We start from the raw sequence: 48,895 nt of genomic DNA, 5'->3' as shown, positions 1-48,895 counted from the left end.
ATCTCCATCCTCCGGTTCCAAAAACACCTTATCTCGGTGTCCACGGAACCGGCAGCAGCTCAGTCCGACACTTCCACCTCATAGCGCAGGGGGCATTCGCCCTGATCGCCGTCTAGGAAGTCGCTGAAATAGAGTTCGTCACCATCCTCATTTTCGCATTCGCCTTCCCGAACCAGCTTGGGAGCCTCCGAAACCATATCCTTTGCCTTCCTTTGAACCAAACTGTCGTAAGCGTAGTTCTGTAGTCTTATTTCATCAAGCTTTAGTAGATAAACGATCTTTACACCGGCGAGTTCGCGAGTTCGAATGTGCTAATCAATGAGCATTTTACACAGTTCGTCTTATCACCGAACTGCACAGATATTTAGTTACAAGGATAAATGCTGTGCTATCCCTTCCGGCGTCGGACGGAGATAGAGGCTAAATCCTCCAAGGCTTTCCCAAATCGTCGTCTGACAACGATAGCCTTGGAGGCCGTTATGGCGTGGTGGGATATTGAGCATCGGTGCGGGCATTCTAGCCAAGTCCAAATCTATGGACCGCATCGCGACCGTCCGCGCAAAGCGGAATGGTATAAGCGCGATATGTGCGAAGACTGTGCGCGAGAGTGGCGCGAAGCGGAAATCTCTCGCTACACAGAAGAAGCAAAGGTGGCAGCACTTCTTCAACTAACAGGAGCCCACAAACAGGTCGCATGGGCAATTCAAATCCGTGGCGAGCGGATGGGCCAACTGACGGAGAACGGGTCGAAGATGCTCCCTCGCCGTATGTCGGACGAGGCGCGAAAGGAGATAGTCCGTCTCTTGGGGGTGACCTCAACGGACGCACGTTTTTGGATAGACACGCGCACAATCGAACTTCAATCGTTCGTGCGCCGACTGGTCTGGCTTCACAGCAATACCAACGGTGCGATCGACGGTCCCGGGCTGTCGCTCGTCGATAACCGCCTGAAATTGACTGACCCGGAAGACGAAGCCCTGTATCAGATCGCGGAGGCCGCATGATGACGCACGACAGCATCGGCATCAACCGTCTTCGCCAGCGTCGCCAATTCGCAAAGGCGTTCCTCGACCGTCACAGCATCGACCCGGACGACCTTCAAACTCAGTTTTGGCGCGTGCGGTTTGAGGACGCTTGCCCGGTATTTTGCATCGAGCATGGCTCCTCCGACGCTTGACGGACGGTCGCGGGCAATTATCCTTCGCCAATCATTTAGGGGGCTTCATGAAAATTGTATTCGTTTGTGCGCCTTTGGTGCTCCTTGCTGCGTGTGCGCCTCAGGGCGCATCGAACGAAAGCATGGAATCAGACAATCTCGAAGCGTTGGCTGACAACCTAGAAGCGACGGCGAACACGCTGTTGTCCGATGGGGGAGGTGACGCACCAGCTTCGACGGCAGCGACCACCGAACCGGAAAGCGGTTGGGTCTATAACTCGGAAACCGACAAGATGCGGGGAGGGACCAACAAGACTGCGACGGTATCAGCGACCGAACCGATCAACCTAGATTTCCCTTACGGGCAGAGCACCCCGTCGCTGGTCGTCCGGCAAGATGCGAAATACGGCTTCGACATTTACGTTTCAGCGAACGGTCAATTCCTGTGCAGGAGTTATAGCGACGACACCATTTCGGTTAAGTTTGACGATGGCCCTATTCGGGAATGGGCTTGTGCAGAACCAGAAAGTGGTTCTTCGGAAATCGTCTTCATTACGCAGGGCAAACGCTTTTTGAGCCAACTTCGCAAGGCGAAAGAAGTAACTATCGAAGCACCGATGTATGAAGCAGGTCGCCAGCAAATGACATTCCGCGTCTCCGGTTTGAAGTGGCAATAACTTTCTGACGGAACGTGCGCGAGCCGTCGCGTAAATTCCCCGGAACATTCGGTTCGCAACGTCGGTTCGTTCTGCTCTGGTGCTTAACGCACTACCCGCGTGAGGCGTATTCCGAATGGCTAGGCGCGACCACCAGCACAAGTTCGGTGCAAGGCATAGGGGGCGTCGCATTAGCGTCCTACAGCCTGAAAGGCCGTGCCCAGCCGCAAGAGGTTGCCTCTACGCTCGATAGGCGTTCTACGAGCCTTACAGAGGCCATAGCGGCGACTGTTGCGGCGAACTGCCTTGGACGCATGATCAGGTAGATCATTCGTGGCGACGAACGATCCGAACCGTCCGGGTTGTTTCAGTTAGAGTGCATTCGTCGATGATCGACCGAACCGCTGGTTGCCGAGACCTAACAAACCACGACGCTGCGAGCATCACGACGAACAACACCACCGTGTTTTGCTCACCGATGATCGGAAGATAGGCGAGCGCATCCGCTCCACGACCTACCCATCGGTAGGCCGTAGCCAAGAAATCAGCCATTCGATTTTTCCTTCTACGTCTGGGTAGCCTTAAACCGCGTCCATCGCCCGGATAGTAGGCGTTTCGCGCGGTGCAGTGGCCACCGGCAGTCCGGGGCTATCAGTTATTGGTGAAGTTCGTTCTTATCGTGCTCTCTATAATGCGATTGACAATATGATCGGTTGCTCCGTGCAAGTCTACGGAACGTCATATTTTTCTGCGTTCCCGGTTTCTTCGGTTGCATTTCACGACCGCGGCATTTTCCCGCGCGTCGTGGCTGTATAACCGTCCCTGATAAGGCTACCGTCACTGCAACGCCTCTTCAGAAGTCGCGTCACTGCTTGCCAGAGGGGAAAGCGAATAGGTCGAAGCCTTGGACGTTCACGACCCTGCTTGACCATATACCACAGCACCTCGGTCAACAGTTGCCATCGTGGCTTTTCAACGCGAAGTCGCTCGTTCATGTCGAGCCTTCCGCTAGCGGCCACCTGTGAGATGTGAAACGTTGCGATCGGGCGACGTGGCGCTTGCTCCCATCACGGCGGGGTAAACCGATCCGGTGACGCTATGGCAAAGCTACTCGTTGTCCCGGCGGCAATCATCGGGATTTCTTTCGCCGATGGACTAGCGCGAGGACGAAAGCCAACCGCGCCACCGTCATCATTCCCGCCGCCGCCTCGATTGCCAGACGATCCGATTCGACCGCTTTGTCCGAAATGCTCGCGGCGCATGATCCGCCGGACAGCGAAACGCGGCAAGCAAATCCGAAATGAGTTTTGGGGATGCGCGAACTATCCCTATTGTCGCCAAACGCGGCCACTGGATGCAGCGCCGGATACGTTGCCGTCTACACGATCAGATTGAAGGTTCCGACGCCGCCGCAGCTCGCAAACAACCTCCTGATCCACCATCGCGAGCATATCCACAGCAGCGTGAGCGGCAGAAACCATGGTTGTCACTCGCACAACATCGGCATGTTGTGGCTCCCTATTGAGCAGGTAGACAAGCTTCGGATTATTCGCCACCTGCGCATCAGCAGGACCAACAAGATGCTGTGCCGACTGTCGGCCTGACATGGTCGCGTCCGCTTAATGGACGTCGGGTCGACAGCCACCTGATCATTGTCTGTCTCGATAGGGCAACCCTATCCGGCACATCCGGTGAGACACATTTCGCGTCTCATATGGATCATTTTTGTTGACGATACGCCAATCTGTGCGACCGTCTTAGAATCAAACGAGACGGAGATGTGCATGGGGAAGGCGTCAAATTCAGGAAATGGTCTATACATCGTAGCAGGGATAGTGCTCGGTCCGCTGCTGTTTCTGGGGCTAGGCCGTTTCCTGAACTGGCTTTTGCCTTGAACATTCGCACTGGTAGGGTGCTGGGCTACGCGCGGATCAGCACGAACGAAGGGCAGGACGTCGCCAGCCAGAAGGCCATGCTGGAGAAGCTCGGCGCGGTGGTGGTGTTCACCGACATTGGCAGCGGATCCCGCCTTGACGGTCGTGACCAGCTTGAAGCAGCACTGCGGCTGCTCGAACCCGGCGACGAACTTCTGGCCCTCCACCCGGATAGATTGGCGAGAGATACTGCCGACCTTCTCACCATCGGCAAGTGCGTTATCGAACGTGGCGCGATCCTGCGCATTCATGATCCGGCGATCCGGTTCGACGGCACCGACATGATGGCCGAGATCATGCTCACGCTGTTCGGCATGATAGGGGCTGTCGAAAAGCACTTCATCAAGGCCCGCCAGCGTCGAGGAATCGAGGCGGCGAAGCTCAAGGGCGTCTACAAAGGCCGTCCCGCGACGATCTCCCCAGACGCTGTGCGCGAACTTCGGCAGCAGGGCCTTGGGGCCACCCAGATTGCCAAGCGTTTGGGGATCGGTCGGGCCAGCGTCTACCGGGCGCTCGCGGCGTAGCGCCGAGCGAGAATGCCGAACCCGTTGGATTAACCCTGTGAGCAGGGTTGGTTCACGGCGGTTCACGAGGAAACCCGTGACCCCAGAATCTGCCCTCTGCTACTCACAGACCAACGGCCCATGCGGCCAAATTTATGGAGTTAAGTAGTGGAAATCGTTCTCTCTGTCGCTGGCGTTGTGCTCGCCTGCCTGACTCTCATTGTTGGCGTGGCGCAGCTTCTACGCACGCCTAAACCAAAGCCTGAGCCGGAGCCGTTCACTCCGACCTGTTTGACCGTTCTGGGTGTGCCAATGCGCCATGGCCGCGACCGCCTCGGACTATAGTCATCGACGGCGGGATGGCTTCTGCCATCCCGTCATACCCCAAGGGGTAAGCCCTGCGCTCCACCATCATGGGCGGGGCAGCGGCGCTGGAAGATATCGGAGCCGTTCGCTCCATATTCATGGCCGCATCCACCACACCGCAGAACGTAGGTCACCTGATTATGGTCGTTGCCCGGTAGATCGGTCTTGCGCACCACCACTTGCCCGTTGCGGTTGCGATATCCCGGCTCCGTGGTTCCCTTTGACATCATCCCGTCCTTCCCCAGCCCGAAAAGCCATTGGTCATTGTCTCGACCCGTGTGTAGCTGATTCGGCCTCAACATCAGGAGGCACCATGATTCATCACGACACCCGCTTCGCTCTCATCGACACCGATGGCGACGAGCGCTTCGCTGCCCGTATCGACGGCACCTTCCAGATCGGGAAAGCCAAGGACGATACGCCGACCGACATCGAGAAGTTCGTCCATGCCATCCTCGTCGATGGTCGAGACGGGCGCTTCGTCTGCGCCGATGGCAGCAAGCCTGCGGTGTTGAAGTTCATGGGACGGCCCCGAGCCGTCGTCGGCTACCGCGTCGATCCCCAGATCGCCACCAAGCTCGGCATCCCGCCAACCGGATCGAGGTGATCCGGCCTGACCGTCAGAGGCTCCTGATCCATTCGGCCGCTTCCTCTACGGTCATGCTGACGACCGGCTCACCCGATGCCGCTCGTTCAAGCAGGGCGATAAAGTCCGGGCTCAACTCCTCACCACGGCAGATCGGACACGTCCCGTCGCCGTGATCGTCCCCACAACCGTCCTTGAAAGCGTAATCCATGGACCACTCCTTCGACCTCACTGACGAGGCACCAACCACAATCCCGACCATCACCGCACGCTCGCAACACCGCGCTCAGGCGGTCAGCGCAGCGGCTCAGGAAGGTGCCCCGGCTGATTTCCCTTCGCCCGCTCCAGCGATTTCCAGTGAATGGAAGTCGCAGCGAAACCGTCGAAGCGACGGCCCCGCGCCAGACGCTGCTTCCCCTAGCGCCGGTACGATCGATCGGCAGGCCTTCGCCTTGCGGATCGAATTTCCGATGTTGCGCTCGGCCGATCGTCGTTTTCGACCTCGACGCGTGCACGGCCAATCCCCCCGGACCTTATCGAGACAGTTGCGAAATTTGCGCATTCAACCACACACTCGCCGTACCCCGGCGCAGGCAAGAGTCCAGGCGGTCACTCGCGAGGGCGAAGCTCTGAAAATCGCGTACCCCCGCGCAGGCGGGGGTCCAGGGCCACAGACGCAAGCTGTTGTTTCGCTTGGCTCTGGACCCCCGCCTGCGCGGGGGTACGGCAGGAGCCTAGGTATCGGAGGTTCCACGGAAGTCTCACCTTAGTCCGGCCCCACTCCTTCCCGACGAGCAATACTAGTCGGCATTCCAAGATCACGATCACCTTTACCGCAATCCGCACCGACGCGGCATCCGGCAGTCGCTGCGCCCGCAGCGGCACGATCGAGCTCCGATCCGCCAACGCCGATTCTCCATCCCGCCGGCATCAACGCCACCGGCCCCGAACCCTTGCCAACCCGATGACCCCCCGCCAAACTCGCGCGGACGATTAGCGGGGACCCGATATGCAGCCGAACTGGATCATCCTCGCCGCGCTTCTCGCCCCCGTCCCCGCCGCCGCGCAGGAAACGCCCGCCAATCTGCCCCCCGCCATTGCCGGCAATGCGCAGGGCGATGTGTCGGTCACCATCTATAACGGCGATGTCGCGCTGGTGCAGGACGTCCGGCAACTCGATCTGAACCGCGGCACGGTGCGACAGGATTTCCCCGACGTCAGCGCACAGATCCGTCCCGAAACCGTCTCGCTGGCCGTTCCCGACACCCGCATCGTCGAACAGAATTTCGACTTCGACCTGCTCTCGCCCTCCAGCCTGATGGAAAAGGCGGAGGGCGAGACGATCACCCTGTTGCGTACCAATCCCGCCACCGGTGCCGAAACGCGCGAGCGAGCCAGGGTGCTGGCGGTCAATGGCGGGGTCGTGCTCCAGATCGGCGACCGCATCGAGGTGCTGCGCGACGACGGCCTGCCGGTGCGCGCGATCTTCGACAAGGTACCGCCGTCGCTGCGCGCGCGTCCGACCCTGTCGGTGACGCTCGACAGCAGCCGTGCCGGCACGCGGCCGGCGACCCTGTCCTATCTCAGCCGGGGATTGGGCTGGAAAGCCGATTATGTCGCGCTGCTCGACCGCAAGCGCGGCACGATCGACGTGCAGGGCTGGGTCACGCTCACCAACACCACCGGCACGACCTTCGCCAATGCCCGCACGCTGCTGGTCGCGGGAGAGGTCGGGTCGAACGACGAGGACGGCCTGTACCGTCCGCAACGCCCGCGCGCGCGGATGCAGGCCGGGACCGAAAGCGCGAACCGCGAACAGCTCGGCGACTTCTATCTCTATCCGCTGCCCGAACGCACCACCATCGCCGACAAACAGACCAAGCAGGTCAGTTTTCTCGACGTGAAGGGCACGCCTGCGACCAGCGGCTATCGCTTCGTCAATGGCTGGCTGAACACCGCCGAAAATCCGCGGAGCGCGCAGACCATCGTCCGGTTCAGCAACGCCGCGCAGGGGGGCCTTGGCGACGCGCTGCCCGCCGGCACCATCCGCGTCTATCTGCGCGACGCGCGCGGCCAGCCGCAATTCACCGGCGAGGCGGCGATCGATCACACGCCGCAGGGATCGAAGATCGCGCTTGCCACCGGCGACGCCTTCGACGTGAAGGTCCGCCCGGTCGTCGAAAGCCGCACCCGGATCGGCAGCAATCGCTGGCAGACGAAAATGCGCTACACGCTGACCAACGCCACCGCCGCGCCGGTGACCGTCGAGCTGGTACAGGGCGGCCTCGACTGGAGCGACACCCGCATCGTCGAACAGAGCCGCCCCGGCGAACGGATCGATGCCGGACAGACGCTATGGCAGGTGCCGGTCCCCGCCAACGGATCGGCGGTCGTCACCGCGACGTTCGACACGCGCTACTGATGCCGGCGTTCGGTGGCCGTTGGCGCAGCGGGGAGGTCGCTTCGGGCGAGCGATCTGCCCGCGAGGTATCCGACGCGCCGGTCGCGGTCGCGTTGCCGGCGACCCGGACCCGCCCGGGCGCGGTGCGACCGTGCTCGCCAGCGTACCCTCACGCAGGCGGTTGGCCAGAGCTACGGACGCAAGTGGTTGTATTGGCCGGCTCCGCTCCACCGCCCGCACGAGACCCCTGCGAACGCCACGAACGGAGCCAATTCCGCACCGTACCCCGACAAAGGCGAGATCGTTGCGAAAGTACTGGTTCCTGCCCCCTGCCGTACTCCCGCGCAGGCGGGGGTCCAGGGTTCCAAACGCAAACCGATGTTCTGCCTGGCTCTGGACCCCCGCCTGCGCGGGGGTACGGCGCGTTTGTGGCTAAGCCTGCGACGTTCGCTGAGGTTTTGCCTTCGCCGGGGTACGAACCAGCGGCGTTCGCAATGATCGCCCCCGTGCCGAAGGACGCCGACAACGCCCCGCAGGAACGGGCCGCCCAAAACGGTCCCGAACCCGTCCGAGCCAAAGACCGCGAAAAACGCCACCGGTCGCACCGCACCACGCGGCGTCGGCTCACGATCGCAACCCTCCCGCTGCTCCTCGCCACCCCCGCCCTCGCGCAGCAACTGCCGACCACGACCTCCCCCGCCCCGACGACGGTCGCGGTCACCATCTATCGCGCGCCGTATCGGCCGGCGCAGGGTGCGATGAACCTGCGCAACCTCGACGGTTATGCGCTGGTGACCGAGACCCGCCGCGTCAAACTGCCAAAGGGCCGCGCCGTGCTCCGGTTCGAAGGGGTGGCGGGCGGCATCATCCCGGTCAGCGCGGTGATCGACGGCCTGCCCGGCGGCACGGTCGAGAAAAACCGCGACGCGCGGCTGCTCTCGCCCGCCGCGCTGGTCGACGGCACGCTCGGCAACCGGGTGACGTTGCGCCGTACCGACCGCGCCACCGGGACATCGCGCGAGGAACCGGCGACCATCGTGTCCGGTCCCGTCGGCGGCGTCGTGCTGCGCACCGCGAACGGCGTCGAGGCGTTGGGGTGCAGCGGCCTGCCCGAATCGCTGCGCTACGCTCGCGTACCCGCCGGCCTTGCCGCCAAGCCGGTGCTGAGCGTCACCACCGACAGCCCGTCGAGCAGGACCGTCACCGTCCGCCTCTCCTACCTTGCCAGCGGTTTCAACTGGTCGGCCAGCTATGTCGGCACGCTGACGGGCGACCGGCTGAACCTGTTCGCATGGACCACGCTCGCCAACGGCAATGCCGAGGGGTTCGCCGGTGCCGAGGTGCAGGTCGTGGCCGGACGGCTGAACCGCGAACGCATCGCGCCGGTCGAGGACGCGGCGACCCGGCTGCAACTGCGCTGCTATCCGTTAGGTACGACGACGTCGGACCTGCGCGAGGCGACGTTCGAACCGGCGGAGGAGATCATCGTCACCGCATCGCGGATGGCCGTCCCACCACCACCACCGCCGCCCCCGATGCCGGCCCCACCGGCACCGCCCGCCCCGGCGGCACCCGAAAATCTCGGCGACCTGAAACTCTACCGCCTGCCCGGCCGCACCACCGTCGCCGCGCGGGGTCAGAAACAGGTCGCGCTGCTGCGGCAGGACGGGGTGCGCTATGCCCGCCTCTATCGCCGCCGCATTCCCGTCGGCCAGCCGCTCGACGCCGCGGCGGTCGACATCGTCCTGCGGGTGAAGAACGAGAAGGCGGACGGGCTCGGCATCGCGCTTCCCGCCGGCACCACCGCGCTCTACGCGCCGCGCGGCGACACCGCGCTGCTGGTCGGTACCGGCACGATGACCGACCGTGCGGAGGGGGAGACGCTGCTGATCGCCGCCGGCAGCAGCCGACAGGTGCTGGTGAACCAGACCCGCCTCGACGATCGTTCCGCGCGGCTGAGCGTGACCAACGCGCGCAACGTCGCGGTCGATGTCGAGCTGCCGCTCGGCTGGCCGAACTCCGGCGCCCGGGGCGATGGGCTGACGACGATCGACGGCATCCCGACATGGCGGACGACGCTGGCCCCCGGCGCAACGGCGACGCTCGACTACCGCTTCTGAACCACGTTCCCGCAGCCGCCCGCGCGATAACCGTTCGCGTCTTCCGGCACGCTGCCGCACTTCCTTGCGGGCGAGACCCCCTGCGAAATTGCCGATGGCCGATCATCTACCGTACCCCCGCGCAGGCGGGGGTCCAGGGCCCCGAACGCGAGCGATAGTTTCGCTTGGCTCTGGCCCCCGCCTGCGCGGGGGTACGGAGAAAGTCAGGTTCCGGTCAGGACCTCCGCAAAGACTTCGCACGACGCGAAGGCAGCTTGCGGGGCGCCTGCACTACTAACCCGTTGAAAATAAATAACCGAACCGCCGCCACACCCCACAAATCGTGCAACCTTCGTCAACTTCCCGCCGTCGCCGCCATCGTCACATAATCGAGCTTGCCCGTCCCCAGCACCGGCAGCGCCGCCACCACCCGCACATCGCGGGGCAGTGCCAGTTCGGCGATGCCGTTCGCCCGGCCCCATGCCGACAATGCGCCCGCCCCCGCGCCAACCTGCGTCGTGAACAGCACCAGCTGCTCGCCCTTCCGGGCATCGGGCCGCGTCACCACCGCATGTTCGCCCTGTGGCCAGACCTTGGCGGCATAGCCCTCGACCGCCGGCAGCGAGACCATTTCGCCGCCGATCTTGGCAAAACGCTTCGCCCGTCCCCGGATCGTCACGAAGCCGGCATCGTCGATGGTGACGATATCGCCGGTATCGTGCCATCCGTCCGCCGGCGGTTGCACCACGCCGGGTGCCTCGACCTTCAGATATCCGGCCATGACGTTCGGCCCGCGGATCGCCAGCCGTGCGCCTTCGGTGATGCCCGGCACCGGTTCCAGCCGCGCCTCGATCCCCGGCAGCAGCCGCCCGACACTGCCCGCGCGGAAGTGCATCGGCGTGTTGACCGCGATCACCGGTGCCGCCTCGGTCGCGCCATAGCCTTCGAGGATGCGCAGCCCGAACTTCTCGGCATAGGTCGCCCGCGTCTCCGGCCGCACCCGCTCCGCCCCGGCAAAGATGTAGCGCAGCGCATAGAAATCATAGCCATGCGCCATCCGCGCATAGCCCGACAGAAAGGTATCGGTCCCGAACAGGATCGTCGCATTGGCGTCGTAGGCCAGTGCCGGCACGATCCGGTAATGCAGCGGGCTGGGATACAGCACCGTCTTCACCCCCGACAGGATCGGCAACAACGTGCCGCCGGTCAGCCCGAAGCTGTGGAACACCGGCAGTGCGTTCAGCACCGTATCCACCCGGTTGAAATCGATCCGGGAGGAGAGTTGCAGGCAGTTGGCCAACAGGTTGCGGTGGGTTAGCACCACCCCCTTGGGCACGCCCTCCGACCCGCTGGTGAACAGGATCACCGCGGGCGCGTCCGCCGACACCCGCAACCGCCGGTGCAGCCGCCCCGCCATCCGCGACCGCACCAGCGCAACGAATTTCGCCCCCGCGCCGATCCCCTCGCGAATTTCCTCCAGATAGCGGATTGCGATCCCGTCGCCGACCAGCGCGGCGACGACCTCGCCCAGCTTCGCCTGCTCGACGAACGCTCGCGCGGTCACGATCGTTCGCACCTGCGCCGCCGTACACGCCACCCGCAGATTGGCGAGGCCGGCGGTATAGTTCAGCATCGCCGGCACCCGCCCCGTCGCCTGCAACGCGAAGAAGGTCGCGACCACGCCGCCCACGTTGGGGAGCAGCACGCCGACCGCCTCGCCCTGCGCCGTACCCGCCGCCAGTGGCCGAGCCAGCGCCTGCGTTCCGGTGACGAGGCGGTCATAGGTCAGCGGCACGCGCTGCACATCCTCGACCACGGCCATCCCCGCACCATGCAGGTGCCGCGCATCGATCAGTGCGTCGTACAGCGTCCGGTCGGTGTCGGACGTGGCGAAGATCATTGCGCTCATCACGTCGTACAGCTGCCGCCCGGCGATCGCCCGCCGCTCGCGCGCGCTCAATCCCTGTGGCAGGTCGAAGCGGCGCGGCGGCAACACGGTCAGCTCGATCCTCGGGAACCAGTGCAGCCGCGCCTTGCCCTTCAACCGGCTGAAACGGGTATATTGCGCCCCGTCGATCCGTACCGGCACGATCGGCGCATCGGCACGGTCGGCGACCATGCCGGGTCCGTCGAACACCTTCATCAGTGCGCCGGTGACGGTGATCCGGCCTTCGGGAAAGATCACCAGCGTCCGCCCCTCGCGCACCGCCTTCACCATCGCCTTGGCCGACATCGGGTTCGTCGGATCGACCGGAAACGCGTCGAACAGTTTCAGCAGCGGCTGCATCCACCATGCCCGCGCAAAGCGGCTGTGGATCGCGAAGGTCGGCTTGCCCGGCAGGAATGCGGCCAGCAGCAACCCATCGAGGAACGACACATGGTTGACCACGACCACCGCCCGCTCGCCCGGCAGCGGCATGTTTTCCGCGCCGTGCACCTCCACCCGGTACGCCAGCCGCAGCGCGCCGCGCACCACGGACTTGAACACCGTTTCGGGCAGCAGCCAGCACGAGATCAGCGCGATCGACAGCGTCGCGAACCCCAGCGCGCCGAAAATGCCGGGCACGCTGCTCCCGCCCGCCAGCATCGCCGTCACCACCGCCACCATCACGACCGTGACGATGGCGTTGATGATGTTGTTCGCGGCGATGATCTGCGACCGCTTCTCGGCCGGGCTCCACGTTTGGAGAATGGCGTAGAGCGGCACCACGAACACCCCGCCGCTCAGTGCAATACCCGCCAGATCGATCAGCAGATGCCAACTGCCCGAGGTGGCAAGGAACGCAGCGACATCCGCGCCCGGCGTTTCGACCACGAACCGGCCCGCCGTTCCCCACGCATCAATCAGGAACACCGCCAGCCCGATCGCCGCGATCGGCACATAGCGCGCCGACACCTCGCCCTTGAGCAGCCGGTTCACCAATAGCGATCCGACCGCGACGCACAGGCTGAACACCGCGAGGAACAGCGTGACCACCTCCGGCGCGGCGTTGAGCGTGCCCGCAACCAGTGGCGCGAATTCCGACAGCACCACCGCCCCGACCGAAAAGAACCAGCTGATCCCGAGGATCGCCAGCCACACCCCGCGCCCGCCATGCGCCGCGCGCAGGATCGCGGCGGTGCTGCGAAACGGGTTCAGGTCGATCCGCAGTTCGGCCACCGCCGGGGGCGCCGACGGCACCGCCAGCGCCGCCACGAACCCCAGCACCGCCACGCCGAACGCGACCAGCCCGGCCTCCCATGGCGGAATGACCCCGCCCAGCAACTGCCCGGTCAGGATCGCGATGAACGTCCCCGCCTCGACCAGCCCGGTGCCGCCCATCAGTTCGTGGGCGCGCAGATGCTGCGGCAGGATCGAATATTTGACCGGCCCGAAAATGGTCGAATGCACCCCCATCAGGAACAGGCAGGTCAGCAGCACCGGCACCGATTCGAACCAGAACCCGACCACCGCCAGCGCCATGATCGCGATCTCGGCCGCCTTGACCGCGCGGATCAGCCACGCCTTGTTCCACGCATCCGCCATCTGCCCGGCAAGGCCGGAAAACAGGAAATAGGGCAGGATGAACAGCCCCGTCGACACCGTCGCCAGCGTTGCCGCCCGAGCCGGATCGGCCCGGTACAGCGTGAAATTGGCGAGGAACAGCAACGCGAATTTCAGCAGATTGTCGTTCATCGCCCCCAGGAACTGGACGACGAACAACGGGGCGTAGCGGCGCTTGGTCAGCAGCGAGAAATCGGGTGCGGACATCCATTCCCCCATCGGGATTGCCCAACCCGGGAACAGGCACCGGCCCGCCCCCGAATCACGGCGACGCGATCAGCCTAGCAGAAAAATAACAGTGTTCAATAAATCAGTTCGACCGGGTCGGATCGGTCATCGGATCGGCCATCTCGCGGGGGGTCGGCAGGCGTGCGACCGGCAGCGACCCGGTCTGGCGCTCGATCATCCGGTGGACGCGCGGCGGCGCGTCGCCCCGGTGCAGCGCCAGCAACGCGACGCTGTTCGCGTGATCCGCCTCGGTCCGGCGCTGGTTGTGACGGATATATTCGAGCCACGTCGAGACATGATAGCGCTCGATCCACAGCTCCGGATCGTTCAGGTCGCGCAGCAACGCCCAGTGATGCGCGCCGTCGCGGCGGCGGATGCGGCGTCGTTCGTTCATGACGTTCAGGAAACCGACGACGTCCTTCGGCGCGATCCGGTAATCGATCGTCACCACCACCGGCCCCGACCGCGCCTCGACCGGTACTTCGGTATCGGGCGTCTCCCACCCGCGCGGCGCAAGGCTCGCGGTCTCGATATCGCGCAACGGCAGCTTGAACCCGGCGACGACGCCCAGCATCTGCACCCCCGCTGCCGCCAGCAACGCGATATGGACCCCCGATCCTTCGGCGACCGAACCGAACAGCCAGCTGCCGATCGTCATGCCGCCGAACGCCGCCATCTGGTACAGCGCCAGCGCCCGCGCGACGACCCAGCGCGGTGCCGCCATCTGCACCGATACGTTGAAGGTGCTGAGCGCCGACACCCAGCCCGCGCCGGCCAGCACCAGCGCCGCCATCGTCAGTGGCAGGACCGGACTGACCGCCGCGATCGCCGCACCGCTCGCCAGTGCGGTCGCCGCCACGCGGACCAGCCGCTCGGGTGCCCAGCGCTTGCGCAGCCGCACGCTGCCCAGCGCGCCGATCACTGCGCCACCGCCGAATGCGCCCAGCAGCGCGCCATAGGTCAGCGGCCCGCCGGTGACGAGGTCGCGCGCGACCAGCGGCATCATCGCCGGCACCGCACTCGCCGCAACGCCGAACAGCGCGGCCCGGATCAGCACCGTCCGCAGACTTGGCGACATGCGGACATAGCGCACCCCCGCCGCCATCGCGAGGCCCAGCGTCTCGCGCGGCAAGGTGCGCGGGGCGTAATCGGGGTTCCACCGCGCCAGCACCGCGATCAGCCCGATATAGCTGAGCGCATTGGTCAGGAACGCCGCCGCCGCACCCGCCACCGCGACGATTGCCCCGCCCAGTGCCGGGCCGACGCTGCGCGCGATATTGAACCCCATCGAATTGAGCGCGACCGCACTCGGCAACACGCTGCGCGGCACCATGTCGCCGACCGATGCCTGCCATGCCGGCCCATTGATCGCGGTCCCGCAGCCGATCAGAAAGGTGAACGACAGCAGCAGCCACGGGCTGAGCAACCCCATCCACGCGCACACTGCCAGCGCAACCGACACGGTCAGCATGAACCCCTGCGCCGCCAGCATCACCCGCCGCCGGTCGAGATTGTCGGCAACCGCCCCGGCCCAGAGCGACAACAACATGATCGGCAGCGTCGTCGACGCCTGCACCAGCGCGATCATCTGCGGCGATGCCGCCAGCGAGGTCATCATCCACGATGCGCCGACCGACTGGATCAACCCGCCGAAATTGGACGCCATCGACGCGACCCAGATGGCCCGGAAGATCGGGATCGACAGTGGTGAGCTATGCGTCGCCGTCGTGGTCGTTACGGTTGAGGATGCCATGGCCGATGAATGCGTCGCGCGCCGCTTTGTGCCAAGCCGCTTGTGTAGGACCCGCGTGGCGGCGATGGGAAAGCGATGCGCGATCCTTTTACCCTTGACGCGACCGGCGTGACGCTGACGATCCGCGCCACGCCGAAAGCGTCGAAGACGGCGGTGACGGGCGTGGTAGCGTTGGAGGGCGACGCGACCGCACTCGGCCTGCGCGTCGCTGCCCCGCCGGTCGATGGTGCGGCGAATGACGAAGTCGTGCGGTTCGTCGCGAAGCAACTGCGGGTCGGGCGTAGCGCGGTGACGCTGGTCGCAGGGCAGACCAGCCGGGTGAAAAGGCTGCGGATTGCGGGGGATGCGGTGGCGCTGGAAGCGGCGTTGCGGACACTCATCCCTTGATCGTCATTCCCGCCTGCGCGGGAACGACGAAATTGCCTGCTCGTCTTCCCTGTCCACCCCGTCATCCCGGCGAAGGCCGGGATCCATTGTGTCGGGCGCTATCGAAGGAAACGCGACATCACCATGTCCATGGATTCCGGCCTACGCCGGAATGACGGAACGCAGGTCGCTATCCCACCTCAAACGATCGCATGCGGCACGAACCGCGCCAGATCGCGGGTGATCGGCCCGTCATCCTCGCGCACCGACAGCGCGACCGCGTCGTCGCCGACGATCCACGACCCGACCACCGCATGATTGCCGTCGAACACCGGCAACCGGGCCAGCGCCTGCACGACATGGCCTTCCTCACCGTAACCGCCCTCCGGCCCGCGCGCGGTGGCGCTGCCGTCGACCAGTTCGATGTCCCAGCCCTCGCGCGAGAAAATCGGCTTGCGCACATAGGCATCGCCGATCTCCGCCAGTGCCGCCGCGTCGTCCGCAAACGCCGCCGGCAGCAAATTCGGGTGCCCGCGATGCCGCTGCCACAATAACGGCAGGATGCCCTTGTTCGACAGCAATGCCTTCCACGCCGGTTCGAGGAACAGCGTCTTCGTCGCCGCCAGTTGCTTGGCATAGGGTTCGCGCAGCATATCCTCCCATGGATACAGCTTGAACAGCGCACCGATAAGCACGTCGTCGCCATCGACGAACGCACCGTCGCCATCGACGCCGATCCGGTCGATCGCGACGAACGCCGGGTCCAGCCCCGCCTGCCGCGCGACATCCTCCAGATAGCGGACCGTCTGGCGATCCTCGACATGGTCGTCGACCGACGCGAAATGCACGGTGCTGCCCCGCGTGAACAACGCACCGAAGCGTTCGACCAGCGCATCGTGCAGCCGGTTATACTGATCGGCCCCCGCCGGCAGCGTGCCGTCGGCGATGCGATCCTCTAGCCATTGCCACTGGAACAGCGCGGTCTCGAAAATGCTGGTCGGGGTATCGGCGTTATATTCGAGCAGCTTGGCCGGACCGCTGCCGTCGAAGGCGAAATCGAACCGCCCGTATAGCGACGGCGCATGCGCCTTCCACGACGCCGCCACCACGTCGCGCATGTCGTCGGGAATGGCGAGGCGGTGCATCAGCGCCTCGCTGCCGACGACCTCGTCCACCAGATCGCGGCAAAGGCCGTGGAGTTCGGCGCTGGGTGCCTCGATCCCCTGTTCGACCTCGTCGAGCGAGAAGGCGTACCACGCCCCCTCCTCCCAATATTTCTGTCCGTCCTGATGGTGGAACGTGAATCCCATCCGCTCGGCGGTCGCCCGCCAGTCGGGGCGTTCGGCGACCGCGCGGCGTTCCATCAGTCGCGCCCGATCGTTCCGCCGTCGCGCGTCCCGTCGGACAGGCGCGGTGCGTCCTTGGGGCTCGACAGCCGCGCGAGGATGTCGTCGGCGCTCGACGATCCGGGCAACAGCCCCGCCGCCTTCAGCTTTTCGTCGAGGTCGGCACCGGTGCGCATATCCTCCAGCTCGGCCTGCGCCTTGAACTTCTCCTCGCGCACCGCCTGCCGCTCCTTCAGCCGCGCCAGGCTGTCGGCTGCCGACCCCAGCGACGCGGTGGCACCGCCATAGCTGCTGGCGACCGATGCCTGCGCCTTCTGCACGCTCTCGTTCGCGCGGACGACGTCGACCTCGCGGCGCAGCGCGTCGATCTTGCCGTCGCCGGTCTTGATGATGCCGCGGATCTTGTCCTCGGCGGACCGCATGTCGGCGATCTGCGGTGTCTTGGTCGACTGTTCCTGCTCGATCGTCGCGAGGCGCTGTGCGACCTCGCGCGCGAGGTCCATGTCGCCGCGCGCCATCGCCGCGCGCGCCGACGATTCATATTTATCACGCTGCGAGGTGAGCGCCTCCAGCTCCTTTTCCATCATCCGCCGCTTGGCGGTCAGCGTCGCGAGGTCGTCACGCGCCTTCGCCTGCAGCGACCCGGCATCGCGGATCTGTTGGTCTAGGATCGTCAGCGCCTTGGCATCGACGATCGACTGACCGGTTTCGTGCGCGGTGCCGCGCACCAGCGCGACAAGATTCTTCCACATCGACATCGTCCTACCTTCCGTTACGCGGCAAATTCGGTGCGTAGTTCCGACGCCGCCTCGATCGCGTTCTGCGCCAGCACGCGCAGTTCGATCAGTACGGTATGCAGCGACGATTCGACCGACAGCTCACCCACCAGCTCATAATATTCGCGTCCGCCGACTTCCGCGATGGCGAAATTCGACAGCGGCACCAGCTTCTGCGTCTTCAGCAGGAACCGGTTGAACGCGTCGGGCTCCGACTGTTCGTCGACCGGCCACAACAGGGTCGACACGACGATCTGCTCGCCCGCGACCGAGGCGAAGATGGCGAGGTCGCCGACATGATGCATGGTCAGTTTCAGGACCGGTTCGGCCTGCTCGATCCGCTCGACGCTTAGTTCGTCGGCATGATCGGGTCCGCTGAGCGCCTGCGCCAGTCCGGCGATCGTCCAGCTACGGGGTGCTTCGTCCATCCATCCCTCCGAAAAGCCGGCCCGGTGTGTTGGCCGCGCTTGACACCCCAAGCATAAGGCGCGACCAAAAAGCAAGGTGCGGGGGCATGGGCAGGGGATGAAGTCATTCAGTCTCGGCAGGTATCTAAGGCGGCTCTATCTCGCGGCCAGCGAGCTGCACCGTGGCGTGCTGCTCGCGCTGCTGGTCCTGCACATGACCATCTCGTGGGAATTGCTGGCCTTTGCCGGGGAAAGCGACCTGCTGCGCCCCTCGGCCTATCTCTATTGGTATGCGACGACCGCCTCGACGGTCGGCTATGGCGATTTGTCGCCGAAATCGGATGCGGGGCGGATCGTCACCGCGCTGTTCGTGATGCCCGGCGCGATCGCGCTGTTCACCGTGTCGATCGCCCGCGCCTTTGCCGGGGTGTCGGCGCGCTGGCGGCGGCGGCGCATGGGCCTGGGAGACTATAGCGCGATGCGTGGCCATATCGTCCTCGTCGGCTACGACCCCGATCGTACCCCGCGCATGATCGCGGAGATCGTCGCCGACGGGCAGGGGCATGAACTGGTGCTGGTCGCGACGCAGGAACTGACCGGCGACGCCACGACGTATCGCTTCGTCCGCGTCGCCTCGCTGACCGCGCCGGCCGACCTGCGTCGCGCGGGCGTGGCGACCGCCGAACGCGTCATCGTCTATGGCCCGTCCGATCCCGACACGCTGGCGACGACGCTGGCCGTCACCGCGCTCAACGACACCGGCCATGTCGTCTGCTTCCTGCGCGATCCCGACACCGCCGGGCTGCTGGCGGCCCATTGCCCGCAGGTAGAGGTGGTGCTGACCCCGACCGTCGAACTGGTGGTCAAGGCACTCAGCGACCCCGGTTCCAGCCGCCTGATCGCACAACTCGCCAGCCACACCGACGATGGCGGCACGCTGTACGCCACCACCGCGCGCACCGGCGGCAGTTTCGACGATGCCGCACGCGATCTGCGCACCCGCGGCGGAATATTGGTCGCCAGCTGTGGCGCCGGGCAGCATTCGCCGGTATTCGACCCCGACGGTCGGATCGCGGTCGGCGACCGGCTGTTCTACATCGCCCGGACAAGGATCGCGGCATGATATTCGGCAGCCTGTTCGGCGGCAGCGGCGCGCGGGAGGAAACCCCCGGCATCGCGGTGGTCCGCAACATCACCATCGGACGCCAGGTCCGGCTCGACGCGCTGGCATGGCGGCGGCTGACCGGTGCCGCCTTCACCCTCGAGCGCGATACGCTGGAAATCACGGCGCAGGGCGTCATCCGGCTGGACGATGGCAGCCATGTCCACCGTTTCTACACCGACGACGAACTGATGTTGCAGGCGGTCAGCCAGTCGGCGGACGGCTCCGACGCCGATGATTTCACCCTGTTCCGGCCATGGTCGTCGACCTATCCGGTCGACTGGGCCGATACCGGCGCGTTCCGCAATCGCCTGTCGCAACCCGTCTGGGACGAACCCGGCCTCGCCCGCTTCCAGCGCTTCTGGTATGCCGAGGATGACCGCAGCCAGCCGCCGGTCGAATTGTGGGAGGCGGTCTATTACGAACGCACCGGCCGCCCGGTCCGCCAGATCAAGCAGGCCTGCATGCTCTATGCGCGCGACATCGCGCCGGAGGGGCAGGAGTTGCTGCTCGCCATCGCCATGCAGCCCGAGGGCGGCGACCTGACGCACGAGATCATGGTCGGGCTGCCGCTGCTGCCCGCCGAATTCAACGCCTGAACCGGCGACAAGGGGGAACCAGATGACGCTCGATTTCGGCACTTTCCTGAACGGCGCGATCCATTTCATCATCGCGTTCGGGCTGGCCTGCCTGTTCCTCGCGGTGTTCAAGCGGCTGTATCAGATTTCGACGCCCTATGACGAACGCACGCTGATCGCGTCGGGCAATCCGGCGGCGGCGATCGCGCTGGGCGGGGCGATCATCGGCTTCGCGCTGCCCCTCGCCTCCGCGCTCAGCGTCACCGCCGATCCGGTCGAATTCGCCGCCTGGGCCTTGCTGGCCGGCGTGATCCAGATCGTCGCCGCGCTGGTCGTGCGCCGCTTCATCGTCCGCGATATGGTCCGCCGGATCGAGGAGGGCAATGTCGCCAGCGCGATCTACAATGCTGCGACCTCGATCGGGATCGGCCTGCTCAACGCCGCGTCGATGACGTACTGAAGGGTACTTCCATGACCAACCAGCCCCCCCGCCGCAAACGCTCGGTCGCTGCCGGCCTGACTGCCGTCGGCGCCGTCGCGATGCTGTCCGGCTGCGACGACAATAATGAACAGGCCCGCTTCGGCCCCCCGACCGAGGTCGCCGCGTTCCAGAGCGTCCAGCAATGCATCGACAGCGGCCAATATGACCGCGACACCTGCACCGCCGCCCAGCAAAAGGCGGTGAACGAGGATGCGAAGGCCGCTCCCCGTTTCGACAGCCAGCAATTGTGCGAGGAACAGTTCGGCGCAGCGCAGTGCCAGCGCCGCAGCGAAGGCGGGCAGAGCTTCTTCACCCCGCTCCTGACCGGCTTCCTGATCGGACAGCTGCTCAACAACAATTCGTCGCGCTACAATTACGGCGGCCTCTACCGCGACCGCCGCGACCGGGACGGCGGCTGGTACACCGGGTCGGGTGCGTATCTCGGCAATGGCAACGGCTATCGCTACTCGGTCGGCCGCGACGCGATCACCACCCCGGTGACGACGCAGCGCATCCAGACGCGCAGCTCGGTCGTCTCGCGCGGCGGCTTCGGCGGTCGGGTCAGCGCCCGGTCGAGCGGCGGCTGGGGCGGCGGCGGGCGGTCGTTCGGGGGGTAGGATCCCCCGACCCCGGCACGCTTTCGTCATTCCCGCGCAGGCGCGAATCCATGACCGCCGACCTATCGCCTCCGGCCGCAGCGGCAGCGTCTATCGATTGCCGCCTGCCCGGGAATGACGGTCTGGCACCAACCCCGCCACGATCGCCTCCGCCGCCGCCGACACATCGGCCCAAGTCGTCTCGAACCCGGCGGCATCGCCATAATAGGGGTCAGCGACCGCCTGCCCCTTCCGCCCCGGCACCACGTCCATCAACAGCCCGATCCGCGCGACCGCATCCTTGGGCGCACGCCGCCGCACCTCCGCCAGATTGTCGCGATCGAGCGCGAGGATGTCGGTGAAGCGCCGATAGTCCGCCGCCTCGACCTGCCGCGCGCGATAGCCCGAGATGTCGATGCCATGCGTGAGCGCCACCGCCTGCGCACGCGGGTCGGGCGGATGGCCGACATGCCACGCCCCGGTTCCGGCCGAATCGACCTCGATCGCCACCCCCGCCCGCGCCGCCGCGTCACGCAACGCCGCCTCCGCCAGCGGGGAGCGGCAGATATTGCCGAGACAGACGAGCAGGAACGAGCGGTTTTCAGTCATTACCATCTCCAGCTTTCTCCGTTCGGTTCGAGCAGCTTCGAGCCTGTCGAGAAGCGTCTGTCGAGAACTGCGGCGTTTGGGGCAACCCCTTCTCGACTGCGGTTCTCGGCAAGCTCGAACCTGCGCTCGAAGCGAACGGGAGAGGTAAAGGTGTGCGGCGTCACGAAACCCATGGCATCCCCCGCCCCCTTGCGCCAAAAGTATCCCAAACAGGGGAGAGGCCGATGGCGACAGCAGCAACCACACCGATCGCACCGACGACGGCGCGCGAGTGGATCGGTTGGGCGGCGGTGGCGATCGTCGGCGCGGTCGCGCTCGGCTGGATCGCGCTGATGCGCGGTGAACCGGTCAATGCGCTTTGGATCGTGGTCGCGGCGCTGTGTGTCTATGCCATCGCCTATCGCTTCTACGGCCTGTTCATCGCCACCCGCGTGCTGCGCGTCGATCCGTCGCGCCCGACCCCGGCGGTGCGGCGGAACGACGGCCTCGACTATGTCCCGACGCACAAGGGCGTGTTGTTCGGCCACCATTTCGCTGCCATCGCCGGCGCAGGGCCGCTGGTCGGCCCGGTCCTCGCGGCGCAGATGGGCTATCTGCCCGGCACCCTGTGGCTGCTGGCCGGCGTGGTGTTCGCCGGGGCCGTGCAGGATTTCCTGATCCTCTATTTCTCGGCGCGGCGTGACGCGCGCTCGCTCGGCGACATGATCCGCAGCGAAATGGGGCTGATCCCCGGCACCATCGCGCTGGTCGGCGTGCTGATGATCATGATCATCCTGCTCGCCGTGCTGGCACTGGTGGTGGTCAAGGCGCTGACCGGCAGCCCATGGGGCACGTTCACCGTCTTCGCGACCATTCCGATCGCGGTGCTGATGGGGCTGTACGGCCGCTTCCTGCGGCCCGGCAAGATCGCCGAAATGTCGGTGATCGGCTTCGTCCTGCTGATGGCGGCGATCGTCGGCGGGGAGCCGGTCGCCCATTCGCCGGTCTTCGCGCCGATGTTCACCTATTCGGGGCCGGCGCTGGCGCTGATCCTGATGGCGTACGGCTTCGTCGCCTCGGTCGCCCCCGTCTGGCTGCTGCTCGCCCCGCGCGATTATCTGTCGACCTTTCTCAAGATCGGGGTAATCGCCGGCCTCGCACTCGGCATCCTGATCGTCCGTCCCGACCTTCAGATGCCGGCAGTGACCCATTTCATCGACGGCACCGGCCCGGCCTTTTCGGGCAAGCTGTTCCCGTTCCTGTTCATCACCATTGCCTGTGGTGCCGTGTCGGGCTTCCACGCGCTGATCGCCAGCGGCACCACGCCGAAAATGATCGCGAGCGAGGCCGATCTGCGCTTCATCGGCTATGGCGCGATGCTGACCGAAAGCTTCGTCGCGATCATGGCGCTGATCGCGGCCTGCGTGCTCGACCCCGCCGTCTATTTCGCGATGAACGCCCCGCCCGCGCTGATCGGCACGACGGCGCAGAGCGCGGCGCAGGCGATCGCGCAATGGGGCTTCGTCGTCACCCCCGACATGCTGACCCAGCTGGCGCGCGACGTCGGCGAAAGCAGCATCCTGTCGCGCGCGGGCGGCGCGCCCACGCTGGCGGTCGGCATGGCGCACATCCTGTCCCAAGTGATCGGCGGGCCGGCGATGATGGCCTTCTGGTATCACTTCGCGATCCTGTTCGAAGCGCTGTTCATCCTGACCACGGTCGATGCCGGTACCCGCGTCGCCCGCTTCATGATCCAGGACCTGCTCGGCAGCTTCATTCCGGCGATGAAGGAGACGCAGAAGCTCGGCCCCAATCTGATCGGCACCGCGCTCGCCGTCGCCGCATGGGGCTATTTCCTTTACAGCGGCGTCACCGATCCGCTGGGCGGGATCAACACGCTGTGGCCGCTCTTCGGCATTTCGAACCAGATGCTCGCCGCCATCGCGCTGATCCTGTCGACCGTCCTGCTCTTCAAGATGAAGCGCGACCGCTATGCGTGGGTGACGATGGTCCCGACCGCATGGCTACTGATCTGCACGCTTACCGCCGGCTGGCAGAAGCTGTTCGACGCCAATCCCAAGATCGGCTTCCTCGCCCATGCGCAGGTGTTTTCCGACGCACTGGCCCGCGGCGAGATCCTCGCCCCCGCCAAGACGGCGGCGGAGATGCAGCGGATCATCCTCAACGACCGTATCGACGCCGCGTTGTGCGTGCTGTTCGTCGTCGTCGTGCTGTCGGTCCTCGGCTACGGCATCGGCGCGATCCGCAAGGCGAAGGCGGCGGCGACACCCACCGCGCAGGAGGTCGGCGATGCGCTTCCTGCATAGGCTGGCGGAGGGCGCGCGGTTGATGGTCGGCGTGCCCGATTACGACCGCTACGTCGCCCACCGCGCGGCACACCATCCGCACGAACCGGTCATGACCCTGAAGGAATTCCACCGCGACCGCGTGGCCCGGCGCTACGGCACCGGACCGGGAGCGCCGCCGCGCTGTTGTTGAGAGACTGCCCTAACCACAACCGTACCCCCGCGCAGGCGGGGGTCCAGAGCCAACCAAGCTACGATCGCTTATGCCGCCCTGGACCCCCGCCTGCGCGGGGGTACGCCTTCTTCGACGGTCGTCCTTAATCCCGGATATTCCGCCGAAACGTCTCCGGCAGGAACAGCACCCCCAGCACCAGCGTCACCACCGCCAGCACCACCGGATACCACAGGCCATAATAGATATCCCCGGTCGCTGCGACCATCGCAAAGGCCGTCGTCGGCAGGAACCCGCCGAACCAGCCATTGCCGATATGATAGGGCAGCGACATCGACGTATAGCGGATGCGGCTGGGGAACAGTTCGACCAGCAACGCCGCGATCGGGCCATAGACCATGGTCACCAGCAGCACCATGAACCACAGGTTCAGGATCACCAGCGGCTTGTCGATCGCTGCCGGATCGGCCTTCGCGGGATAGCCGGCCTCCGCCAGCGCCGCTGCGACCTCGCCCTGATAGGCGGTGATCGCCGCCGCCCGCGCCGCCCCGGTCACCTCCGCCGGATCGGGTGCGACCAGCATCCGGTTGCCTACTGCCACGCTAGCGATCGTGCCCGCCGGTGCCTCGACATTGGTATAGCTGATGCCGTTCTTCGCGAGATAGGATTTGGCGATGTCGCAGCTTTTCGCGTCGAACTTGTTGCGGCCGATCGGATCGAACTGCACCGAACAATCGTCGTCATGCGCGCTGACCCGCACCGGCGACGCCGCCTGCGCGCTGGCAAGCGCCGGATTGGCGGCATTGGTCAGCGCGCCGAACAGCGGGAAATAGGTCAGCGCCGCCAGCGCGCAGCCGGCCATGATGATCCATTTCCGCCCGATCTTGTCCGACAGCCAGCCGAAGAACACGAAGAACGGCGTCCCCAGCGCCAGCGAGATCGCCAGCAGCACGTTCACCGTCGCGCCATCGACCTTCATCATCTTTTCGAGGAAGAACAGGACGTAGAACTGCCCGGTGTACCACACCACCGCCTGGCCCATCGCCGCGCCGAACAGCGCGATCAGCACCAGCTTCAGGTTCGGCCAGCGCAGGAACGCCTCGGTCAGCGGCGCCTTCGACGTCTTGCCCTCTTCCTTCATCTTCAGGAACACCGGGCTTTCCGACAATTGCAGCCGGATCCACATCGACACCGCCAGCAGCAGGATCGACACGAGGAACGGCAACCGCCACCCGAAGGAACCGAACGTCTCCTCGCCCAGCATCGTGCGGAACCCGATCACGACCAGCAGCGCCGCGAACAGCCCCATGGTCGCCGTCGTCTGGATGAAGCTGGTGTACAGCCCCCGCTTCCCGTCGGGCGCATGTTCGGCGACATAGGTTGCCGCGCCGCCATATTCGCCGCCCAGCGCCAGCCCCTGCAAAATGCGCAGCGCGACGAGGATCACCGGGGCCGCGACGCCGATACTGGCATAGGACGGCAACAGCCCGACCGCGAAGGTCGACAGGCCCATGATGCCCATCGTTACCAGGAACGTGTTCTTGCGCCCGACCAGATCGCCGATCCGCCCGAACACCAGCGCCCCGAACGGCCGTACCGCAAAGCCGGCGGCGAACGCCCCCAGCGCGAGGATGAACCCCGTCGTCTCGTTCACGCCCGAGAAAAACTGTTTCGAGATGTATGTCGCGAGCAACCCGTACAGATAGAAGTCATACCATTCGAACACGGTGCCCAGCGACGACGCGGCGATCACCAGTTTCTCGTTCTGGCCCTTGGGATGGTCCCCGGCCGTCGTTGTTCCCGCCATGGCGGCATCCTCTCCTAAAAACCGGGCGCGATCGATCGTCGCACCTCTCCGCCGCACCAGTGTCATCCGCGTGGTGCAAGGCGACCAGTACGACCTTGGTCGTAGGCGCAAGCGACTTGACGCGCCCCCCCGCGAGCAAGGATCAAGGGCGCCAGGAGAGAAGCATGACCCAGACGATTCACGCGGCCCGCCACGACGATGCCGCGCGAGTGACCCCGGCCGACTATGACGCCCGCTACGCCGCATCGGTCGCGGACCCGGACGGCTATTGGCGCGAGGGCGGACGCTGCATCGACTGGTCGCGCCCCTATGCGACGGTCAAGGACACCTCGTTCGACGAAGCCGATTTCCGCATCCGCTGGTTCGCCGATGGCCAGACCAACGTCTCGGTCAACTGCCTCGACCGCCATCTCGCCACCCGCGGCGATCAGACCGCGATCATCTGGGAAGGCGACGAGCCGGGTGAGACGCGCAACGTCACCTATCGCGAACTCCACCAACAGGTCTGCTGCTTCGCCAACGTCCTGAAATCAAAGGGCGTGAAGAAGGGCGACCGCGTCACCCTGTACCTGCCGATGATGGCCGAAGCGGCGGCGGCGATGCTCGCCTGCACCCGCATCGGCGCGATCCATTCGATCGTGTTCGGCGGCTTCTCCCCCGACAGCCTCGCCAACCGTATCGTCGATTGCGACAGCAAGCTGGTCATCACCGCCGACGAAGGGTGTCGCGGCGGCAAGCGCATCCAGCTGAAGGCCAATGTCGACAAGGCACTGGCCCACGCCCCCGGCGTCGAGACCGTGATCGTCATCCGCCGCAGCGGTGCCGATGTGCCGATGGTCGACGGCCGCGACCACTGGCTCCACGACCTGCTGCACGACGCCTCGCCTGACTGCCCGGCCGAACCGATGGACGCCGAAGACCCGCTGTTCATCCTCTACACCAGCGGCTCGACCGGCAAGCCCAAGGGCGTGCTCCACACCACCGGCGGCTATCTGGTATGGGCGCACGCCACCTTCCGCGACGTGTTCGACTATCGCGATGGCGAGGTCTTCTGGTGCACCGCCGATATCGGCTGGGTCACCGGGCACAGCTATGTCGTCTATGGCCCGCTCAGCAACGGCGCGACCACCGTCATGTTCGACGGCGTGCCCAACTATCCCGACCATGGCCGCTTCTGGGAAACGATCGACCGGTTGGGCGTCAACATCTTCTACACCGCCCCCACCGCGATCCGCGCGCTGATGCGCGAGGGCGATAGCTGGGTAACCAAATCGAGCCGCCAGTCGCTGCGCATCCTCGGCAGCGTCGGCGAACCGATCAATCCGGAGGCATGGGACTGGTATCACCGCGTCGTCGGCGACCGCCGCTGCCCGATCGTCGATACCTGGTGGCAGACCGAAACCGGCGGCATCCTCATCTCGCCGCTTCCCTATGCCACCGACCTGAAGCCCGGCAGCGCGACCAAGCCGCTGCCCGGCGTGCAGCCGGTGATCGTCGATGCCGAGGGCAAGGTGCTCGACGGTGCAGCGCAAGGCAATCTGTGCATCGCCGATAGCTGGCCCGGACAGATGCGGACGGTGTGGGGCGATCACGACCGCTTCTTCCAGACCTATTTCACCACCTATCCCGGCAAATACTTCACCGGCGACGGCGTGCGCCGCGATGACGACGGCTATTACTGGATCACCGGCCGCGTCGACGACGTCATCAACGTCAGCGGCCACCGCATGGGCACTGCCGAGGTCGAAAGCGCACTGGTCGCGCATCAAAAAGTTGCCGAAGCCGCCGTCGTCGGCATGCCCCACGACATCAAGGGCCAGGGCATCTACGCCTATGTGACGCTGAATTCGGGCGAGGAACCCTCCGACGACCTGCGCGCCGAACTGCGGACATGGGTCCGGCAGGAAATCGGCCCTGTCGCCACCCCCGACGCGCTGCAATTCGCGCCGGGCCTGCCCAAGACCCGCTCGGGCAAGATCATGCGCCGCATCCTGCGCAAGATCGCCGAGAACGACACGTCCAACCTCGGCGACACCTCGACGCTAGCCGATCCGAGTGTCGTCGACACGCTGGTCGCAGAGCGTATCCGGCCGGCATGAGGATCGAAGTACCCTAGAACCGATCGACATTCAGCGATAACCACGAAATTTCGTCATTCCCGCGCAGGCGGGAATCTATAAACGCCGACGGTTTGGCTCGATCCGCGACGCTGGCGTATAAGGACTGCCGCCTGCGCGGGAGTGACGAAAGGGGATCGAACGCTATTCCTGCGCCCAGCAAACTGAATGTCGATCCCGCCTAGAATCACCCTGACCCTTCCGCGGCGTTGCCGCTCCCTCCCTCTCCCACTGGGACAGGAAAGGGACCCGCCCGGCGCAGCCGGGTGGGAAGGGTGAGGGTGACGGCACGACGACCCGAAAGGATGTGATGACCGCCCCCACCATCCTCATCGCCGACGACCACCCGCTGTTCCGGCAGGCCCTAACCCTCGCCGTCACGCAGGTCCGCCCCGACGCCCGCATCCTCGAAGCCGGCTCGCTCGACCGCGCAGTACAGGCGGTCCGCGACGCAGGCGACCTCGCCCTCGTCCTGCTCGACCTGAACATGCCCGGCGCGGTCGGCTATAGCGGCGTGGCGCTGCTCCATGCCGAGGCGCCCGACGTCCCGATCCTCGTCATCTCCGGCGCAGACCGGACCGCCGCCTACGCACAGGTCGCCCGCTTCGGCGCGGTCGGCTTCATCGGCAAGGACGCCCCGCTGGAGCAGATCGAAAACGCCATCGCCGCCGCCCTGTCCGGCGACCGCATGGCACCCGACGACGGCCCGCAAGACGACATCGCCGCCCGCGTCGCCGCGCTCACCCCGACCCAGTTACGCGTCCTGCTCGGCGTTCTCGCCGGCCGCCTCAACAAACAGATCGCCCACGACCTCGGCATGGCCGAAGCCACGGTGAAGGTCCACATGACCGCCGTGCTGCGTAAGCTCGACGTCGGCAACCGCACACAGGCGGCCGTAGCAGCGCGGGCACTCGGGCTGGAGGTAGCGGGATAGGGTCGGCGAACGGGTTGTCGAAAACAAACGGCACGCGAGACAGCCGAGGCGTTCTCCTTGGGATCGAGAAACGGGAATTTTGCGATTGCTCGATTGGCCTATCCGCAACTAGCCAAAGGGTATTGCAACAAGCCGACTTGCTCCAACATCAAGGATGAAATCGAATTTACCGAGAAATCCGGTTCCCAAGAGGCCGTCTGCGCCTGTAGCAATACGGTCACCAACAGCAACACCAACGCCATCGGCGCTGATCTGACCGACCTTTAGAGTGGCGTCTTGTACGGATCGGCTTGGACGTAGGACCCCATCAGCAGAACTTATCATGCCCTCATTTGTTGGCGACCCGGATGGGATCACCCTTTTCCACGCTTCTTCCTTAAGCTGTACGACACCATTGAAACCCAAGTCGATAGATAGAATCACGGGCTTGCCGTTGACCTCGGCCGTCAATTGAGCCCCATTTTCCAATGGAATAATCGCAGCCCGGCCCTTCGGAGTTATGTCGCCAGTTTTCGCGAAAATGAGTGTCTTGTTACTAAATGCGACTAATACGCAAAGTTTGTCGAGATAGTCTCCTCCGATAACGGCATCAATCGGATGACCTACGGTATTCGAAAATGACTTTAGATCAACTGACATAGCCGCCCAAGACAGTATGAGCTGACCTGGTACATCAATCCTCATACCCTCAACAAGCCGTTCCGAAGCCGATACTGGGCCGAGATCAATATTGTTTACGACAGGTCCGATCTTTAAACCGGCAGTCTTGGCAAAACCGAGGTCGATTACGGTGTGCGCGAAACCATTGTCGAGCATGGCCCAACCGGCCCGCCCGTTTATCTTGACCTCAAGTAAAATAATACCCTTGAAACTATGGAACGGCGTCGGTGCTGATTGCTGAACCGGCAATATGTTAACGGTATGCTCAAAGTGGGAAACCGAGGGGTTACGGGGTGAAGTGGCTTGCTGAACTGGAGCCTGTGCCTGAAGACTAGCCGCTGAGGACAGCGCTACCAATGAGGCAAGTACGTTAATACGCAAAAACTCCTCCCCTTCTGTAATCGATCGGCATATTGTTGCGCTCTCGCACTTGTGAAGCAAGGGCTGTGTAGCACGGCCTCGACAATGCCAGTCAAAGCAAGGGCTTGAGTGTGAGACACTTGCCGTATGTCTGACGGCAAGTCCTTTACCGTTTGGGAAGCTGTGGCGAGAATCCGGCCGCACCGATCGCGTTGACGGACGCCTGCGGGTGTCGTTTTCCCGAAATCTGTTCCCGATTCAAAATTCCCGAAACCACTATGCCACCATGGCGAAACGGGAACGACGGGAGCCGCAGGAATACCGATCTCACTCGCCGATCACTGCTGCGAAGATGGCGACCGCCAACCATCCTCCCGTCCCTTTCCTACAGCCGCATCCTCTGCCACCCTCACCTCCGGCTCTTTCTCCCCGCTGCAACCTACTGCACACCACGCCACCGATGCGCGACGCAGCGCAAAGCGTGGCGAATGTGACCTTTGTGACCTTTGGCGGTTTTCCTTGGGTTTTCCTGCCCGCTGCAACCTGCCGCGCACGAGACCACCGAAACGCGACGTGGCGCAAAAACGCGGCGAGTGTGACTTTCGTGACCTTTGGCGGTTTTCCGCGGGTTTCACGACTGGCCACGGGCAAAGCCCGCGTCGTCGGACGGCGCTTTTCGCGCCGTCGGCCGGCCGCACCTTTTGGCTCGGCGTAGCCTTGCTACGCCTTGCCCGGCGCGGCCAGCCACGCGTCGAACGCTTCCCCCGACAACGGCTTCAGCAACACCGCCACCCCCGCCGTCCGCGCCCGCTCGGCCAGCGCGCGCCCGGCATCCGCCGTAACCAGCGCCGCCCGCAACCCCGGCACCTCCTCCCGCAGCATCGCGATCAGCGCCAGCCCGTCGACCGCCCCGCCCAGATCATGGTCGACGAACGCCACCGCCACGCCCCCGACCTGCGCCAGCGCCTCGCCGGCCGTCGCCGCCACCCGCACGCCATGCCCCCGGCTGGTCGCCAGCGCCGCCATCCCCCGCCGCACCCCGGCATCGTCGTCGACGATCAGGCATTCGAGCGGTCGCACCGCCTGCGCCACCGCCCGCACCGGCGCGGCCGCCACCGCCCCCGCCGCGACCGGCAGCGTCACCGCGAACCGGCTCCCCCGCCCCACCCGGCTGTCGAGCGTCACCGCCGCCCCCAGCAACGCCGCCGTCCGCGCGACGATGGCGAGGCCCAGCCCCAGCCCGGCATCCTCGGCATTGGCCAGCCGCTCGAACTCGCGGAACACGCGCGCCCGGTCGCGCTCGGCAATGCCCGGCCCACTATCGACGACCTCGATCCGCACCGCGTCCCCCCGCCGCCGCACCCCGATCACGACGCCGCCCCGCGCCGTATAGCGCACCGCATTGCCCAGCAGATTCTGGACGATCGAGCGCAGCAGCACCGGGTCGGTCTCGACCACCGCATCGCTTGGCCCCAACCGCAGCGTCAGCCGCTTGGCGCTAGCCTGATCGGCAAAGCTGTCGACCAGCTCGCCCAGCAATCCCCGCACCGCAAAGCGCGTCGGCACCGGCACGATCCCGCCGGCATCCAGCTTCGATATGTCGAGCAGCGCGCGCAGCAACTGGTCGGCCGCCGCGATCGACTGGTCGATCCGCTCGACCAGCGGCCTTGCGCGATCGTCCGCGCCGCGCGCCAGCGCCGCGGTGAACAGCCGCGCGGCATGGAGCGGCTGCAACAGGTCGTGGCTGGCGGCGGCGAGGAACCGTGTCTTGTCGGCGGTCGCCCGCGCCAGCGCCGCGTTGGCATGGGTCAGTGCCCGTGTCCGCTCCGCGACCCGCGCTTCCAGCTCGGCCCGCGCCGTCTCCACCGCGCGCAGCGCCTGCGCCTCGACGGTGATGTCCGAAAAACACATCACATAGCCGCCACCCGGCATCGGCCCGCCGATGGTCTTCAGCACACGCCCGTCATCGCGCACCCGTTCGAAACTATGCCGCGTGCCGCGCCGCATATGCGCCAGCCGCCGGGCGACATGGTCGTCGACCTCGCCGGGGCCACAGTCGCCGCGCACGGCATTGAACGCGATCGCATCGGCGATCGGCGCACCGACCCGGATCATGCCCGGCGGAAAGCCGAACAGGTCGAGATAGCGCTGATTCCACGCGACGAGGTTCAGTTCGGCATCGACCACGCTGACGCCCGGATCGATGTGTTCCAGCGTCGCCGCCAGCAGCCGTTTGGAGAATTGCAGACTCTGGCCGCTCTCGTCGAGCATCCGCGCGACATCCTCGGCTCCCAGCGCCGCGCCCGACAGCGCCGACCCGACCAGCCGCCGCGACGACGACACCCCGACCACCTGCGCCACCAGCCGTTCGGCACGGCGCGCGGCACGGGCGTCGACATGGCTGCCCTCGCCCAGTTCGGCGACCGCCCGCTCCTCGCCCACGAAGCGCGCGACCAGCCGGGTCAGTTCGCGCAGATCGCGCACCGGCGGCACCCGCTCGTCACGGGCGAAGGGCAGGCGCGGTGCCCGCGACAACGCGACGATGGCATGGACGATCACGTTCGCCGCCAGCGTCGCCACCGCCGCCGCCGACAGCGGACCCAGTCCCGGCACCCCCGACACCGGCAACGGCGCGCCGGTCAGCGTCGGGACGAACAGCAGGAACGTCCACCCGATCAGCCCGGTCGTCAGCCCCGCCTTCGCCGCCAGCGGATCGCGACCGCCGCGCGCGATCGCCAGCAGCAGCGCCGGCGCGAACTGCACCATCGCCGCGAACGCGACCAGCCCGATCGCGGCCAGCCCCCGGGTCAGCGGGATCAGCAGCGCACACGCGGTCGCCACGCCGATGATCCCGGCGATCACCCCCCGCCGCACCCATGCCAGGGTCCGCCCGAGATGCTCGGCGGCGGCAAGGCGCGGACTGCGCAGCAACAGCGGCGCGATCAGGTCGTTCGACACCATCGTCGCCAGCGCCACCGTCTCGACCACGACCATCGCCGTCGCTGCCGAAAAGCCGCCGAGAAAGCCGAGCAGCGCCACCGCCGGCACCCCCGCCGCCAGCGGCATCGCGATGACCAGCAGATCGGGTCGCGCCATCCCGCCCTGCACCAGCGCCGCCAGCGTGATCGGCAGCACCAGCAACGCGGTCAGCGCCAGATAGGCGGCGAACGGCCAGCGCGCCCGCCATGGATCGGCCGGTTCGGTCGCGGCGACCACCGTCACCTGGAACTGGCGCGGCAGGCACAGCATCGCGGAAGCGGCCAGCAGCGTCGCGACGACGAAATCGGCGACGTCGGGCGTGTGAGCGAACCCCGCCGACAGCCGTGCCAGTCCCGCGCTCCGCGCGTCGGGTGCCGCCTTTGCGACGAGCAGCACTGCGAACAAAGCTACCCCGGCGAACGCCGCCAGCTTGACCACCGATTCGATCGCGACCGCCGCCAGCAGCCCGGATTCGGCGCGCGGCTCGGCATCGCCGCGCGGTCCGAACGCGATGGCGAAGCCCGCCAGCACCAGGGCCGTGACGACGACCGGCCGCGTGACGTCCGCCATCCCCGCCAGCGCGGCATAGCTGGTCGCGACCGACCGCAATTGCAGCGCGACATAGGGAATGGTGCCGGTCAGCGCGATCAGCGTGACCAGCGCCGCCACCCCGCGGCTGCGCGAGAAGCGCGACCCGATGAAGTCGGCGATCGACGTCGCGCCATCGGCCTGCACCGCCGCGACCATCCGCACCAGCAACCGCCCGCCCACCAGAAAGATCAGGATCGGCCCCAGATAGATCGGCAGATACGCCCAGCCATCGGCGACGGCGCTGCCGACCGCGCCGTTGAACGTCCAGCTGCTGCAATAGACCGCCAGCCCCAGCGTATAGACGAACCGCCGGTCGCGCGGCGTCCATCCGCGCCGACGCGCTGCCCATGCCACCGCGAACAGCGATGCGGCATATCCGATCGCGACCGCGAACAGCAGCAATCCGTTCATGCCGACCCTCCCGCCTGCCGTCCTACGCATAGAGTCCGATCCGGCAAAGCCGGATCATGACGGCACCGGCCCACGCCCCCACCCGCTGTCAGTGGAAATCGCGCGACTTGGGTACCAGCCGCACGTCGCGCGGATGCCGCGATGCGACCGGGCGGACCGCTTCGTCGCCACGCGACGACGGCACCGGCGGCGGTGTCTCGCCCAGCATGTCGAGCAGGTCGCTGCGGTCGTGGACCCGCGAACCCATCAGGTGGACGATGCCTTCGCGGGTACGCTGCACCTCACCCTCGACCAGCATCAGCCGCGCGCCCATCACCTCACGCCGATACGCCTCGAACAACCGCGCCCACAGCACGACATTGGTGATGCCGCCCTCGTCCTCCAGCGTGACGAAGATCGCATTGCCCTTGCCCGGTCGCTGCCGGACGAGGACGAGGCCCGCAGCGGTGACCTTCGCCCCCGCCTTCGCCGACATGATCTCGCCACAGCTGGTCACCCCCATGTGGTCCAATCGGTCGCGCAGGAACTGCATCGGATGCCCTTGCAACGACAGGCGGAGCGTCTGGTAATCGGTCACGACATGCTCGACCGCCGGCATCGCGGGCAGCGTCATGTCGGGCTCCGTGCCCAGTTCGGCGGCGCGGGCGTGCGCGAACAGCGGCAATTCGGCATCGGGCGTGCGCCGCACCTCCCACAATGCCTCGCGCCGGTCGAACCCGATCGACCGGAACGCATCGGCATCGGCCAGCAGCCGCAGCGCGCGCTGCGGCAACCGCGCCCGCCTCGCCAGTTCCTCGACGCTGGCAAAGGGCCGTGTCTCGGCGATCGCCTCGGCCCAGCGCTCGCGGAACCCGTCCATCTGTCGAAACCCCAGCCGCAGCGCGAGGTTCTCGCCCTCAAGCTTGTTGTCCCAGTCGCTGACATTCACGTCGATCCCACGAACCTCGACCGCATGGTCGCGCGCGTCGCGGACGATCTGCGCCGGGGCATAGAACCCCATCGGCTGCGAATTGAGCAGCGCACAGGCGAACACCGCCGGATGATGGCATTTGATCCACGACGACACATAGACCAGCCGCGCGAACGACAGCGCATGGCTTTCGGGAAAGCCATAGCTGCCGAACCCTTCGATCTGGCGGAAACAGCGTTCGGCGAAATCGGGTTCGTAACCGCGCGCGGTCATGCCATCTATCAGCTTTTCGCGCAGTTTCTGGATCGTGCCGGGGTTGCGGAACGTCGCCATCGCCTTGCGCAGATCGTTGGCCTCCCGTGGCGTGAAGGCAGCGGCAACGATCGCCAGCTTCATAACCTGCTCTTGGAACAGCGGCACGCCGTACGTCCTGTTCAACAGCGTCTTGAGTTCGTCAGGGTCGTGCGGCGGCTTGGGCGATGGGTACGTCACCACCTCCTTGTTCGCACGGCGGCGCAGATAGGGGTGAACCATGTCCCCCTCGATCGGCCCCGGTCGCACGATCGCGACCTGCACCGACAGGTCGTAGAGGTTCTTGGGCTTCAGCCGCGGCAGCATGTTCATCTGCGCGCGACTCTCCACTTGAAACACGCCGATGCTGTCGCCCTTGTGGAGCATCGCGTAGACCGCCTTGTCGTCCGCCTTCAGGTCGACGGTCAGGTCGTGATCGCCCAGCCCGTGCCGCCGCAGCAGGTCGAACGCCTTGCGGATGCAGGTCAGCATGCCGAGCGCCAGCACATCGACCTTCATCAGCCCCAGCGCGTCGATATCGTCCTTGTCCCATTCGATGAAGGTCCGCCCCTCCATCGCGCCGTTGTGGATCGGCACCATTTCGTCGAGCCGCCCCTGCGTCAGCACGAACCCGCCGACATGCTGCGACAGGTGCCGGGGAAATTCGAGGATCTGGTCGACCAGCCAGCGCAGCTGCGCAATGTCGGGATTGTCGATGTCGAACCCGGCACTGGTATAGCGCCGCGCCTCCATCTTTCCTGCAAAGCTGCCCCACACGGTACTGCCCAGCCGCTGCGTCACGTCGCGGGTCAGGCCCAGCACCTTGCCGACCTCGCCAACCGCGCTTCTCGGTCGGTAATGGATGACGGTCGCGGCGATGCCCGCCCGCTCGCGGCCATAGCGGGCATAGATATACTGGATCACCTCCTCACGCCGTTCATGTTCGAAATCGACATCGATATCGGGCGGCTCGCCGCGCTGTTCGGACACGAAGCGCGAGAAGAGCAGGTCATGCTCGCTGGGATCGACCGAGGTGACGCCGAGCAGGAAACAGACGATCGAATTGGCCGCCGACCCACGCCCCTGGCAGAGGATCGGTGGATCACAGGTCCGCGCAAAGCGGACCAGATCATGGACCGTCAGGAAATAGTGCGCATATTTCTCGCTGCGGATCAGCGTGAATTCTTCGTCCAGCCGGCGCTGCACCTCGGCCGGCAGATCGGGACCGTACCGTTCGTGCGCGGCGGTCATCGTCAGATGCTCCAGCCAGTCCTGCGCCTCCCATCCCGACGGTACCGGTTCGTGCGGATATTCATATTTCAGGTCGGTCAGGCGAAAGGTGATGCGCTTCAGCAGCGTCACGCTTTCCTCCACCGCTTCCGGACAGTCACGGAACAACCGGGTCATTTCTTCAGGGGATTTCAGGTGGCGCTCGGCATTGGCGGCCAGCCTGCGTCCGGCGGCGGCGATCGTCGTTCCCTCCCGGATACAGGTCAGCACGTCATGCAGCGGGCGTTGTTCATGCGTTGCGTACAGCGCATCGTTGGTCGCCAGCAGCGGCACGCCGACCTGCGCTGCCAGCGCGATCCGGCCGGCAAGCCGCCGCCGGTCCCGCCCGCCGCGCGGCATCGCCGCCGCCAGCCACACCCGCCCCGGACAGGCATCACGCAGCCGCGTCAGCAGCGCGCCATCGGGTGCGGTGACGATCAGCAACAGCCCTTCCTGCCATTCCAACAGGTCGGCCAGTTCGAGGTGACAGTCGCCCTTCTTCGCCTTGAGATTGCCGCCGCTGAGCAACCGCGTCAGCCGTCCCCATGCTGCCCGGTCGATGGGATAGGCGACGATGTCCGGCGTGCCGTCGGCGAACACCAGCCGTGCGCCGACGACGAGGTCAAAGGGATAGTCGGGCAGCCCCGCCTCGCACCGTTTGTCCTTCGCCCTCTTCAACGCCAGATGCGCTTGCACCACCCCCGCGACGGTGTTGCGATCGGCAATCCCGATCCCGGCCATCTTCAGGGCGTTCGCCTGCGACACCATGTCGGACGGCGGCGACGCCCCGCGCAGGAACGAGAAATGCGTCGCAGCGATCAGTTCGGCAAAGGGCATGTCACGGGGCCGCCTTGCCCGCTCTTTTCGTCATCCCGGCGCAGGCCGGGATCCACCGGCCCGCATATCCGATAACTTCGGCGCTTGCGGAACCTTGGATCCCGGCCTGCGCCGGAATGACGAAGAAAGGACGAATCCGTGTCACCGCCACACCACTCTTCGTCATTCCCGCCTGTGCGGAAATGACGAGCTCGGGGCATCGTCACGCGAACACCCCGTGCACATACCATAGCGGATCGGGCGTCTCGCGATCGTACAACCCGTGCCGGAAAATCCAGTACCGCCGCCCGCGCACATCCTCGACCCGGTAATAGTCGCGCGTCCGCACCTTCGCCTGTCCACGCCGCCACCACTGTGCCGCGATCCGCTCCGGCCCTTCGAAACGGATCACGTCGTGCAGCACCCGCCGCCAGCGAAAGCGGTGCGGCGGGCCGTCGGGAACTTCGGCCATCACCTCGATGCGCTGCGGCGGGTCGAACAGGTGGATCGGACGCAGCGGCGGCTCGCCGATTTCGGGGGCGTCCCATGTGATCGGGGCGGGCGTATCGATCGCCGGCATGGTCAGCACCCCCTGTTCGGGCAAATGGCTGTCGCCCGGACAGACCCGCGCGATCCGCCCGCGCCCCAGCCGGGTGGTCAGCCGGTCGACCAGCGCCGCCATCGCCTCCTCGCTGACCGTACCGCCCTCCAGCTGCAATTGCGTGGGTGCCAGCGGTTCGAGCGCGGGGACGCTCATGCGGATCATGTCGAAGCCGAATCCCGGATCGATCGGGTCGGCCAGTGCATCGATCCGTTCGTGGAACAGCCGCACGATCGACGGCGGATCACGCAAGGGAAGCCCGCTTTCGACCGCCAGATCGCGCAGCGCGCCATCGGCCCGGTAGAGCCGCACCGCAAAACGCCGCCCGCCGCGGTCGCGAGCGGTCAGTTCCGCCTCCGCCTGCGCCGCCAGTTCGCCGATCGTCGCCAGCACATCGACATCGCGCGCGATCGGTTCGACGAAACGCCGTTCGAAGAACAACGCCGGCAACGCCCGGCGCGGCCGCAGCCGCTGATCGGCATCGCCCAGCAACCGGGCCAGCGCCGCCACCGTCTCCTCGCCGAAGCGTGCCGCGATCGGTGCGGTCGGGCGGCTGGCAAGATCGCCGATGGTGCGCAAGCCTGCCCGGCGTAGCGCGACCGCGATCTCGTCATCCAACCTGAGCGCCGCCACCCCCAGCCGCCGGAGCGCCGCCGCCTCGCTCGCCGCCGGTGCGCTCTGGAACCGGGCCAGAGCCTGCGCCGCATCGGGCGTGTCAGCCAGCGCGTGGCGCAGCGTCCCGAACCGGGCGAGCCGCGCCTCGACTTCCTCGATCAGCGCGCCTTCGCCACCGAACAGATGCGCGCAGCCGGTGATGTCGAGCGTCACCCCGTCACCGCCATCCAAGGCGACCAGCGGCGTGAACCGGTCGCAGGCATCGGCGATCCGCTCCAGCCAGTTATGATCGGCGAACGGATCGGCATCGACCACCGCCAGTTCGGGCAGTTGCGCCCGCGCATCGGCCAGCGCCATGCCGGGGGTGATCCCCTTGTCCAGCGCCTGACGATCGACCGAGGCGATGCGCAGTGCACCGCGAACCATTTCGACACAGACGAACGGCGCATCATCCGGCACGCCGCAGGGGGATTGGCGCAGCAGCCGGTCGGCGGGCAGGAACGGCCACCACAGCGCCAGATGGCGCCGACCGCTGGGTCGGGCTGGTGAAGACGGCTTGCTCACGGTTCCACTCCACTTGCCAGCGGCCATCGGCACCCCGGCCGCGCTGACGCAATAATTCGAGGTCGAAGGTCGGGTGGCCCGGCGCGTTGGCGGGCAAGGGTTGCGACGCACACGACCGCACCGCCCAGCGGGTATCGGCAGCACTCGCCACCGGCGTCGCGGCGATACGCAGCAACAGCGCCGCCACCCCGCTTTCCTCCGCCGCCAGCGCGAGGCGGCGGCTGGCGGTCAGGTCGAGCACCTTGGGATCGCGGTGCAGTTCGATCACCGCCACCCCGACCCCGGCACAGCGTACGACATCGGCCGCCGCGCGCAGCACCGACAGCGCATCGGGCAGCACCCCCAGCAGCAGCCGCGCCGGGTCCAGCCCGATCTCGACCAGGCCCGGCGCATGCAGGTGCCCGCCGCCGCGCACGGCCGATTCCTCGCGCAGCCAGACGATGCCGCCGCCAAGCCGGATCGACAGCATGCCCGCAAAACCGGTGGCACTGCCGGCATCGCCTGCCTCCAGCGCGAATATCTCATGCAGCCGCCCGCGCGCGACTCCGCCGTCCAGCGCGGCGTCGATATCGCCATGCCCGGTCGCGACTCGCACCGCCTTGCCCGTCGGCGCACGCCGTTCCAGGGCGGCGACTTGCCGCTTCAGCGCGGACAGGATGGGCGACTCTGCGTTCATGATTTGTTCTATATCCCCCAACCGCTATGGAGTCGTCAATCCGGTTGGGCACGATGTTGACGAAGGTGCCACGTAAAAGGGTTTTCTTGGCATGTTCGCGGGTACTGGGTTACCCGACCGGCAGAGGCTCGACGTCGACCGACACGTGCATCGTCTGCGCGCCCGACCCCAGCACCACGCCGTCGATCGGCGCGATGTCGGCATAGTCGCGACCGATCGCCATGACGACATGATCCTCCGCCATCCAGATGCCGTTGGTCGGATCGACCCCGACCCAGCCGAGCACCGGCCCGGCCCATACCAGCACCCACGCATGGGTCGCATCGGCCCCGACCAGCCGCTCCTGCCCCGGCGGGGGCAGCGTGCGCAGATAGCCCGAGCAATAGGCCGCAGGCAGCCCGGCGCCGCGCAGGCCCGACAGCATGATCTGGGCGAAATCCTGACACACCCCGCCGCGCTTGGCGAAGGCTTCGGCGGGTGGCGTATCGACCAGCGTCGCGGTCGGATCGAAGGCGAAGTCGCGCTGGATACGCCGGGCAAGCGCGATCGCCGCGTCGAGGATACCGCGATCGTCGGACAGGTCCTCGGCACACCATGCCGCGATGTCGGGCACGATCGGAACGTGCGCGGAGGGGAACAGATAGCTGACCGGACTGGCCGGGCCGGCATCGTTCACCCCGGCCACCAGCGTGCGGATCTCGGCCAGCGTCGGGTCACCCGGCGATGCGAACGGGATCGGTCGCTCGACGCGGACCGTCGCCCGGCTCTCGATCGTCAGCGTGCGTTCGGGGCGATCGACTTCCAGCCGGGTGACGTTGGCCAGCCCCGCCTGCGCGCGTGCCGGGGCGGTCCGACCGCCCGGTTCGACCAGCAGCGCATAATCCTCCAGTTCCTGCCCCGACCACAGGATCGGCCGCAGCCGCAGGTTGCAGCGCGCGAACCCTGCCGCCTCGGCATAATCGAAGCGGGTGATGTGGCGGATGGCATAGCGCATCATGCGAGGGTCAACCCGGCTTCGCGCAACGCCTGCGCACCCTGCAGGAAATAGCGGGTGGCGATCGCATCCGAAAGCAATTGCAATTGCTGGTTTATTTCCAATACCCAGCCGCGGTCGAGGCGGTTGGCGGAGCCCATGGCGATGCCGGCGGTCAACCGTGCCGCGATGCGTTGCTGCGGTTCGGCGATGCCGGCATCGTTCAGGACCGGCAGCTTGCACAGATGCTGGACGATCGTATCCACCTGAAACGCGATCCCGCGCGGATTGCCGGGGTCGAGCGCGATCAGGTCGATCACCGGCACCCGCGCAAAGCCGATCAGATAGCGCTGGCGATAGCTGATCTGGCTGTCGGCAAGGTCGAGCAGCGTCGACAGGTCCTCGGCACTCGCCCGGCGCAGATCGACGGCCAGCAACGTTCGCGTCGCCGCCATCGCCCGTTCGATCCGCCGGCCCAGATCGTGGAACCGCCACGCATCGGTCCGCCCCATATGTTCGGCCGACAGTCCGGCAAGCGCGGCATAGCGACGCTGCAACGTGCCCGCACGGTCGAGCAGCGTGCCCGTGGTCGGATGCGGCGCGTCGAGCAGGCGCACCATGTCCACGGACAACCGGTCGCGAGAGACGCCGCCGATGCCGGTCGCCAGACGGTTGATCGCGCGGACGCTGCCCCAGCTGTCGACCGATTCCATCGCCTCACGCCCGAAATCGACCAGATCGCGGCGGCGGTGGCTGGGCGGCGGCGCGGCGGCGCCGGTGTCGGCGATGATCTTCACCAGCCATTCGACGGTTTCGGGGGCAAGGGCCGCGCCGGTATCGGCCGAGATCGAATGGCCGAACAGCACGCGGATGACGCCCAGCAACGCCTCGCCCCGCTCCAGATACCGGCCCAGCCAGAACAGATTGTCGGCGACCCGGCTGGGCAGCGTGCCCGGATTGCGGCGCAGTTCGACGCTGTCGGCACTTTGCAGCAGCGACACGGGCGCGACCGGATCGGGACCATGGACGATCACGTCCGCCGACCACGACCCCTCGCCCATCACCGCCGCGCGGGCATCGGGCTGGTCACCGATGCGCACGAACCCGCCGGGCAGCACCACCCAGCGGCCATCGGCACCGCGCGCGGCAAAGACCCGCAGCGAGAAGGGACGGGGCTGCAGCCCTTCCCCGCACGCGGTCGGCATCGTCGACAGTTCGGCGATCTCCTGCCCCACATAATCCTGCGGACGCAGCACCATCGCCGCCGCCAGCCGCGCGCGGGCATCGGCGTCGAGAGAGGCACCAAGTACCGGTCCCGCCAGTTCGGGGGTCGTCCCGGCAAAGGCGGGTCCCACCACCAGCTGGTCGAGCGAGGACAGCACGTGATCGCGGTCCGCCGCGCGCCCGCACCACCACGTTCCGATCGACGACAGACGCGGTGCCCGTCCCAGCAGCCTTTCGCCCAGTGCCGGCAGGAACGCGGCGAAGGCCGGCGATTCGAGCACGCCCACCCCCGGCGCATTGGCGATCACGACGTTGCCTGCCGCCATCGCGTCGATCAGGCCGGGCACGCCGATCGTCGAATTGGCATCGAACGCCAGCGGGTCGATCAGCCGCGGATCGATCCGCCGCCACAGCGCGTCGATGCGTTTCAGGCCGGCGATCGTGCGGACATAGAGCTGGTCGTCGCGCACCGCCAGATCGGCCCCCTCGACCAGCAGGAACCCGAGGTACCGCGCCAGATGCGCCTGTTCGGGATAGCTTGGATTGAGCTTTCCCGACGTCAGCAGTCCGATTCGCGGTTCGGCCCGGCGACAGGCAGCGGCGATCCCCGCCCGCATCGCCGCGAAGAAGGGCGCATGGCGTTCGATGTTGAGCCGCGACGGCAGCCCGCCCAGTGTCCGCCCCATCGCCAGCCGGTTTTCTAGCGCATAGCCCGCCCCCACCGGCACGCGGACATGATCGGCCAGCACCCGCCAGCGCCCGTCGGGTCCACGGCACAGGTCGGCGGCGACGAAATGCAGCTGATGTCCACCCGGCGGCACGACCCCGACCATCGGCCGCAGGAACAGCGGCGATCCGGTGACCAGCATCGCCGGCAAGGTGCCGTCGGCCACCAGCTGCTGATCGCCGTGAATGTCGGCGATGACGCTTTCGAACAGGTCGGCGCGTTCCGCCATCCCCTCGGCGATGGTCCGCCATTCGTCGGCACCGATCAGCAGCGGGACCGGCGACAGCGGCCAGCGGCGTTCCTCGCTCTCGCCCGCCGCACGATAGGCGGTGCCGATATCGTCGGCATGACGCTGCGCCCGTTCGCGCGCGGCGGCGAGGGTACTGCCGGGCAGCCCGGCCAGTTCCTCGAACGCGACCTCCCATGCCGCGCGGTCGTCGTCGGTGGCGGCGGACAGCATGTCGCCGTGCGGCGCGCGGGCGCGATACTCTTCCAGCCAGCGCCCACTCGTCGCGCCAGCATCGAACCGTCCGTTGATCGCGCGGCTGGCCATAGTGTTTCCCAAATCCCCGATCATTCCCAAGCACGCGGGCGGCGCGGGTGCAACCGGTTTGCGGGGGTGGGTGCGGATGCGAAGGGTTTCTCCATGCATCAGGCGATCAACGGACCTCTTCCTCCCCTCCCTGGAAGGGAGGGGTTGGGGGCGGGTCGGCCTGCCAGGCGGGATCGACATTCAATTCGCTGGGCGCAGGAATAGCGTTCCTTCCCCTTTCGTCACTCCCGCGCAGGCGGGAGTCCATAGACGCCAGCGTCGCGGATCGAGCCAAACCGTCGGCGTCTATGGATTCCCGCCTGCGCGGGAATGACAAAATTCCGTGGTTATCGCTGAATGTCGATCAACCCTTGAGAAAGCTACGCTCGTCAACGGGCCAACCCGCCCCCTCCCTTTCAGGGAGGGGAGCCGCTCCGGCTTTAGGCCGTAGCCAGCCGCTGTTGCATCCGATGGACTTCGTTGGTGCTGCTTTCACCCGGACCGGCAAGCCGGAACCGTGCCACCTCGTTCGCCAGCACCTCGGCCTCCTGCGCCAGCGCGCGGGCGTCGGCGGTGGCTTGTTCGACCATCGCGGCGTTGCGCTGGGTCACATTGTCCATTTCGGAGACGGCGGTATTGACCTGCTGCAAGCCGGTCGACTGCTGCGCCGCCGAGGTGGCGATGCCGGAGACGAGATTGCTGATCTCACCGATTCGCCCGATGATCCGTTGCAACGCCTGCCCGGTCGCATTGACCAGATCGACACCGACATCGACCTGTTCGGACGACGCGAGGATGCGGGTCTTCACGTCCTTGGCCGCTTCGGCCGAACGCAGCGCCAGCGCGCGGACTTCGGATGCGACGACGGCAAAGCCCTTGCCCGCCTCCCCCGCCCGTGCCGCCTCGACACCGGCGTTCAGCGCCAGCAGGTTCGTCTGGAACGAGATGCCGTCGATGACGCTGATGATCTCGCTGATTTCGGCCGACGACCGCTGGATACCGCCCATGGCGTCGACCGCGCGGCGGACGATCTTGCCCGATTCCTCGGCCTCGCCCCGCGCCTCGCCGACGATGCGATCGGCGCGCGACGCGCCTTCGGCGGTTTCGCGAACGGTGCTGACGATCTGGTCCATCGCCGCAGCGGTTTCCTCAAGGCTCGCCGCCTGCTGTTCGGTACGCTGCGACAGGTCGTCGGACGCCTGACGGATATTGCCCGTTCCGATGCGGATCTGCTCGCCCGACCGGGTGACCATGCCCAGCGTCTCGCACATCTGCTGGCGCATCGCTTCGAAACTGTCGGCCAGCGCCTGATATTCGCGCGGCAGTCCGCTCAGCGATACGGTCAGGTCACCTTGCGCCATCCGCTCGAACGCGACGCCGCAGCGTTCGATGACGGCCCGCCGCCCGGCCTGTTCCGCCTCGAAATAAGCGGCGAGCGCGATGTCCATGTCGATCAGCGACGCCTTGACCAGCGCGGTCGCCGCCCGGGCGCGCGCCCGCGCCCCGAACGGCCAGCCGATCGGTCCCAGCACCAGTCGCGGCAGGACATGTTCCAGCATCCGCGCATAGCCGCTGATATACCAGGTCGGTGCCAGCCCGATCCGGGCATGGACCTGCCCGATGTTCGATGCGGCGGCCGCGTAGTCGCGGTTGATCGGTCCCGAAAACAGCTTGCGCCAATGTTCGAGCTGCTTGTCGCGGGCATGGTCCATCCGTGCCTGCGACTGGAACATGACGCGAATCGTCGGCGTCGCCGCGATATGCCGGTACAGGCTGGCCAGCGCGGCGGGCGCATGCCGTTCGATCGCGCGTTTGACCCGTGGAAACGCGCTGTAACTGCGTTCGTCATAGGCAAAGGCGGCCAGTCTCTTGTCGAAGTCGATCTCGTCGGTTGCGCTCACAATCGGTACCCTCCCGTACCGAACCAGCTAACGCCCGAAGGTTAACGTTGCGTAGCTTGAAAAAACGAAACGCACCCTAAGTCAGCGGAATTTCTTGCTTTATTGACCTATATCAACCTGCGGCCGCTGCCCGGCGCAATCGGTCGTTGATCGCGGCACCCAACCCGTCATCAGGGATCGGTGCGACCGCGATCCTCGTCGCCACCGACGCATCGGCGGTGTGCAGCAAATCGAACAACCGCGCCGCCGCCTCGACAGGATCGCCGCTGGCCGACAGCGTATCGTCGCCTGCGACCGGGCCGAAACCGATCAGCCATTCGCCGGCACGCCGATCGGTCGCGTTCAGCCGGACCGGCTTCGACGGGGCATAGTGGCTGGCGAGTTGTCCAGGTGCCTCGATCCCCGCGCCCGCCCCGCCGATCGATATGTTCAGCAGATCGGCGACCGCGGCGCGGGTCACTGGGCCGGGGCGCAGTTCGCGAACCTGCCCGCCGATACAGGCGATGATCGTCGATTCGATGCCGCGCATCGTCGCTCCGCCATCGATGACCAGCGGGATGCGACCGTTCAGGCTGCGCAACACATGGTCGGCACGGGTCGGGCTGATCGATCCGCTGGCATTGGCGGAGGGCGCGGCGAGCGGCCGCCCGGTCCTTTCCAGCAACGCCTGCATCGCGTCGTGCGCCGGTACCCGGATCGCGACGGTCGGCAGTCCAGCGGTCACCAGCGCGGCGATCCCCGCCCCGTCGCGCATCGGCAGCACCAGCGTCAGCGGTCCCGGCCAGAACGCCGTCGCCAGCCGCAGCGCATGGTCGTCGAACACCGCCAGCGCCCGTGCCGCCGCCAAAGTCGGCACATGCACGATCAGCGGGTTGAAGCCCGGCCGCCCCTTTGCGGCATAGATGCCGGCGACCGCGTGCGAATCGGTCGCGTCGGCGGCGAGGCCATAGACCGTCTCGGTCGGTACCGCGACGCAGCCGCCGTCGGCGATCACCGCCGCCGCCGCGTCGATCGCCGCCATGCCGTACGGTAAGGTGACGGTAGCGATGCGGGCGTTTGAAGCGGTCATGATTTGGGCGCTATACCGGCAAAAACATGGAATCGAGAGAGGGCAAATGGAGCTGATCCCCGCCACCGCCGAACAGCGTTTCGTGCTGATCCATGCCGCCGGGATCGACGAACTTGCCGCCGACACGCGATTTGCCGATGCGACCCCCGACATGCTCGACGCGATCCTGACCGGGATCGGCGAATTCGCCGCCGGCGAATGGCGGCCGCTCGACCGGATCGGCGACACGGTCGGCGCGCGCTGGACCCCCGACGGGGTGGTGATGCCCGACGGCTATCGCGCCGCCTATCAGGCCTATGTCGCGGGCGGTTGGGGCACGATCGGATCGCCCGCCGGCTTCGGGGGGCAGGCGATGCCGTTCGCCGTCGCGACCGCCGTGCTGGAGACACTCGGCACCGCCAATCTCGGCTTCGCGCTGGCCCCGACGCTGACGGTCGGCGCGATCGAGGCGCTGGCCCATCATGGCAGCCCCGAACAACAGGCGCGCTATCTGCCGAAACTGGCGACCGGCGAATGGACCGGCACGATGAACCTGACCGAACCGCAGGCCGGATCGGACGTGGGCGCGCTGACGACGCGCGCCGATCCGGTCGGTGACGGCAACTGGCGGATTCGCGGCACCAAGATCTATATTTCGTTCGGCGATCACGACATGGCGGACAATATCGTCCATCTGGTGCTCGCCCGCACGCCCGGCGCGCCGGTGGGAACCCGGGGGATCTCGCTGTTCCTCGTGCCGAAATACCGGCTCGACGCCGATGGCCAACCGGGGGAGCCGAACGACGTCCGCGTGGTGTCGATCGAGCACAAGATGGGGCTGCACGCCTCGCCCACCTGCGTGCTGTCGTTCGGCGATACCGGCGATTGCATCGGCGAGCTGATCGGCGCGGAGGGCGCGGGGATGCGCGCGATGTTCACGATGATGAACAACGCCCGCCTCAATGTCGGTCTGCAAGGGGTGCAGGTCGCCGAAGCGGCAACGCAGCGCGCCGTCGCCTATGCCCGCGATCGCGTCCAGTCGGCGCGTGCGTCGTCGGGCGGCGCGCCGGTCGCGATCATCGAGCATCCCGATGTCCGGCGGATGCTGCTGCGGATGACTGCTCAGACCATGGCGGGGCGGGCGCTGGTCTATTACGCGGCGGGACAGGTCGATCGCGCGACGCTGGGCATCGACGGTGCGAAGGCGCGGCTCGATCTGGTGACGCCGCTGGCCAAGGCGCATGGCACCGATATCGGCTGCGAGGTCGCGAGCCTCGGCGTGCAGGTCCATGGCGGCATGGGCTATGTCGAGGAAACCGGCGCGGCACAGCATTATCGCGATGTGCGGATCACGCCGATCTACGAAGGCACCAACGGCATCCAGGCCGCCGATCTGGTCGGGCGCAAGCTGTCGGGCGACGGCGGTGCCGCAATCGACGCGCTGTTCGCCGACATGCGCGGCGACGTTGAACATGCTGCGCTCAAAGACCTGCTCAACGACACCCACGCCGTCTCCCGCTGGATGCTGGAGGCCAGCATCGACGATCGGCTGGCAGGCAGCTATCCGTTCCTGACGATGCTCGCGACCTGCGTGTGCGGCTGGCTGCTCGAACGGCAGGGCCATGCACTGATCGGAGTGGACGATACCGACTTCGCCGCGCGTAAGCGAGCGGCCGTCACCTTCTACCTCGACCGGATCGTGCCCGAAGCGCGTGGCCTCGGCATGGCGGCGATGGCGGGTGCCGGCGGATTGTACAGCCTTACCGCGGAGCAGTTCGCGACGGGCTAACCGTGCCAGTCGATCCAGTGGCCATAGGCATGGCAGGTCGCCAGATGCCGGACGATGCCGTCGGGATAGGTGGTGAGCGTCAGATGCACCGCATCGCGAGCGTCGGTCCATTCGAACCCGATGCGAGCCAGCGGATAGTCGCTGGCCGCCATGGCTTCGGTCACCGCCGCCCGCGTCGCCGGGCTGCAATATTGCAGCGCCATGGTGTGGATCACGACGCGACATACGCCCTTGTCGGGTCGACGGGCCAGTTCAGCCGGCAGCCAGCGCAGAATGTCGTCGCACGCGATCTGCGGCGGCACGTCGCCGGCGATCGCCAGCGCATGGCGCAGCCGTTCGGCGCGTTCGGGTTCGTCGGCCCAGACATAGGCCATCAGCCGTTCGCGGGCCCGATGGTCGGCGGCGGCGAGCGGACGCAGGTCGACGCCGCGCGTCGCCACGATCTCCACCGGCCGCGCGACCGGGGGGGACCCGCGCCATTCGGGCGCGATCCGCACCGGCGAATCGCTGCGCCCGGCCCGTACCCCGGCCAGATCATAGGCATAGTGGCCAAGATTGAGGTTCAGTCCGGCACTCGCGCCCAGTTCGAGCAACTCGACCGGCAGGTCGTACAACCCGCGCAGCGTCATCAGCGCCGCCATGACCGCGCCGGCGCGCCCGACCTCGTTGGTCTGCGGCGGATGCTGCATCCAGTCGGCGATGAAGCCGTCCGCCGCCGCCATCGCGTCGCCGATCACCGTATCGAAATCACCGGTCCGGGTGGCATAGAGCGCGCCGAGCATCGGATCGTCGCCCCGCCGCGCCAGCGCGTGCAGCGCGCCGTTGAACCGCATCGCCAGCGCATCCGCCGCGGCATCGCCCGGCCAGTCGGCGATCAGCGCCGCGGTCATGGGCGCGCGGGCCAGCTGTCGCTCCCCCGCCCCCAATACCGCCGCGACAAACGCCGAGCCCAGGTCGCGAACGACCAGCGCATGTTGCCCCAATGGACCCGGCATGTCCTTAGAAAGCGTCCCAGTCGTCACTCGCATTCACGGCGCGGCGCGGAGCCGGCTCGGGCGGCGCGACCCAGCGGCGCTGCTGCCGGCGGGGCGTGAAC

40 protein-coding genes (1 of these 40 only partly in view) are annotated in these 48,895 nt (G+C 66.5%); 18 read left to right on the top strand and 22 right to left on the bottom strand.

The annotated features are described in order from the left end of the window. Window positions 1-59: 59 nt before the first annotated feature. Window positions 60-197, bottom strand: a complete 138-nt coding sequence (locus tag ASE91_RS19180) for a hypothetical protein (protein ID WP_156357668.1) — start codon at window positions 195-197, stop codon at window positions 60-62. Window positions 198-479: 282 nt separating this feature from the next. Here ASE91_RS19180 and ASE91_RS19175 point away from each other — a divergent pair, with 282 nt between their 5' ends. Then, on the top strand, window positions 480-1,004 hold the full coding sequence (locus ASE91_RS19175; protein ID WP_156357667.1) for a hypothetical protein: 525 nt from the start codon (window positions 480-482) through the stop codon (window positions 1,002-1,004). Here ASE91_RS19175 and ASE91_RS19170 read toward each other — a convergent pair. Further along, window positions 983-1,159 (bottom strand): hypothetical protein, encoded by a 177-nt coding sequence (locus ASE91_RS19170; protein WP_156357666.1) that lies wholly within the window; start codon window positions 1,157-1,159, stop codon window positions 983-985. The genes ASE91_RS19175 and ASE91_RS19170 overlap by 22 nt on opposite strands. A 65-nt stretch (window positions 1,160-1,224) precedes the next feature. Between ASE91_RS19170 and ASE91_RS04800 the strand changes: the two genes are divergently transcribed. After that, window positions 1,225-1,833 (top strand): hypothetical protein, encoded by a 609-nt coding sequence (locus tag ASE91_RS04800; protein WP_156357665.1) that lies wholly within the window; start codon window positions 1,225-1,227, stop codon window positions 1,831-1,833. 306 nt (window positions 1,834-2,139) lie between these two features. On the opposite strand, the gene ASE91_RS19165 is transcribed toward ASE91_RS04800, so the two are convergent. Next, complete coding sequence (locus tag ASE91_RS19165) at window positions 2,140-2,364, bottom strand: hypothetical protein (RefSeq protein ID WP_156357664.1); 225 nt, start codon at window positions 2,362-2,364, stop codon at window positions 2,140-2,142. 546 nt (window positions 2,365-2,910) lie between these two features. Between ASE91_RS19165 and ASE91_RS21025 the strand changes: the two genes are divergently transcribed. The 4 genes from ASE91_RS21025 to ASE91_RS04785 all read left to right on the top strand — a co-directional run bounded on the left by ASE91_RS21025 (window position 2,911) and on the right by ASE91_RS04785 (window position 5,222). Continuing rightward, on the top strand, window positions 2,911-3,207 hold the full coding sequence (locus tag ASE91_RS21025) for a topoisomerase DNA-binding C4 zinc finger domain-containing protein (RefSeq protein WP_082453815.1): 297 nt from the start codon (window positions 2,911-2,913) through the stop codon (window positions 3,205-3,207). Next, on the top strand, window positions 3,126-3,416 hold the full coding sequence (locus tag ASE91_RS04795; protein WP_056623293.1) for a hypothetical protein: 291 nt from the start codon (window positions 3,126-3,128) through the stop codon (window positions 3,414-3,416). The genes ASE91_RS21025 and ASE91_RS04795 overlap by 82 nt, the downstream gene beginning before the upstream one ends. Before the next feature lie 308 nt (window positions 3,417-3,724). Then, the gene (locus ASE91_RS04790) at window positions 3,725-4,270 is read left to right on the top strand and encodes a recombinase family protein (protein WP_235530320.1); all 546 of its coding nucleotides are present in this window, start codon (window positions 3,725-3,727) and stop codon (window positions 4,268-4,270) included. A 658-nt stretch (window positions 4,271-4,928) separates the two neighbouring features. Then, window positions 4,929-5,222, top strand: coding sequence for a hypothetical protein (locus ASE91_RS04785; protein ID WP_235530319.1), 294 nt, complete (start codon window positions 4,929-4,931; stop codon window positions 5,220-5,222). Between the two features lie 13 nt (window positions 5,223-5,235). On the opposite strand, the gene ASE91_RS04780 is transcribed toward ASE91_RS04785, so the two are convergent. Further along, a complete protein-coding gene (locus ASE91_RS04780; protein WP_156357663.1) occupies window positions 5,236-5,412 on the bottom strand; it encodes a hypothetical protein in 177 nt (58 codons plus the stop codon). Between the two features lie 798 nt (window positions 5,413-6,210). On the opposite strand from ASE91_RS04780, the gene ASE91_RS04775 reads away from it, so the two are divergent. Next, the gene (locus ASE91_RS04775) at window positions 6,211-7,623 is read left to right on the top strand and encodes a DUF4139 domain-containing protein (protein ID WP_056623287.1); all 1,413 of its coding nucleotides are present in this window, start codon (window positions 6,211-6,213) and stop codon (window positions 7,621-7,623) included. Between the two features lie 473 nt (window positions 7,624-8,096). Further along, window positions 8,097-9,722 (top strand): DUF4139 domain-containing protein, encoded by a 1,626-nt coding sequence (locus tag ASE91_RS04770; RefSeq protein ID WP_056623284.1) that lies wholly within the window; start codon window positions 8,097-8,099, stop codon window positions 9,720-9,722. 334 nt (window positions 9,723-10,056) lie between these two features. Here ASE91_RS04770 and ASE91_RS04765 read toward each other — a convergent pair whose 3' ends face one another. Continuing rightward, a complete protein-coding gene (locus ASE91_RS04765) occupies window positions 10,057-13,452 on the bottom strand; it encodes an acyl-[ACP]--phospholipid O-acyltransferase (protein ID WP_235530318.1) in 3,396 nt (1,131 codons plus the stop codon). Between the two features lie 103 nt (window positions 13,453-13,555). Further along, entirely contained in the window at window positions 13,556-15,226 is a 1,671-nt protein-coding gene (locus tag ASE91_RS04760; protein ID WP_056623281.1) for an MFS transporter, read from the bottom strand. 75 nt (window positions 15,227-15,301) lie between these two features. Here ASE91_RS04760 and ASE91_RS04755 point away from each other — a divergent pair, with 75 nt between their 5' ends. Next, window positions 15,302-15,613: a DUF167 domain-containing protein gene (locus ASE91_RS04755; protein ID WP_056623278.1), complete on the top strand. Its 312-nt coding sequence runs from the start codon at window positions 15,302-15,304 to the stop codon at window positions 15,611-15,613. Between the two features lie 179 nt (window positions 15,614-15,792). On the opposite strand, the gene ASE91_RS04750 is transcribed toward ASE91_RS04755, so the two are convergent. Genes ASE91_RS04750 through ASE91_RS04740 form a run of 3 tightly spaced genes read right to left on the bottom strand, consistent with a single transcriptional unit; the run spans window position 15,793 to window position 18,142 of the window. Further along, the gene (locus ASE91_RS04750) at window positions 15,793-16,956 is read right to left on the bottom strand and encodes a glutathionylspermidine synthase family protein (protein ID WP_056623275.1); all 1,164 of its coding nucleotides are present in this window, start codon (window positions 16,954-16,956) and stop codon (window positions 15,793-15,795) included. Further along, a complete protein-coding gene (locus tag ASE91_RS04745) occupies window positions 16,956-17,696 on the bottom strand; it encodes a PspA/IM30 family protein (protein ID WP_056623272.1) in 741 nt (246 codons plus the stop codon). Before ASE91_RS04745 ends, ASE91_RS04750 begins: the two co-directional genes overlap by 1 nt. A 14-nt stretch (window positions 17,697-17,710) precedes the next feature. After that, a complete protein-coding gene (locus tag ASE91_RS04740; RefSeq protein ID WP_056003279.1) occupies window positions 17,711-18,142 on the bottom strand; it encodes a YjfI family protein in 432 nt (143 codons plus the stop codon). A 97-nt stretch (window positions 18,143-18,239) separates the two neighbouring features. Here ASE91_RS04740 and ASE91_RS04735 point away from each other — a divergent pair, with 97 nt between their 5' ends. From ASE91_RS04735 to ASE91_RS04720, 4 genes are read left to right on the top strand one after another with little or no spacing between them, the layout of a single operon-like run. Beyond that, entirely contained in the window at window positions 18,240-19,244 is a 1,005-nt protein-coding gene (locus ASE91_RS04735) for a potassium channel family protein (RefSeq protein ID WP_056623269.1), read from the top strand. Further along, window positions 19,241-19,882, top strand: coding sequence for a DUF2491 family protein (locus ASE91_RS04730; RefSeq protein ID WP_056623267.1), 642 nt, complete (start codon window positions 19,241-19,243; stop codon window positions 19,880-19,882). Before ASE91_RS04735 ends, ASE91_RS04730 begins: the two co-directional genes overlap by 4 nt. A gap of 22 nt (window positions 19,883-19,904) precedes the next feature. Then, the gene (locus tag ASE91_RS04725) at window positions 19,905-20,321 is read left to right on the top strand and encodes a DUF350 domain-containing protein (RefSeq protein WP_056507464.1); all 417 of its coding nucleotides are present in this window, start codon (window positions 19,905-19,907) and stop codon (window positions 20,319-20,321) included. An 11-nt stretch (window positions 20,322-20,332) separates the two neighbouring features. Further along, window positions 20,333-20,959, top strand: a complete 627-nt coding sequence (locus ASE91_RS04720; RefSeq protein ID WP_056003267.1) for a DUF1190 domain-containing protein — start codon at window positions 20,333-20,335, stop codon at window positions 20,957-20,959. A 90-nt stretch (window positions 20,960-21,049) separates the two neighbouring features. On the opposite strand, the gene ASE91_RS04715 is transcribed toward ASE91_RS04720, so the two are convergent. After that, the gene (locus tag ASE91_RS04715) at window positions 21,050-21,547 is read right to left on the bottom strand and encodes a low molecular weight protein-tyrosine-phosphatase (RefSeq protein ID WP_056623262.1); all 498 of its coding nucleotides are present in this window, start codon (window positions 21,545-21,547) and stop codon (window positions 21,050-21,052) included. 224 nt (window positions 21,548-21,771) lie between these two features. Here ASE91_RS04715 and ASE91_RS04710 point away from each other — a divergent pair, with 224 nt between their 5' ends. Continuing rightward, window positions 21,772-23,853, top strand: a complete 2,082-nt coding sequence (locus ASE91_RS04710) for a carbon starvation CstA family protein (RefSeq protein ID WP_056623259.1) — start codon at window positions 21,772-21,774, stop codon at window positions 23,851-23,853. Next, a complete protein-coding gene (locus ASE91_RS04705) occupies window positions 23,837-24,025 on the top strand; it encodes a YbdD/YjiX family protein (RefSeq protein ID WP_056623256.1) in 189 nt (62 codons plus the stop codon). Before ASE91_RS04710 ends, ASE91_RS04705 begins: the two co-directional genes overlap by 17 nt. A 124-nt stretch (window positions 24,026-24,149) precedes the next feature. On the opposite strand, the gene ASE91_RS04700 is transcribed toward ASE91_RS04705, so the two are convergent. Then, complete coding sequence (locus ASE91_RS04700) at window positions 24,150-25,811, bottom strand: MFS transporter (RefSeq protein WP_056623254.1); 1,662 nt, start codon at window positions 25,809-25,811, stop codon at window positions 24,150-24,152. A gap of 164 nt (window positions 25,812-25,975) precedes the next feature. Between ASE91_RS04700 and acs the strand changes: the two genes are divergently transcribed. After that, window positions 25,976-27,910: an acetate--CoA ligase gene (gene acs / locus ASE91_RS04695; RefSeq protein WP_056623251.1), complete on the top strand. Its 1,935-nt coding sequence runs from the start codon at window positions 25,976-25,978 to the stop codon at window positions 27,908-27,910. Between the two features lie 328 nt (window positions 27,911-28,238). Beyond that, the gene (locus ASE91_RS04690; RefSeq protein WP_056623247.1) at window positions 28,239-28,862 is read left to right on the top strand and encodes a response regulator; all 624 of its coding nucleotides are present in this window, start codon (window positions 28,239-28,241) and stop codon (window positions 28,860-28,862) included. Between the two features lie 108 nt (window positions 28,863-28,970). Here ASE91_RS04690 and ASE91_RS18655 read toward each other — a convergent pair whose 3' ends face one another. The 9 genes from ASE91_RS18655 to ASE91_RS04655 form a co-directional block, all read right to left on the bottom strand. After that, window positions 28,971-29,903 carry an aspartyl protease family protein gene (locus tag ASE91_RS18655; protein ID WP_156357662.1) on the bottom strand — a complete coding sequence of 311 codons (933 nt, stop codon included), beginning with the start codon at window positions 29,901-29,903 and terminating at the stop codon, window positions 28,971-28,973. Window positions 29,904-30,602: 699 nt separating this feature from the next. After that, window positions 30,603-33,863 carry a hybrid sensor histidine kinase/response regulator gene (locus ASE91_RS04685; protein ID WP_056623244.1) on the bottom strand — a complete coding sequence of 1,087 codons (3,261 nt, stop codon included), beginning with the start codon at window positions 33,861-33,863 and terminating at the stop codon, window positions 30,603-30,605. Window positions 33,864-33,951: 88 nt separating this feature from the next. Then, window positions 33,952-37,170: an error-prone DNA polymerase gene (locus tag ASE91_RS04680; RefSeq protein ID WP_056623241.1), complete on the bottom strand. Its 3,219-nt coding sequence runs from the start codon at window positions 37,168-37,170 to the stop codon at window positions 33,952-33,954. A 202-nt stretch (window positions 37,171-37,372) separates the two neighbouring features. Continuing rightward, complete coding sequence (locus ASE91_RS04675; RefSeq protein WP_056623238.1) at window positions 37,373-38,929, bottom strand: Y-family DNA polymerase; 1,557 nt, start codon at window positions 38,927-38,929, stop codon at window positions 37,373-37,375. Then, window positions 38,814-39,605 (bottom strand): ImuA family protein, encoded by a 792-nt coding sequence (locus ASE91_RS18650; RefSeq protein WP_235530317.1) that lies wholly within the window; start codon window positions 39,603-39,605, stop codon window positions 38,814-38,816. The genes ASE91_RS04675 and ASE91_RS18650 overlap by 116 nt, the downstream gene beginning before the upstream one ends. Window positions 39,606-39,714: 109 nt before the next feature. After that, window positions 39,715-40,599: a transglutaminase family protein gene (locus ASE91_RS04670; protein WP_056003603.1), complete on the bottom strand. Its 885-nt coding sequence runs from the start codon at window positions 40,597-40,599 to the stop codon at window positions 39,715-39,717. After that, window positions 40,599-43,082 carry a circularly permuted type 2 ATP-grasp protein gene (locus tag ASE91_RS04665; RefSeq protein WP_056623235.1) on the bottom strand — a complete coding sequence of 828 codons (2,484 nt, stop codon included), beginning with the start codon at window positions 43,080-43,082 and terminating at the stop codon, window positions 40,599-40,601. Before ASE91_RS04665 ends, ASE91_RS04670 begins: the two co-directional genes overlap by 1 nt. A 419-nt stretch (window positions 43,083-43,501) precedes the next feature. Continuing rightward, on the bottom strand, window positions 43,502-44,962 hold the full coding sequence (locus ASE91_RS04660) for a globin-coupled sensor protein (RefSeq protein WP_056623233.1): 1,461 nt from the start codon (window positions 44,960-44,962) through the stop codon (window positions 43,502-43,504). 112 nt (window positions 44,963-45,074) lie between these two features. Then, on the bottom strand, window positions 45,075-46,031 hold the full coding sequence (locus ASE91_RS04655) for an L-threonylcarbamoyladenylate synthase (RefSeq protein WP_200911195.1): 957 nt from the start codon (window positions 46,029-46,031) through the stop codon (window positions 45,075-45,077). Window positions 46,032-46,077: 46 nt separating this feature from the next. On the opposite strand from ASE91_RS04655, the gene ASE91_RS04650 reads away from it, so the two are divergent. Continuing rightward, on the top strand, window positions 46,078-47,799 hold the full coding sequence (locus ASE91_RS04650; RefSeq protein ID WP_056623227.1) for an acyl-CoA dehydrogenase: 1,722 nt from the start codon (window positions 46,078-46,080) through the stop codon (window positions 47,797-47,799). Here ASE91_RS04650 and ASE91_RS04645 read toward each other — a convergent pair. Further along, window positions 47,796-48,794, bottom strand: a complete 999-nt coding sequence (locus tag ASE91_RS04645; protein ID WP_235530316.1) for a DUF2332 domain-containing protein — start codon at window positions 48,792-48,794, stop codon at window positions 47,796-47,798. The two genes, ASE91_RS04650 and ASE91_RS04645, sit on opposite strands and share 4 nt — an antisense overlap. 4 nt (window positions 48,795-48,798) lie before the next feature. Then, a protein-coding gene (locus ASE91_RS04640) for a methyl-accepting chemotaxis protein (protein WP_056623220.1) crosses the window boundary here: on the bottom strand, window positions 48,799-48,895 show its final stretch. It continues 1,709 nt past the right edge of the window; only the last 97 of its 1,806 coding nucleotides appear in the window; its start codon lies off the right edge, out of view — the gene reads right to left on this strand; the stop codon is at window positions 48,799-48,801.

Source organism: Sphingomonas sp. Leaf62, assembly GCF_001421915.1.
GTDB lineage: Bacteria > Pseudomonadota > Alphaproteobacteria > Sphingomonadales > Sphingomonadaceae > Sphingomonas.
This window is presented reverse-complemented; position numbering and strand designations above follow the sequence as displayed.

Coding starts and splice junctions, on each gene's coding strand:
- ASE91_RS19180 (WP_156357668.1), bottom strand. CDS start 197: ATGGTTTCGGAGGCTCCCAAGCTGGTTCGGGAAGGCGAATGCGAAAAT.
- ASE91_RS19175 (WP_156357667.1), top strand. CDS start 480: ATGGCGTGGTGGGATATTGAGCATCGGTGCGGGCATTCTAGCCAAGTC.
- ASE91_RS19170 (WP_156357666.1), bottom strand. CDS start 1,159: ATGCTCGATGCAAAATACCGGGCAAGCGTCCTCAAACCGCACGCGCCA.
- ASE91_RS04800 (WP_156357665.1), top strand. CDS start 1,225: ATGAAAATTGTATTCGTTTGTGCGCCTTTGGTGCTCCTTGCTGCGTGT.
- ASE91_RS19165 (WP_156357664.1), bottom strand. CDS start 2,364: ATGGCTGATTTCTTGGCTACGGCCTACCGATGGGTAGGTCGTGGAGCG.
- ASE91_RS21025 (WP_082453815.1), top strand. CDS start 2,911: ATGGCAAAGCTACTCGTTGTCCCGGCGGCAATCATCGGGATTTCTTTC.
- ASE91_RS04795 (WP_056623293.1), top strand. CDS start 3,126: ATGCGCGAACTATCCCTATTGTCGCCAAACGCGGCCACTGGATGCAGC.
- ASE91_RS04785 (WP_235530319.1), top strand. CDS start 4,929: ATGATTCATCACGACACCCGCTTCGCTCTCATCGACACCGATGGCGAC.
- ASE91_RS04780 (WP_156357663.1), bottom strand. CDS start 5,412: ATGGATTACGCTTTCAAGGACGGTTGTGGGGACGATCACGGCGACGGG.
- ASE91_RS04775 (WP_056623287.1), top strand. CDS start 6,211: ATGCAGCCGAACTGGATCATCCTCGCCGCGCTTCTCGCCCCCGTCCCC.
- ASE91_RS04770 (WP_056623284.1), top strand. CDS start 8,097: ATGATCGCCCCCGTGCCGAAGGACGCCGACAACGCCCCGCAGGAACGG.
- ASE91_RS04765 (WP_235530318.1), bottom strand. CDS start 13,452: ATGTCCGCACCCGATTTCTCGCTGCTGACCAAGCGCCGCTACGCCCCG.
- ASE91_RS04760 (WP_056623281.1), bottom strand. CDS start 15,226: ATGGCATCCTCAACCGTAACGACCACGACGGCGACGCATAGCTCACCA.
- ASE91_RS04755 (WP_056623278.1), top strand. CDS start 15,302: ATGCGCGATCCTTTTACCCTTGACGCGACCGGCGTGACGCTGACGATC.
- ASE91_RS04750 (WP_056623275.1), bottom strand. CDS start 16,956: ATGGAACGCCGCGCGGTCGCCGAACGCCCCGACTGGCGGGCGACCGCC.
- ASE91_RS04745 (WP_056623272.1), bottom strand. CDS start 17,696: ATGTCGATGTGGAAGAATCTTGTCGCGCTGGTGCGCGGCACCGCGCAC.
- ASE91_RS04740 (WP_056003279.1), bottom strand. CDS start 18,142: ATGGACGAAGCACCCCGTAGCTGGACGATCGCCGGACTGGCGCAGGCG.
- ASE91_RS04735 (WP_056623269.1), top strand. CDS start 18,240: ATGAAGTCATTCAGTCTCGGCAGGTATCTAAGGCGGCTCTATCTCGCG.
- ASE91_RS04730 (WP_056623267.1), top strand. CDS start 19,241: ATGATATTCGGCAGCCTGTTCGGCGGCAGCGGCGCGCGGGAGGAAACC.
- ASE91_RS04725 (WP_056507464.1), top strand. CDS start 19,905: ATGACGCTCGATTTCGGCACTTTCCTGAACGGCGCGATCCATTTCATC.
- ASE91_RS04720 (WP_056003267.1), top strand. CDS start 20,333: ATGACCAACCAGCCCCCCCGCCGCAAACGCTCGGTCGCTGCCGGCCTG.
- ASE91_RS04715 (WP_056623262.1), bottom strand. CDS start 21,547: ATGACTGAAAACCGCTCGTTCCTGCTCGTCTGTCTCGGCAATATCTGC.
- ASE91_RS04710 (WP_056623259.1), top strand. CDS start 21,772: ATGGCGACAGCAGCAACCACACCGATCGCACCGACGACGGCGCGCGAG.
- ASE91_RS04705 (WP_056623256.1), top strand. CDS start 23,837: ATGCGCTTCCTGCATAGGCTGGCGGAGGGCGCGCGGTTGATGGTCGGC.
- ASE91_RS04700 (WP_056623254.1), bottom strand. CDS start 25,811: ATGGCGGGAACAACGACGGCCGGGGACCATCCCAAGGGCCAGAACGAG.
- acs (WP_056623251.1), top strand. CDS start 25,976: ATGACCCAGACGATTCACGCGGCCCGCCACGACGATGCCGCGCGAGTG.
- ASE91_RS04690 (WP_056623247.1), top strand. CDS start 28,239: ATGACCGCCCCCACCATCCTCATCGCCGACGACCACCCGCTGTTCCGG.
- ASE91_RS04685 (WP_056623244.1), bottom strand. CDS start 33,863: ATGAACGGATTGCTGCTGTTCGCGGTCGCGATCGGATATGCCGCATCG.
- ASE91_RS04680 (WP_056623241.1), bottom strand. CDS start 37,170: ATGCCCTTTGCCGAACTGATCGCTGCGACGCATTTCTCGTTCCTGCGC.
- ASE91_RS18650 (WP_235530317.1), bottom strand. CDS start 39,605: ATGAACGCAGAGTCGCCCATCCTGTCCGCGCTGAAGCGGCAAGTCGCC.
- ASE91_RS04670 (WP_056003603.1), bottom strand. CDS start 40,599: ATGCGCTATGCCATCCGCCACATCACCCGCTTCGATTATGCCGAGGCG.
- ASE91_RS04665 (WP_056623235.1), bottom strand. CDS start 43,082: ATGGCCAGCCGCGCGATCAACGGACGGTTCGATGCTGGCGCGACGAGT.
- ASE91_RS04655 (WP_200911195.1), bottom strand. CDS start 46,031: ATGACCGCTTCAAACGCCCGCATCGCTACCGTCACCTTACCGTACGGC.
- ASE91_RS04650 (WP_056623227.1), top strand. CDS start 46,078: ATGGAGCTGATCCCCGCCACCGCCGAACAGCGTTTCGTGCTGATCCAT.
- ASE91_RS04645 (WP_235530316.1), bottom strand. CDS start 48,794: ATGCCGGGTCCATTGGGGCAACATGCGCTGGTCGTTCGCGACCTGGGC.